This window comes from Sphingomonas arvum (assembly GCF_026013565.1).
GTDB classification, from domain to species: Bacteria; Pseudomonadota; Alphaproteobacteria; order Sphingomonadales; family Sphingomonadaceae; genus Sphingomicrobium; species Sphingomicrobium arvum.
Genome location: NZ_JAPDOB010000001.1, coordinates 956584 through 1010084 on the forward strand (window position 1 = coordinate 956584; position 53501 = coordinate 1010084).

Sequence of the window (53501 nt, forward strand, 5' to 3'; positions counted from 1 at the left end):
GGGAAAAACTGGAACTCGATCACCGAACCGGCGAGGGTCTTGAACAGGTTCTGGTACTGGCCGAGCAGCACGGGATCGTTGCCGGCCGCGTCATCGTACGGCGTGACCCGATTGCCGAGGCGCACCTGCGTCGACTGCAGTGCCTTGCCAATGTTGTCGCGGGCCTGGGCGGTCCAGTCGGCGTTGGGCTCGAACATGCCGCCGGTCGATTGGGCGCCGACCTTGATGGAGGGACGCATCAGGACGATCCGGGCGTTGGGCGCCAGGGCGAAGCCCGGCTTGAGCCCGGTCTTCTCCTGCGCCAGCACCGGCGCGGACACGAGCATGGCGGCCGCAACAATGGCGGCGCGCAGAAACGCGATCATCTTCATCTGAACTCCCCCGTACGCCGCGAGTCTATGGCGTCCCGATCGGAAACAAAGGGTTAAGTCGCAAACTGTTGGCCGAACGCGCGGACCTGTGTTCGCCTTGCTACACCCTGGCCGCCGCGAGGGCCTGTTCGGCGATATCGCCGGCTTGCCGGACCCCGCCCGCCCCGGCGATCTCCGCCGCCGCGGCTCGGCAGCGGGCGCGCAGGGCGGCGTCGGCGAGGACGCGGTCGACCTGCCGGGCAAGGGCGCGGCGGTTCCATAGCGGCATCATGCGCTCACCCAGGCCGCGGGTCAGCAGGCGGGCCGTGGCGCCCTTCTGGTCGAACGCGATCGGACGGACGATCTGCGGCACTCCCGCCTCGAGGCAGTCGAGCGTGGTGTTGAGGCCCGCGTGGCTGATGCACAGGTCGGCGCGGCGCAGCAGGGCTCGCTGGGGCAGCAGGTCGAACACATGATCGGCGCCGATGCTGGCCGCCCGCCGCGGGTTCAGCAGGCCGCCGTGGGCCACCACCAGTTCCGCCCCCGCTGCGCGGCACGCCCGGGCAATGGCCTTGAACACGTGCAGCCGCCCGCCCTGGAGCGTGCCCATGGTCGCGAACACCAGCGGGCGCTTGCCGTCCGGCTCGAACGGGAGCGGCTGGTCGAGGTCGCCATCCGACGGTGGGCGGATCGGGCCGACAGCCTCGAACGGGATCGGCTCAGGCCTGGGAAAGTCGAAGCCGCGGGTCACCTGGGAGATCTGCGCGGTCGGCGACAGGCAGTCGGCCAGGGTGCGGAAGCCGCTCAGCCCGTGGCGTCGCGACCAGTCCTCGATCACCCGGAAGTGTGGCCGCAGCAGCAGGTTGCCGATCCGCTCGGCTCCTTGTGCCTTTTCGAGCCCCTTGGCACTCGGGTCGTAGGGCCAATCGAGGAAGGGCAGGGGCACGCCCGGCGCTGGATTGATCGGCAGGGCGCAGGCGAGGCTGACGAATGGCAGGCGGAGGTGTGCGGCGAGCAGGCCGGACGCTGGCTCCAGCTGGTCGCCGACGATGGCATCGACCCGCAGCGCGCCGAGCAGCTCCGGGCCGGCCGCGAGCAGCTGCGCGGTGAGCTTCGCCCCGTCGCGGATGGTGCGCATGGCGCCGAATAGGCCGCCCGGACGGGTGGCGTTCTTCAGCACCTTGCTCGCGTGCGGATCACCCGGTCGAAGTGGCGCTTCGGCCACCCCCGCCCAGGGGGCACGAACCAGCCCACCGGCGCCGGCGTTGAGGAAGAACGTCGCCCGGTGCCCGCGGCGGACCAGCTCCTCGCCCAGGGCCTCGAAGGTGCGAACGTGGCTGGCGTAAGGCGGGCAGAGGAACGCGAAGTGCGCCATTGCCGCACCTGTGCGATGGGCTGGGTCGCGTAGCAATGCGAAACTTGTCGTCTTGGCCGGCATTGTGGTGGGACAATGTCGCGTGCCGCCGTTCTCGCCTTTCCGCAAACCACGTTTGGCCGACCGCGCTGGAGCCCCGACGCGGACGTGCGCTTTTGGGTCGCGGCGCTGCTGTCGGTGGCGGTGCTGGCCTGCTGGCTGGGCCTGCTCGGCCGCCCGCTCGCCCCCCCGAGTGGGCTGCGGCTGTGGAGCGGTGACCTTGCCCGCGGTAACAGCCAGCAGCTGAGCGACGGCTATTCGCTGCTGCACCTGTCGTTCGGCGCGCTGATCGCGGCGCTGATGCGCCGGTATAACCCGCGGCTCGGCGGCGGCCGCCTGGCGCTCACGGTGGTGCTGTCAGCCGTGGTGTGGGAGGCCGTGGAGAACCTGCCCCCGGTCATCACCCTGTTCAGCGCTCCGGCGGGAGCGGCGAGCTACCATGGCGACAGCATCGTCAACTCGCTTGGTGATGTCGTCTTCGCCGGAGCCGGATTCGTCCTCGCCAGGCAGCTGAGCTGGCGCGGCATCGTGGCCCTGCTGGTCGGGATCGAGCTCGCCTGCGCCCTGCTGATCGGCGACGGATTGCTGTGGGGCAGCCTACGCTTGGCGGGGCTCGCGTAGGTCGCGCCGGTAACGCGGCAGGCGCCACCACGGCGTGTTTGGGCTGAGATGATGCTCGTGATGGTAGCCGAAGTGAAAGCAGGTCAGCAGCGAGGCCAGCCAGCCGAAATCGTTGGTCCGGCTGCGGTGATGATCGGCGAAGGCCTGCTCCTCGTGGCGATGCGGCAGGAAGGTGCCGAAAAAGAATAGCTGCACCGACGACAGGATCGCCGGCAGCGCCCAGTACAGCAGCACGTTGCCGATGTTGGCCCCGAGCAGCAGGACGTAGGTCCAGACAACCGCCGTGATCACCGCCGCCTCGCGCCAGCCGAAGTAGCGCCGCATGAAGCTCAGGTACCACGGCAGGAAGCGGGTCGGGTGGTCCGCCGAAAAGTCGGGGTCGCGCTCCGTCCCGACGTGCCGGTGGTGGTCGAAATGCTTGGGGCTCAGGCGATCCATCCAGAAGCCGGCGTAGAGCAGCAGGGTGAGCCGCCCCCAGAAGCGGTTCACCGCCGGGCGACCGGGCGCGAGGCTGCCGTGCATGGCGTCATGCGCGACGATGAACAGGCCAACGCTGAGCCAGGTTAGGACCGGCACCAGCAGCGGAGCCCAGAGCAGCCCCGCCGAGGTCCAAGGATGAAAGAAGACAGCATAAACGTGAAGCGCCAGGAACGCGGCGACGATCACGCTTGCCAGGGCGAGCCCCACGGCTGTCTGCCGCCGCTGTTCCGCCGTGCTGAGCATGCCCTTCATGTAGGCCTTCCCACGCCAGCGGCCAAGCGGGCCGTGGGAACTGTCCCGTCCGCCTTCCAGTTTCGTGGGGGAGACAGGGAGAACAGCTATGAATCGCAACCAGTGGCTCGGCTTCGGCGCGGCGGCGTTCGGCGCCGGCTTCATCGCAATCCTCGCCCTTCGCCGGTCGCAGCGCAGCCAGCCGCCACAGGAGCGGCCCAAGACCTTGGCGGTGAAGACCCGCGAGGAGGAGAACGACAAGCTGATCCACAGCCTGGTCGTCCTGACCGCCGGCACCGCCTACCTCACCATGGCGAGCGGGCGCGGGCGCCACCACGCCAGCGATGGACACGAGGTGTTCTGGGTTCGCTATGTCGACTGGGTCATCACGACGCCCTTGCTGCTGACCGGCCTCGCGCTGACGGCGCTCGGTTCGCCGTTCCGCCGCTGGGGCCTGCTGCTGAGCCTCTTGTTCACCGACGCCTACATGATCCTGACCGGCTACCTGGCCGACGAGGAGCCGCGCGGCAGCCCGATGAAGTGGACCTGGTACGGCATCAGCAGCGGGGCCATGGCCGGGGTTTACTACATGCTCTGGGGTCCGCTGATGGAGGAAGCCCGCAAGACCGGGCCGGAGGCGGAGGACGTGTACCGCCGCAACCTGACGTTCCTCAGCGCCGTGTGGGCGGCCTACCCCGTCAACTGGCTGGTCGGTCCGGAAGGGCTGGACCTGATCGACGAGGACAGCAGCACGGGCGTCTACACCGGCCTCGACATCACGGCGAAGATCCTGTTCGGCCTTTATTCGCTCAGCAACACCCAGGAGAAGTCGGCTGGCGAGCTGGCCGACGGCCGGGTTCCCGAGCACGAAATTCGGCCCTCGCCGACGGCGCATGTCGAGCGCTGGGAGCGCGGTAGCCCGACGGAGGGCCAGGCCGAAGGTGGCCGAACCCGCAGCCGGGCTCGCCGTGCATGAGCGAGCAGGACTGGCTGTGGCTCGGCACCGCGGGTTTTGGCCTTGGGTTCCTCGTTCTGCTGGCGTTCGGCTGGAACCGGCGAACGCGTGACGAGGAGAGCCACTGGCTGATCCACCTTTTCGTGGTGCTGACCGCCTTCACTTCCTACCTCGTCATGGCGAGTGGGGGCGGGCGGCTGCTGCTGGCCGACGGGCGGGTGCTGTTCGTCGCGAGGTACATCGACTGGTCGATCACCACCCCGCTGCTGCTGCTCGGCCTGTCGCTGACCGCGCTGCACACGCCGTTCCGGCGTTGGGCGCTGGTGCTGGGGCTGATGGCGACCGACGCCTACATGATCGTGACCGGCCTGTTCGCGGACGCCGCGCCGGCCGGCAGCGCACTCAAGTGGACCTGGTATCTCGTCAGCAGCGGCGCCTTCGTGTTCATCTACCTGTGCCTGTGGGGCGCGATGCGGCGCGAGGCGGAGACCAGCGGCAAGCTGGCTGCGGCGGTGTACCGGCGCAACCTAACGTTCCTCAGCCTCGTCTGGCTGGCCTACCCCCTGGTGTTCCTGTTCGGGACCGAGGGGTTGCGCAGCCTGGGCGAGGGCACCGAAACCGCGCTCTACACCCTCTTGGACCTGACCGCGAAGGTCGCGTTCGGCCTGTTCTCCTTGGCGAACACCCGGCGGCGGGTCAGCGAAGAACTGCGCGCCGGGCTGGTGCCGGAACATGACCTGAGGCCAAGCCGCCAGGCGTTCCACGAGCAATGGGCGCCGGGCACCGGCCGGAGCGACGAGGACCGGCGGTGAGCCTGGCCGCCCAGCTGCCGTGGCTGGCGGTTGCGGTGTTCCTGATCGGAACGCCGCACGGTGCGCTGGACCACCGCCTGGGGCGGCAGCTGCTGGCGCCGGGCTACGGCCGCTGGTGGGGCGCGGTGTTCGTGCTGCTCTATCTCGCGGTTTCGGCGGCCGCCCTGGGCGTGTGGCTGGCGACGCCGGTGCTGGCGCTGGCGCTGTTCCTCGGCATCGCGGCGGTGCACTTTGGCGAGCATGACAGCCCGAGCGGGCACCCGCTGGCGATCGCGGTCCGCGGCCTGGCCGGCCCGGTGGTCGCCGCCGCCGCGCACCCGGGTGAGCTGAAGCTGGTCTTCGAGTGGATCGCGGGCGAGGGCGGAACGGCGCTGGTGCCGTGGCTGGGCGGACCCGGGCTGCTGGCCTGGTTGTGCGGGGCTGCGGCGGTGCTGGTGCTGGAGCCGCGCCCGGCTGAGCGGCTGGAACTGGTGGCGGTGACCGCGCTGTTCGCCTTCGCCCCGCCGCTCCTCGCCTTTGCTGCCTACTTCGCCCTGCTGCACACGCCACGCGCGCTCAAGGGATCTAAGCGGCCGGGCGAGAGCTGGAGCGCCCTGCTGCGCTCGGCAGCGCCGTTGAGCGGCGCGGCGGTGCTGCTGGGAATAGTCGGCTTTCTGCTCTGGCGCGACCAGATGGCGGCGGAGGCGGCGCTGGTCCGCACCACCTTCTGGTGGCTCGGCGCGCTGACCGTGCCGCACATGGGCCTGGCCCTGCTGGCTAAGCGAACCAGCCCCACAGCAGCCGCGCGGTCAGCCCCAGGCTTGCGACGATCAGCAGCGGCCGGATGAGCCGCGCACCGAATCGCATGGCCGTGTGACTGCCGAGCCAGCCGCCGCTCATCGCACCCACCGCCATGCACAAGCCCAATAGCCACAGCACCTTGCCGCCGAGCGCGAACAGCAGCACGGCGGCGAAGTTGCTGGTCCAGTTGAACAGCTTGGTAAGCGCCGTGGCCTTGGTCAGGCCATAACCGCGCAGCGCGACCAGCGAGCTGGTGAAGAAGCTGCCGGTGCCGGGCCCGAAAAAACCGTCGTAGAAGCCGATCCCGCCGCCGATCGGCGCATAGCCGCGACTGGTCACCCGGTGGTGCGCATCCTCGTCCGTCATTCGCGGCGAGAGCAGGATGTAAGCGGCGTTGCCGAGCAGCAGCAGGGGGATGATCAGGCTCAGCCACCTGGCATCGACCTGCTGCACGACCAGCGCGCCAGTCGCTGCGCCGAGGAAGATCAGGCCGACCGCCCGCAGGTTGGGCCGCCATTCCAGCAGGCCCTTGGCGTTATAGTTCAGCAGGGCGACGAAGGTGCCGCACATCGACTGCAGCTTGTTGGTGCCGAGCGCCAGCAGCGGAGGCACGCCGCTCGTCAGCAGGGCCGGCATCATGATCAGCCCGCCGCCGCCGGCGATGGCGTCGATGAACCCGGTGACAAAGGCGACGGCGGTGAGGACGGCGTAAAGCCACGGTTCGATCATGTTCGGGCGGCCGTAGCGTGCGGCGGCGTGGAACCCAAGCGGCAAGGCCAGGCTGGTCAGCCGCGGCGGTCGGTGGCAGAAACCTCCACGATCGTCCGAGTGCGGGACGAGCCCGGAGGAGGGATGCGGGTGGCACCAGATGGAACATCGGGCGTTGGGGCAGTATGTTAGGCACCGTTGCTGCTAAGACTTGCCGGGTGACGGCGCTGGCTGGCCTGGCCTGCACCAGCTCCCTTTCGGCCGAGGGCCAGGGCACCCGGCCCGACCCGATGCGCTTCTTCGAAGGGCGCACGGAAATGGTCAGCACCGTCAAGGTGGTGATGAGCAAGCCGTACAGGTCGCGGACCTTGGGGCAGGGCCGGTTGCTGGACGACGGCTCGCTGGCGCTGGTCCAGCAGGTGCAGGACGAGGGCAAGCCGGCTGCCAGCCGCCGGTGGAAGATCCGCAAGATCGACGACGACAGTTTCGCCGGCACTATGTCCGAAGCGGTGGGACCGGTGATGGTCCAGGAGGTCGGCGGGCGGTATCGGTTCAACTTCAAGATGAAGGGCAACCTGGCCGTGGAGCAGTGGGTCACGCCCATGGCCGATGGTCGCACGGCCAAGAGCAGCGCTTCCGTGAAGAAGTTCGGTATGCGTGTGGCCACTTCCGAAGGCTTCATCCGCCGGCTCTAGGCCGCGCGTAACTCAACGCTGCCGGCTGTCTATCGCGGTTTGCAGGCGCAGCAGCGCCTGCACGGTCGGTGCGCGTCGCTGATGGTGAACGAACGGCTTCACACCTAAGTCCGCCGTTCTCATAACCCACAGCTTTTCGACACCCCGATGTTCACGAATCGTTCTGCCCGGCATAAAGCTGCCGCATGTCCGCGAACACCCGCCTCGACCAGCTCAGCGATCTCGTGAAGCACAAGGCCAATGTGCGAGTGACATGCCGGACCTGTGACAAGGTCGGGATCTTCGATGCCGCGCGGTTCGCTCGCTACTGTCACCTTCGCTGCTGGAACCCGCAGCTCGAGGCGCTCGCGCCTCGGCTCAAGTGCAGCCGGTGCGGAGCCCAGGGAGCGCACCTGAAGGCGACGCGGGAGCAGGCCGGCGCCGACCCCTTCCCACGTGGCGAACATGCCTGGAAGTTGCTGTTCCGTCGGCTGCGCGATTAGCGAGGCGGTGGCCGTGAGCTGAGCGCCCGTCGTCAGCGCTGTAGCGCCGCTACCTCAGACGTCGATCGCGTCGTCCTCGACGGCCGCGGCGCGGCTCTGGATGAAGGCGAAGCGATGCTCCGGGTTCTTGCCCATCAGCCGCTCGACCAGGTCCTTGACCGGCTGCCGGTCTTCGTACTGGCTCGGTAGCGTCACCCGCAGCATGGACCGGGTGGCCGGGTCCATGGTGGTTTCCTTCAACTGGCTGGGGTTCATCTCGCCCAGGCCCTTGAACCGGCTGACCTCGACCTTCTTGCCCTTGAACTCCTTGCGCTCCAACTCGGCGCGGTGCGCGTCGTCGCGGGCGTAGAGCGTCTTGTTGCCGGCCGTCAGGCGATAGAGCGGCGGCTGCGCCAGATACAGGTGGCCGCGCCGGACCAGCTCCGGCATTTCCTGGAAGAAGAAGGTCATCAGCAGGGTGGCGATGTGGGCGCCGTCGACGTCCGCGTCCGTCATGATGATGATCCGCTCGTAACGGAGCGCCGCCTCGTCCCACTTGTCGCGGATGCCGCAGCCCAGCGCCAGCTGCAGGTCAGCGATCTCGCTGTTGGCGCGGATCTTGTCGGCGGTGGCGCTGGCGACGTTTAGGATCTTGCCGCGGATCGGCAGGATCGCCTGCGTCTTGCGATTGCGCGCCTGCTTGGCCGAGCCGCCGGCGCTGTCGCCTTCGACGATGAACAGCTCGGTGCCTTCGGGATCGTCGCTGGCGCAGTCGGTCAGCTTGCCCGGCAGGCGCAGCTTCCGGGCGCTGGTCGCCGTCTTGCGCTTGACCTCGCGCTCGGCCCGCCGCTTCAGCCGCTCGTCCATCCGCTCGATGATCGAGCCCAGCAGCGCCCGGCCGCGGTCCATGTTGTCGGCCAGGTAATGGTCGAAATGGTCGCGCACCGCGGCTTCCACGAAGCGCGCCGCCTCCAGGCTGGTCAGTCGGTCCTTGGTCTGGCTCTGGAAGTGCGGGTTGCGAATGAACACGCTCAGCATCAGCTCGACGCCGTTCATCACGTCGTCCGGGGTGATGTCCTTGGCGCGCTTGTTGCCGACCAGTTCGCCGAACGCGCGGATGCCCTTGCTCAGCGCCGCGCGCAGGCCGGCCTCATGGGTGCCGCCGTCGGGCGTCGGGATGGTGTTGCAATAATAGCTTTCGGAGCCATCCGAGTAGAGCGGCCACGCCACGGCCCACTCGGCGCTACCCTGGCCGTCGGGGAAGTCCTGCCGGCCCGCGAACGGCTGGTTGGTGACGGCCGGCCGGTCGCCGATCTGCTCGGCCAGGTGATCGGCCAAGCCGCCGGGAAACTGGAAGGTCGCCTGCTCCGGCACGTCCGGGCTGGCCAGCGACGGATCGCACCGCCAGCGGATCTCCACCCCGGCGAACAGATAGGCCTTGGACCGCGCCAGCCGGTACAGCCGGGCCGGCTCGAACCGCAGCTCGCCGAAGATCTCCGGGTCCGGGTGAAAGCTGACGGTGGTGCCCCGCCGGTTCGGCGCGGCGCCGACCTCCTCTAGCGGGCCTTGCGCCAGCCCGCGCGCGAACACCTGGCGATAAAGTTTCTTGTCCCGCGCCACCTCGACCACCGTCTCGGTCGACAGGGCGTTGACCACGCTGACGCCGACGCCGTGCAGACCGCCGGACGTCGCATACGCCTTGCCCTCGAACTTGCCGCCCGAGTGCAGCATGGTGAGGATCACTTCCAGCGCCGACTTGCCCGGATACTTCGGGTGCGGGTCGACCGGCATGCCGCGGCCGTTGTCAGTCACGGTCAGCCGATTGCCGGCGTCCAGCACGATCTCGATCCGGCTGGCGTGGCCCGCCACCGCCTCGTCCATCGAGTTGTCGATGACTTCGGCCGCGAGGTGGTGCAGCGCGCGCTCGTCCGTGCCGCCGATGTACATGCCCGGCCGCCGCCGGACGGGCTCCAGCCCCTCCAGCACCTCGATCGACGAGGCGTCGTAGCTGTCGGGCGTACCGGTAGGTGAGGGGGAAGAGCCGAACAGGTCCGTCATTTGTTCTCGTTTCTAGCACGCTCGCCGGCCGGCGCCACAGCCTCTTGAACCCAGTGACAAATATACCACATCATCACCGCCGGGCGCTCATTCGAGGCTCGGTGACGGGCTGAGGGGAGCCCATGTGTGGCACCCGTCGGTCCGCCTTGTTGCTCAACCAAGGAGGACAAGACCATGCGTACCGCTTTTGATTTCACTCCGTTCCGCCGCTCGGCCGTCGGGTTCGACCGCCTGTTCGACATGCTGGAGACCAGCGCTGCGACCGGCAACGGCGAGAACTACCCGCCGTTCGACCTGATCAAGGTCGACGACAACAAGTACCGGATCGAGATCGCCGTCGCTGGCTTCAAGCAGGGCGAGATCGAGATCACGGCGCACCAGAACTCGCTGATCGTCCGTGGCCAGAAGGCCGAGGAGAATGGCGCGAACTACATCCACCGTGGCATTGCGACCCGCTCGTTCGAGCGCCGCTTCGCGCTGGCCGACCACATCCAGGTGACTGGCGCCGACCTGCACGACGGCATGCTCAGCCTGGAACTGGTGCGGGAGATCCCGGAGGCCATGAAGCCGCGCAAGATCGAGATCGGCAGCGCCGCTTCGCCGGCTTCGGCTGAACCGCGCACGATCGAAGCGACCAACGACGCCCGCGAACCGCAGGCGGCCTGATGTTAGAGGGCTCCGGGGGCGCGTGCCTCCGGAGCCCTTTCCTCAGGGCGCGTGCGGCACCGTGGGTTCGGCGGTGCCCGCCGTTTGTGCGTAGAGCCGCGCCAGCATGACGGTGAAGGGCACCGCCACCGCCAGTTGCGCCAGCTGCCCGACGAGGCCGACCAGCACCGCCGATGCGCTCCACGGTTCGGGCTGGCCGGCGACCAGGATGATGATCGAACCGAGCACGCCAGTCACCGCGCCGCTGACGATCACCAGCAACGCCAGGAACATCAGAAGGAAGCCGTACAGCCGCAGCGTGTTGCCGCGCGTCAGCTGCCAGCTGCGCCGCAGCATTGCCACCGGCCCAAGCCGCTCCGCGACCGATACCGGCGAACTCAGCAGCAGCCGGACCAGCAGGAACAGCGCGATGATCATGATGAATACGATTGCCAGCACCGCTCCGGCTGCGGCCGTTCCACCCGCCGTCGCCACGGTCAGGAAAGGGGCCACCAAAAAGGCGAGCGGCAGGCTGACCAGCATCAGCGCCGCGAATAGCCGCGGCACCGCGCGGGCCGCGCGGCCGATCGCGTCCGCGACGCGCTCGCCCGGCCGCAGCCCCAGCCACTGGATCGAAAGCTGCCCGACGAACGCCAGCAGCAGGGAGGCGAACAGGACCAGCAGGGCGCCGCCCGACGCGTTCTCCGCGTCCGCCGGCGAGGCCGGCACGAACTGCCCGGCGACCAGGCCCGGAAAGGCCATGAACGCAAGGCCGAGCGGCCACAGGAGCCGCCCATCGCGGGCCAGTATCGCCCGGGTCTCCGTCCACGCCTTTCCCAACGACAACCGCGTCACGCCCTGCTCCCTTGCCTGTCGGCGGGCTTATGCGAGCGACGCCATCGGGGCAACGCTTGCGACCGCCGCCGCGCGGGGCCATTCGCGCTTCAGCATGAACGGCAGCAACGACATCGAGTGGCGGGTCAGCGATGGCCTGGTGCCCTATCCGGAGGCGCTAGCCTTCATGGAGGAGCGCGCCCGCGCCATCCGCGACGAAGGCGCGCGCGAATGCATCTGGCTGCTCCAGCACCCGCCGCTATTCACCGCAGGCACCAGCGCCGATCCCGCCGAGCTGTTCAACCCGCTGGGCTTCCCGGTGTTCGAGGCCGGGCGCGGGGGCCGGTATACCTACCATGGTCCAGGTCAGCGGGTCGGCTACCTGCTGCTCGACCTGCAGCGCCGGGGCAAGGACATCCGCCGCTTCGTCCACGCGCTGGAAGGCTGGATGATCGCCGCGCTGGGCGAACTCGGCGTGGCCGCGCGGCGCGAGCCCGGGCGTATCGGCATCTGGGTGGGGGAAGGGGCGAACGAGGCCAAGATCGGCGCCATCGGCGTCCGCGTCCGGCGCTGGGTGACGCTGCACGGCTTTTCGATCAACGTCGATCCGGACCTGTCCCACTTTGGCGGCATCGTGCCGTGCGGCATCGCCGATTTCGGGGTCACCAGCCTCGCGCGGCTCGGAATTGCGGCCGGAACATCGGCCGTGGACGCCGCGTTGAGGCGCCACCTTCCTGATTTCATTGCGGAAATCGGGTCGGCACATGATGCCTCTTGAGAGGCCGGCACAGCCACACTATTGTGCCGCCGATTTGTGACGCGGGCAAACCGCGCCAGATCGACTTTTCCGAAGGGAGTCTTAGAATGCGTGCTCTTATCTTGGTCGCCGGTGCGGCCCTTGCGGTTTCTGCTTGCAGCAGCAACGAAGCCGCCAACAACACCACCGAGGACGTCAACCTCACCACCGACATGAATGCCGGCATGACCGACATGAATGCCGGCATGACCGACATGAACGCCATGGACGCCAACATGACCATGGACGCGAACATGACCAACAGCATGGACGCCAACATGTCGGGCAACATGGCTGGCAACAGCATGAACTCGATGGACGCCAACACCTCGGCGACCGCGAACACCACCAACGCGATGTAAGCCCAAACGCCTCCCACCCGGGGGGCGTTGGCTTTTGGAGAGGCTGCCGGTATCTCGCCGGCAGCCTCTTTTCATGTCCGGAGCACTAAGCGCCAATGAACCGCTTCGCCCTTCTCGCCGCTGCCGCGCTGTTGCTGTCCGCCTGCGGCAAGGAACAGGCCGCCAGCGGCAACGGCACGGCTGCGGAGGAGGATTTCACGCGCGATGCGATCGTCGCCAACGACATCACCGCGATCGACGCGGCCACTGCCGACTCGGCCAACATGGCAGCGGACGTGGCGCCCGACATCGAGCTGACCAACGAAGGCGATGCGGCGGAGGGCAACGTGCCGGCGGTCGACAACGCTGCGAACAACGCCGCCTAGCTCAGGCCAGTCCAACCACCTTGTGCGCCTGGAGGCTCAAGCGCCACTTGGGCCGGGCCATCGCCAGCGCGATTCCCGCCTGCACCGCCGCTGCCCGGCCAGCCCCGTCCATCGGCTGGACCAGGAAGTGGGTGAAATCCCAGGCTTCCAGTTCGGCCGGATCGATCCCGTCCTGCGGCCAGACCAGCTTCAATTCGTCGCCCGACCGCTGCACCACCTCGGTCCCGGCCTTGGGACTGACGCACAGCCAGTCGAGCCCCGGCACGGCCGGCAGCGTCCCGTTGCTCTCCGCCGCGACCCGGAACCCGCGCCCGTGCAGCGCATCCACCAGCGCCGCGTCGAGTTGCAGCATCGGCTCGCCGCCGGTGACCACCACCAGCCGCCGCTCCGTGCCAGCCCCCCACAACCGCTCGACCTGCGCCGCCAGCGCTGCCGCATCCACGAACCTGCCGCCGCCGGCACCATCCGTCCCGACGAAATCGGTGTCGCAGAACCGGCACTGCGCCGTCGCCCGGTCCTGTTCCCGCCCGCTCCACAGGTTGCACCCGGCAAAGCGCAGGAACACTGCCCGGCTTCCCGCCTGGCAGCCCTCGCCCTGCAAGGTGAGGAAGCATTCCTTGACCGCGTAGCTCATAGCTCAGGCGTAGCGGGTCGGATCGGGCAGGCCGGCGTCGGCGAATCCCTTGGCGCGCAGGCGGCACGCGTCGCACTCGCCGCAGGCGCCGCCGTCCGGTGCCGGATCGTAACAGCTGTGGCTCAGCCCTGCGTCCAGGCCGAGCCGCGCCGCCTCCCGCGCAATGTCGGCCTTGGTCATGTGCTGCAGCGGGGCGTGCACGGTGAAGCCCTGGCCCTCGACGCCCGCCTTGGTGGCCAGGTTCGCCAGCCGCTCGAATCCGGCGATGAACTCCGGCCGGCAATCGGGGTAACCGGAATAATCCAGCGCGTTCACGCCCACGAACAGGTCGCGCGCGCCCGCGGCCTCCGCCCAGCCGAGCGCCAGGCTGAGAAAGATGGTGTTGCGCGCCGGCACATAGGTGACGGGGATCCCCTCGCCGACACCGCTCTTGGGAACCGCAGTCGCACTGGTCAGCGCCGACCCCCCGAATGCCGTAAGGTCGAGCGGCAGGACGATATGCTCGTCGGCCAGGTCGGCCGCGATCCTTCGCGCGGCCTCCAGTTCCACCCGGTGGCGCTGGTTGTAGTCGACCGTCAGCGCCAGCACCCGATAGCCCGCCTCCCGCGCCAACGCGGCGCAGACCATCGAGTCGAGGCCTCCGGACAGCAGGACAACGGCGGAACGAGCGGACATGGCGGCGCCTTTAGGGCCGGGAGGCCCCAAAAAGAAGGGCCGCCCGAAGGCGGCCCAGGTTCGGGGCAAGCCCGATAGGGAGGAAAGCGTGCCCCAAATGATCGGACACCAGAGCCATATAGCTAAGCAACGTTAAACCAAGCCTTAATGGCTTAGCAATCTGCCGTCCGTCGCGCATAAAGTTTGTACGAGAACGGCTCGCCGGCATGGATGCCCTGCGTTTCCATCCGCAGCGACCGCGGGGTCACCACCGTCATGCGGGTCCGGCCGAAATCCCCGGCCGGACAGGTGTAGTGGATCACCGCTTCGGTCGCCGTCTGCGACAGCACCACGCGCGTGCAGGCGCCGCCGCGATGCTCCCACTGCGCCATCGCCGCGAGGTCCGACACGCACTGCCGCACGGGCTTCTCACCCGTGGCGCTGCGGCTGACTTCCCACAGGCCTGGCGCTACTCCGGGCAGCACCGCGGGCGCGGCCAGAGCGGCCGAGGACCCGAGGGCGGCAAGCGAGATCAGCAGGTGACGCATCGGCCGTTGTTTACCACGGAAAGCTTACGCCAGGTGAATCGGGAAGCTGGTCGAGCAGAACTCGCAATCCACCCGGATGATGCCGTCGTCCCCGGCCATCGCCGCGCGCTCGTCCTCCGGAAAGCGGGCGATCACCGACGCGACATAGTCCGGGTTGCAGCGGCAGCCGCGGGTCAAGGCCACAGTGTCGAGCACGCGCACTTCCGGCTCCTCGTGGAACAGCCGCCAGACCAGGTCCTCCAGCGGTAGGTCGGGGTCCGTCAGCTCGTCCGCGCGGGTGCTTCCGGCTAGCGCGGCGACATGGTCCCAGTCCGGATGGTCCATGCGGGTGTGCAGTCGCTCGCGGCCGACTTCGCCTTCGGGCAGGTGCTGGAACAGCACGCCGCCCCCGACCCAGTGCCCGTCGCTGCCCTTGCGCGCGGCGAGGCGGACGATGCTCGGAATCTGCTCGGACTGCCCGAAATAGCTTTGCGCGGCCTCGGCCAAGCTGGCGCCCTCCAGCGGCACGATGCCCTGATAGCGCTCGTCCGTCGCCGGCTGGTCGAAGGTGATCGCCAGGTAGCCATGGCCGAACAGGCTGTTGAGGCTCGGCGTGCGCGCATCGGCCAGCCGCGCGGGGTCGTGCCGGACATAGCCCCGCAACTCGCCGCCCTTGTAGTCGCACACCAGCAGGTCGACGATGCCCTCCTGGGTCTGCGCCTGCATGGTCAGCTGGCCGTTCGGGTCCTTGAGCAGGGAGCCCAGCAGCGCGGTCAGCACCAGCGCCTCGGCCAGCAGCTGCTCGATCTGCGGGGGGTAGTCGTGCGCCGACAGCACGGAGTCGAGCGCCGGGCCGAGCCGCGCGGCACGGCCCCGGGCATGGCGCGAGGGAATGGTGACGCCCAGCGTCACGTCGAGGGTCTTGATGTCGGGAGTCATACGACGTGCGAGATAGGAAGCGGGGCAGGGCGCCACAAGTTGGGTGGAGCGGGCTGTGGAGCCGAGCGTTTGCCAACGGACTCCACCCGACAAGGACCTCCCCGATGCTCCAGCCGCTGCTGCTCGCCGCCACCGCCGGCGCCCGCTCCATGACTCCGCTCGCCGCGGTTAGCGTCGCCGCCGCCCGGGGCGACCTGCCGTCGCAACCGGGGCTCCTCGGCCTCCTGTCAAACAAGTGGGTGGCGGCCGGCACCCTGGCGCTCGCGGCGGGCGAGATCACCGGCGACAAGATGAAGAGCGCGCCCGACCGCATCGTCCTGCTCGGCCTGGCATCGCGCCTGGTCACCGGGGCGGTGTCCGCCGCCGCGCTCGCCCGCGAGAACAAGGTGCTCGCCGGTGTGCTGGGGGCCGGAGTCGCGGTGGCCGCGTCCTACCCGACCTTCTACGCCCGCGTCCGGGCCATGCGGGACTATGGCCAGACGAAGACCGGCTTCGTCGAGGACGCGGCGGTGCTCGGGTCCGCCATTGCCATCGTCCGCTCGGCGGCCGACTAGCGGGGCTTGCGCTTCGGCCCGCCGGGCTTAGGTCCGCGCCCGCCAATCGGCCGCGCCGCCGCCTCGGCTTCGCGTGGCGGCGCCTGCTCGATGACCAGGCCGTCGTCTTCCGGCGCGATCACCGCGCGGCGCAGTGCCTTGACGAAGCCCGGAGTCGCGCGCGGGGTCACCTCGAAATAGCTCTCGTTCTGCGCCACCCGGATCGCGCCGATGTCGTTGCGCCCGACATGGCCGTAGCGGCAGATCAGCGGCAGCAGCCAGCGCGGGTCGGCATTGTGCCGCCGGCCGGCGTTGATCCGGAACCAGGTCGAACCCTCGAAGCCAGCACGCGGGCCGGCATCGCGCTCCTCGCGTACCCCGGCCGCCAGCACGTCCTCTGGCGCCGGCAGCTCGGTCCGGAGCGTCCGCACCAGCGCCTCGGCGATCGCCAGCGGCTCCATCCGCTCCATGATGGTCTGCGCCAGCGCGCGGTCCTCGTCATCGGCGTCGACCGGCGCGGCGAGCGTCTCCAGCAGCCGCTCGCGATCCTTCTCGCGCACCTGCTCCGGGGTCGGCGGCTCGATCCACTCGGCCTCGATCCGCGCGTTCCGCAGCATGGATTCGACGGCGCGGCGGCGGCGGAACGGTACGATCAGCACCGCCACGCCCTTGCGCCCGGCGCGCCCGGTCCGGCCGGAACGGTGCTGCAATGCCTCCGCATCGCGCGGCAGTTCGACATGGATCACCAGGGTGACGCTCGGCAGGTCGATGCCGCGCGCCGCCACGTCGGTCGCCACCAGCACCCGCGCCCGCCGGTCACGCAGCGCCTGCAGGGCATTGTTGCGCTCGTTCTGGCTGTGCTCGCCCGACAGCGCCACCGCCCCGAACCCGCGCTCGGTCAAGCTGGCGTGCAGCCGCCGCACCGCCTCGCGCGTGGCGCAGAACAGGATGGCGGTCTCCGCCTCGTGCAGCCGCAGCAGATTGACGACGGAATGCTCAATGTCGGTCGGGGACACCGCCACCGCCTGGTAGGCAATGTCGGCGTGCGCCTCGCGCTCCCCGATCGTCTCGATCCTGAGCGCGTCCGTCTGGTAGCGCTTGGCCATGGCGACGATCGGCCGCGGCATGGTGGCGGAGAACAGCAGGGTGCGGCGGGTATCCGGAGTCGCGTCGAGGATCTCCTCCAATTCCTCGCGAAAGCCCATGTCGAGCATCTCGTCAGCTTCGTCGAGCACCGCCACGCGCAGTGCCGACAGGTCCAGAGCGCCGCGCTCCAGGTGGTCGCGCAGGCGCCCGGGCGTTCCCACCACGATGTGCGCGCCGCCCTGGAGCGCGCGACGCTCCTTCATCGGGTCCATGCCGCCGACGCAGGTCACCACCCGCGCTCCGGCGCCATCGTACAGCCACTGCAATTCCTTGCTGACCTGCAGCGCCAGTTCGCGGGTCGGCGCGATCACCAGCGCCAGCGGCTCGCGCGACCAAGGCGCCTTCTCGCCCTCAATCAGCTGTTCGGCCATCGCCAGCCCAAAGGCGACCGTCTTGCCCGATCCGGTCTTGGCGGAGACGACCAGGTCGCGCCCGCGGGCCTGGTCCTCGACCACCGCCGCCTGGACCGAGGTGAGCGTGTCATAGCCGCGCGCCGTCAGCGCCTCGCCCAGCGCCGGGTTAATTCCATCATGTTGCATGGCTGGAGCGCCTAGCCGCTAATGGCGCCGAGCGATAGGGCGCTAGATCGCGGCCACACTCATGCCGATGGTCTAGACCCTTTGATAGATTTGTTGCCCGCCCGCTCCGCCATACCATGGCCGTGCAGTGTCAGCTGCCGGAGATGTGCCATGAACGAGTCCATCGACCCTGTTGAACCCGAGGCCGGGCAAGCGGACGGCCGCCGTGAATTCCTCAAGAAGTGCGGCAAATTCGCGGTGATCACGCCGCCCGCCGTCAGCTTCCTGCTTTCGACGTCCCTCAGTTCCAAGGCCATCGCTGCCTCCAGCGGCGGCTCGCGGCCCGGCTGGGGCCATGGCGACACCAATCACGATCATGTCGGCCCGCCGGGGCTCTCCAAAAAGAATGGCGGGTCCGGAGCATCGTCGAGCGGCAACGGTAACGGCCACAAGAAATGACGCAGCCGCGGCTCGGTCGCCGGCAAAGCCGGGCGTCCGGTCCTGACTGCGAACGATCCTGACTGCGGACATGGGGCAGGGCGACGTCATGGCTTCACAGGTGATGCTGCCAGACAGCGCCCGCGCCATCCTTCAACCGCTGGGCAGTCGCAACCTGCTGTTCGTGGAGTCCGACCAGGCGCTCTACGAAGTGGACGATCCGGCTGCGTGGCGTGCGGCCGCAACGTTCGAGCCGCACCGCGGGGCCGGCCAGGACGCGACGGCGCTGCTCACCAGCCTGACCATGGCGGTGGCGGAGGTGCCGATTCACCTCCACCTCCCGTCACCGCTGCTTGCGTCGGTGGTCCGGCTCCTGGGGCACCTGCGCTCGGCCGCCCCCGCCAGCGCAACGCAGTTAAGCGTCAGGCTGAGTGGTGACCGTGCCATCCTGGCGCAGGCCGGGCGGCCAGAATGGACCTGTCCGGCCGACCAGGCCGTGCCGGCATTGAAGGCCATGCTGGTCGAATCGGTGCTGTCCTGCGCGCGGCACGACCTGGCGCTTCATGCGGCGGCGTTGGTTGAACGCGGCAGGCTCGCGCTGCTGCTCGGTAGCCCGGGCGCGGGCAAGAGCAGCATGGCGCTGGCACTGGCGCAGGCCGGCCTTGCGCTCGCGGCCGACGACGTCGCCCTGCTCGATGCCACCGGTCGCGTGACCGGCCTGCCATTTCCCCACACGGCCAAGGCCAGCAGCTGGCTGCTGCTGGCCCAGCGCTTTCCGGAGCTGGCGCTCGGCACCCCCTTCATGCGCCCTGATGGCCAGCGGGTCCGTTACATCCTGCCGCCCCGGTTCGCGCCGTCCGTTCCAACGCCGGTGGGTGCCGTTGTTGTCCTCGACCGGCGGGCGTCGGGCGCGGCCTCCGTTCAAGAGGTCGATCCGCTGGACGCGCTGTCCGAGCTTCTGGCCGATGCCGCGGGTCGCGATGATCGCCTCACCAATCGCGCATTTGTCGGCTTGACCGCCGCCGTCCGGCGGGCGCGCTGCCTGCGGTTGACCTATGCCGACCTGATCGAAGGCCGCGACCTCCTGCTGACCCAACTTCCGTGACCGTTCCCGCCGGCACGCTCGGGCTGCTTGCGTCCGCCTTCCAGGGTCGGCTGCCGGCCGAGGCGGGATGGCCGGCGGTGCTTGAGCTCGCCAACCGTAGCTGGCTGACGCCCGCACTCCTGCTCGCCATCGAGGACCGCGGCCTGGCCGCCGAGGTGCCGGCGCCCGTGCTGGACTATCTTCGGCTGCTCCATGACTGCAACCTCGACCGGAACCGCCGGCTGCGGCGCCAGCTGGTGGAGGCCGTGGGCGCGCTTGACCGCCAGCAGGTCACGCCCATCCTGCTCAAGGGATGCATCAGCCTGGTCGAGAGTGGCGAAGGGCGGCTCGGCGCGCGCATGATGAGCGACATCGACCTGGCGATCGGGGCTACCGAGCCCGAGGCCGCCGTGGCTGCGCTGTCGGCTCTCGGCTATCAGCTGACAGGTCCGCGCCAGCTGGCCCGGTCGCACGACGCGGGAGAGATCGAGCTCCACTTCGCCCCGCACGGCCGAAGCGCCGCCTACCTGCGTGGCGATCTTCGGGCGCAGTCGGACCCGGTGCAACTGGGCGGCGCGAAGGCCCTGGTGCCTCGCCCGACCGCGCGCGCACTCCACCTGCTGGTCCACGACCTCATCAAGGAAGCCGACTTCCTTCGCTGCCGCCTGGACCTGCGTCACCTGCAGGACCTCGCCTGGCTGAGTCGCTCGGAGATGGTGGACTGGAATCACATCGCTGCGATCATGAATGACCCGCTCGCCGCGGCGGCGCTGGACGTGCAACTGCTCGCGCTCCGTGACCTGTTCGGAACAACGGTTGCTCTGCGGCGAAAACCTTGGCGCTGGGCCCGTGCCTGGCATCGCGCCCGGCTGCTGGCCGCAAGCGGCGGCGTGGCGGGCAAGCTGGTCGGCGTCGGCGGCAAGCTCGCCTTCGGCTGGTTCCGAGTTGCCAGCGGAGGAATCAAGCTTGATGCGCGCAGCCCGCGACGCCTGGTCCGCGGGCTCCTGGCCACGACCCGCGGCTCGCGCATCTAGCGCTCGCCTGCAGACGTGACAGGTTGGATGCCAAGTAATTACAATGGCCGGTAACTGCTTGAGGAGAAGGCGATGCCGGTTCTTGGCTTGGTGACTGCGATGGCGCTGGCGGCCGGTTACCCGCCCTCCGGGAGCTACGGCCCGCCGGCGCCCGCGCCCCGGGTGACCCCGACCTTTAATCCGGGCGTGGACCGCGACGTGCGGCAGGTGCGGTCCGACATCGAGCATGGCCGGGACGATGGCCATTTGTCGCCTCGCGAGGCGAAGGCGCTGCGGCGCGAGGCTGCGCGGATCGGCGCGCTGCAGGAGCGCTATGCCGCAGGCGGACTGAGCGACTCCGAGCAGGCCGAACTTCGCACCCGGGTGGAGGCGCTGCGTGCCGTCACCAACGGCAAGCGCCTCGGCACCATCAAGTAGCAGGCCTGGCGAGGGGCAAGCCGCTTACGCGGCCTGTTCCTGCACCTCATATTCCGCCGCCGCGGCGCTCAGGCGGTCCACGAACTCGCGCACATGCGCTTCCTCGATCACCAGCGGCGGCAGGACGCGCACGACGTTGTCGCCGGCCGCTACCGTCAGGATGCCGCGGGTGCGCAGGTAGCCGACGAACGCGCGGCTGTCGGTCTTCATCTTGACGCCCAGCATCAGGCCCAAACCACGGACGCTCTCGAACAGGTGGTCGTGGTTGGGGATCATCTGCTCCAGCGCCGAGCGCAGCCGCTCGCCCATCTCGCGCACATGGGCCAGGAACTCAGGCGTCGCCACCACGTCCAGCACCGCTTCACCCGCCGCCATCGCCAGCGGGTTGCCGCCGTAGGTCGAGCCGTGGGTGCCGATCACCATGCCCTGCGCCGCATGCTCGGTCGCCAGGCACGCGCCCATCGGAAAACCGCCGCCAATGCCCTTGGCCGAGGCCAAGATGTCGGGCGTGATCCCGTACTGCTCATAGGCATAGAGCGTGCCGGTGCGCGCGACGCCGCATTGAACCTCATCCAGTACCAGCATCAGGTCCTGTTCGTCGCAGACCTTGCGCAGGCCGCGCATGAACTCAGGCGACGCCGGCCGGATGCCGCCTTCGCCCTGGATCGGCTCCACCAGGAACCCGGCCGTGTTCTCGTCCACCGCGGCCAGCGCGGCCTCCAGGTTGTCGAACTCGACCACCTTGAAACCCTCCAGCAGCGGCGCGAACCCGTCGCGCAGCTTGACCTGGTCGGTCGCGCTGATCGTCGCCATGGTCCGCCCGTGGAAGGCGTTGGTGAAGGTGATCAGCGTGTGCTTGTGCGGGTTGCCGCGCGCATGATGATAGCGCCGCGCCGTCTTGATCGCGCACTCCACCGCTTCCGCGCCCGAGTTGGTGAAGAACACCGTATCGGCAAAGGTCAGCTCCGTCAGCCGCCGCGCCAGGCTCTCGCCCTGGGGGGAGCCATACAGGTTCGACACGTGCATCAGCGTCTCGGCCTGGCGCTGGATGGCGCCGATCAGGTGCGGGTGGCTGTGGCCGAGCAGGTTCACCGCGATGCCGCTGGCGAAATCCAGGTAGCGCTCGCCCTGTTCGCCGATCAGGTACACGCCCTCGCCCTTGACCGGACGCACCTCGCAGCGCGGATAAACGGGCATGAGCGGCGTGATGGCCATGAGGAACGGCTCCTGATGTGTCACAAAGGAAAGGGCGCGGCCTCCGAACCGGAAGCCGCGCCCCATATAGCTCGACTGGCGAGCGGAACCACCCCTTAGCCGGGGTAGCGGCCCCGATCGTCCTCGTAGCGGTCGTCGCGGCCATCACGGTCGCGATCGTTCCAGCGGCCGTCGCGGCGATCGTCATTGTCCCAGCGGCCACCGCGGCGGTCGTCGCGATCCCGGCGCTCGTAGCGGATCGCCTGCTGCAGCTGGTTGAAACGCTGGTCGAGCTCGTAGCGCTCGCGGTTGTTCAGGCCATTGCGGGCATAATCCCGTGTGCGGCGCTGCAGGTCGGAAGCGGCGCGGCGCAGGCGGTCGGCATCGCGGTTGCTGATCCGGTCGCGGCTATCCAGCTGGTCGATCCGCTGGCGCAGCTGGTCGGCGCGCACGATGTAGCTACGGACCAGGCCACCTTGGTTGTAGCCATAGCCCTGCGCCGGATAGTATTGCGCTGCGGCCGGCACCGCGGCGGTCAGCGCGCTGGTGGCGACGGCGGCGGCGATGAGGAACTTCTTCATGTCATGCACTCCTTTCGAGTTGCGATGACATGCCTGCTATCGGAACGGGCGTGTGACGACCCTGAACGCGTCCGTTAGCCGCCGTTCAACAATCTTAACGCGGCCCGGCTCAGTTCTTGATCTTCCACCCGCTCCGAAGCAGCGCGTAGCACACCGCCCACAGCACCAGGTTGAGCACCGCCAGCCCAGTCGCGCCGACCAGCAGCGGCGAATCGGCCGCCTTGAGGAAGCCGTAGCGAAACCCGCTGATCACGTAGAAGAACGGGTTGGCGTGGCTGATCGCCCGGAACAGCGGCGACAATTGCTCGACCGAGTAGAAAGTCCCGCTCAGCAGGGACAGCGGCGCCACCACGAAGTTGGTCACCGCCGCCGCGTGGTCGAATTTCTCCGCCCAAATGCTCGTCAGCAGCCCCAGGAAGCTCAACAGCAGCGCGCCCATCAGCGCGAACCACATAGCAGCGAGCGGATGGCGCAGCGGCACGTGCACGCCCGGGAACAGCGCCATCGCCAGCCACACCGCCGCTCCGACCAGGAACGCACGGGTGACCGCTGCCCCGACCAGCCCGGCGATCAACTCGCCGGTCGACAGCGGCGGCATCAGATAGTCGACGATGGTGCCCTGGATCTTCCCCACCAGCAGCGAAAAGCTGGAGTTGGCGAAGGCGTTCTGCATCATCGCCATCACGATCAGGCCCGGCGCGATGAAGTCGGCGAACGGCACGCCCAGCACCACCTTGCCCTGGCGGCCCAGCGCCACGGTAAAGATGATCAGGAACAACAGGGTGGTCACCGCCGGCGCCCAGATGGTCTGGGTCTGCACCTTGAAAAAGCGGCGCACTTCCTTGACATAGAGGGTCTTCAGCCCTCCCCAGTTGATGCCCTGCAGGCGCGCCTCGCTCGGTGCGGTGCTGGTCCAATGGCGGGAAGGCTGGCTGTTCACGGCCAAAGCGCCTATCGGCTGCGCGGCCACAAGGAAAGCATAGAAGATACGATGAGCTGGACCGACGAGCGGATCGAGCGCCTCAAGGCGATGTGGAACGAAGGCAAGACCGCCAGCACCATCGCGGAGGAACTGGGCGGGGTCAGTCGCAATGCGGTGATCGGCAAGGCCCACCGCCTCGGCCTCGACTCGCGTCCCTCGCCGGTGAAGCCGGGCGAGGAAAAGAGCGCCGCGGCCGAACCCGCCGCCGCCGCCCCGGCTCCGGCGCCCGTCCAGACGGCGAAGCCGATCGCGCCCGAGCCGACCCGGGTCAGGGAACGCCCGGCGATCGCCGCCGCGTTGGAGGCCGCCGCGCCCATGCCGCCGGCGACCCCGGCCGAAGCTGCGCCCGCGCCCGCCGCCGCGAGCGCTCCGGCCGCTCCGACCATGCAGTATCGCTCCATCGGGCCGGGCGGGTTCGTCCGCCAGGGTCCGGGCGAACAGCAGGCTCCGATCCCGCCCGCGCCGCCCCGCCGGCTGGTCCCCGCCAAGCCGAGCGCCGAGGTCGCCGACAAGACCAGCCTGCTCGATCTCAACGACCGCGTCTGCAAATGGCCGATCGGCCACCCGGGCGAACCCGACTTCCACTTCTGCGGGCAGCAGGCGAACCCCGGCTTCCCTTATTGCGTGCAGCATTGCGGCGTCGCCTACCAGGCGCAGCTGCCGCGCCGCGACCGCCGGCCGCCGCCGCCGCTGCCGTTTGGAGGCCCGCGGGTCCGCTAGCACCAGGGCAGGGGGCGTCACCGTGGAGCAGCGGCGGTCGCAGAGTTGGTGGCGCGCGCCGCTGTGGACGTTGGCGTTGGCGACTGGCGCCAAGAGCTTCGTCGACAATCCCGTGCTCGGCTCACGCCGGCTGAACGAACTGGGCCTGCACGCCCGCCGGCTCAAGCTTGCCCATGGGCTCGCCGCCCGCCGCCGCCGCGCGCTGGCCGCCGCCGTGCCGGCCCACTGGCGGGAGCGGTTCGACCACGATGGCTTTGTCAGGATCGACGAGGTCGTCCCGCCGGCAGACTTCGCCGCCCTCCAGCAGCGCCTCGCCACCACCCGGCTCCCGATGCGCGCCCACCTGCAGGGTGACACGGTGACTGCCCGCGTGCCGCTTGACGACGGCTCGCTGCGGCAACTGCCCGAGATCGCCGCGCTGCTCCGCCGCCGCGACCTCAGGGCCTTGTTCGCTTATGTCGCCACTACCCGGACGCCGCCGCTCCACTACCTCCAGACGATCCTGGGCGGAGCGGTCGCGGCCAGCCAAGCCGATCCGCAGATCGAGCTCCATGCGGACTGCTTCCACCCGTCGCTCAAGGCCTGGCTGTTTCTCGCCGACGTGCCTGATGACGGCCGCCCGCTGACCTATGTCGCCGGGTCGCACCGACTGACGCCCGAGCGGCTGGCGTGGGAAGGGCACCGCAGCCAGACCGTGCTCGACGACGGCGACCGCCTGTCGCAGCGCGGCTCCCTGCGCGTCCGGCCCGATGAGCTGCCGGCGCTTGGCCTGCCCGCGCCGACCCGCTTGGCCGTGCCCGCCAACACGCTGGTGGTCGCCGACATGTTCGGCTTCCACGCCCGCGCCGACAGTGACCGCCCGACCACTCGCGTCGAACTATGGTCATACAGCCGCCGTCCGCCCTTCCTGTCCGACCTGGCCGAGCGCGCCCTGGGGCTTGGCCCGCTGGGCAGCCGCCGCGCCGGCCTCGCGATGCGCGCCGCGGACTGGCTCGACGCCCGCCATCTGCGCCGCCAGCACTGGCACCCGATCGGCGACCAGCTTCCCGCCGCGCCCGACCTTGGCGGCCGCGACCCGTTGTCGCTGCTTTAGGATGAACCCCGAAGACTCGGTCGTCCGGCGCGCCCTGCGTCAGCGGACAGGTTCGTAACCGTCAGGCGTCCTGGCGGGCGATGCGCTGCGTGCTTGCGGCCGGAACGGTGGCAATCCGGCGCGTGCCTTGCCAGACTTCGCACGCGAATAGGTGACCCTGGTCCTCGACGGCCTGGACGGCGCCGGCTTCATCAGCGGCATCTACCCAGTAAGCGGATACGATCCGGTTGTCCGCGTCAGTGCAGTAAACCCGGTAATCGCCCATCGGAACGTCCCCGCGACCCTGTTCCTCCAGACTCCTGGATAATTCCGGTTGCGAAAGCATTTCAATACGGCAATTCGATCTAGCTTCGTTGCCCCGCCACCAATCAGGTGCATCGTCCGGGCCGGTGGCGCGTTCGTGCCGCCGTGATCCAACAGAAAGGTTCCATTTGGCAACGCTCGACATCGGCCTGCCGGTCTACAACGGCGAGAAATACCTCGGCGAGGCAATCGAGTCCCTGCGCGCGCAGACGTTCGGCGACTTTACCCTGTTCATTTCCGACAACGGCTCGACCGACCGCACGCCTGATATCTGTCGGGAGCATGCGGCGGCGGACGGTCGCATCCGCTTCACCCGATCGGACGTGAACCGCGGCGCCGCGTGGAACTTCAACACCGTTTTCGAGGCGGGGAACGCCGACTTCTTCAAGTGGGCGGCCCATGACGACCTGCACGACCCGACCTATGTCGAACGCTGCATGGACGTGCTGCGGCGCGAACCTGCCGTGGTGCTGTGCTACACCGGCGCTCGCTACATCGATGCCGAAGGCCGCTCGATCACCGGCGACATGAGCAACCGCTGCCATCTGCGCCAGGACCGCCCGCATCAGCGTCTGCGCGGCTACTTCGGCACCTTCCCCAGCCACGTCCTGTTCGGCGTCGGCCGCCGGGCGGCGCTCGCCCGGACCCGGCTGTGGGGCAGCTTCGCCTCCGCCGACCGGGTGCTGGTATCGGAGATCGCGCTGCAGGGTCAGGTCCACGAGATCGCCGAACCCTTGTTCATCCGGCGGCTGCACCCGGACATTAGCTGGACCATGGCCACGACCGACAAGGAATATGCCTTGTGGTACGACCCGGCCAATCGCGACAAGGTGCCGTTGTTGCGCCGGGCGGTGGAATATGTCCGCGGCGTTGGCCACGCCGGCCTGCCCTTGCCGGACCGGCTCGGCAGCTATGCGGAGGTCGCGCGCTATGCCGTCTGGGACCGGGGTTTCCGCAAGCTGCCGCGCTACGCGGCCAAGCTCGCCGCCCGCGCCGGCCGCTAGCCGGGGCCGCTAGGCGGCCGGCGCCAGCCGGCTGGTCAGCGAACGGGCGAGGGTGCCGATTTCGGCCAGCACCTCGCGCCCGGCCCGGTTGAGCAGCAGGCAGGGCAGCACCACCGCATAGGCCGCGATCCCGGCGACCGCGACAAAGGCGAACAGCCCGATCGAATGGTCCAGCTGCCGCACCAGCAGGGTCACCACGGCAAGGCACAGTGGCACCCCGGCCAGGAACGGCACCAGCGCCCGACCCATGTCGCCGAACCGCACCGGCCCGACCCTCGTGGCATACCACAGCATCACTGGCGTCCGGATGAGCTCGCTCACCGCATAGGCCATGGCGACGCCCACCGCGCCCCACGGCAGGCCGATGACGAACGCCACCGACGAATAGATGCTGGTCGCGACGCTCGACACCATGGCGTCGCGCGGCCGGTCCTGGCTGACGAACAGCATGGTCAGCGGCCCTGTCGCCAGCTGCCCCAGGCACGCCACCGCCAGCCAGGCGAAGATGCGCGCGCCGCCGACCCATTGCGGCCCCATCACCAGCGCCACCGCCTCCCGCGCCGCGCCCGCCAGCAGGGCGATGCCCGGCACCGTCAGCAGCAGCGAGAACTGGAACGCCAGCAGGAACATTCGCCGATACCGCTCCGGGTCGCCCCGGTTCTGGCTCAGCATCGGCACCACCAGCCGCAGCAGCGGGTTGTGCACGAACAGGATCGGCATCAGCACCACCTTGGACGCCCGGTCGTAGAAGCCCAGCGGAGTCGTGCCCCACACCCGGCCGATCAGCACCTTGTCCAGGTTGCGCCCGAAATAGGTCGCGACCGACCCCACGGTGAAGTGCGCCCCGAACCGGATCACGTCCGCCACCTGCGCCAGCGGCGCGCGCTTGCCGGGCCGCCACCCGCTGAACAGCCAACTCAGCACGAACCCGCCGAACGCCGGCCCGAAGCTCAGGAGGTAGATCGCCCAATAGGTATGCCAGATCGCCGCCGCCCCGATCGCCAGAACCGTCCCCAGCAGCAGTGACAGCCCGTCGATCAGCGCCAGCTGCCCGAAATGCAGCTGGCGGTTCAGCAACGTCATGTGCTGCGCCGCCAGCGCCCCGAACAGGATCAGCAGCCCGGACGCCGCCGTCGGCAGCGCCACTCGCGGCTCCTCGTAGAACGCCGCCACCAACGGCGCCGCCACCACCAGCAGCAGGCACAGCCCCCCGCCGATCGCCGCGTTCAGCCAGAACACGGTGCTCAGCTCCTCGTCGGAGATGCGTTCGCGCTGCAGCGTCGCCAGGCTCAGGCCCGCTTCCTGGAAGATGGTGGCAAAGGCGATGATCGGGAACACCATGCCCATCACGCCGAAGTCGTCCGGCGTCAGCAGGCGTGCCAGCACCACGATGGAGATGACGTGCAGCACCGCCCGGCTGCCCGCCGCCGCCGCCGTCACGATCGCCCCGCTGACCGCCTTCTTGCGGTAGCCGGCGGGCGCAGGCGCTGGGTCGCTCATCTCGGCAGAACCGTCCACTGAAGTCTTGATCCTTGGCAGTCGACCCCGGGCCGGTCCCCGCGTCCCCCATAGCGCAACAAGCCACCGATGCGAGCCCAAAGCCCGCTGCGCTGCCCCGAGCCTTGCACAATAGGGTTTCGCCCGCTTGGCTTCCCGCCATGGCCACTTCCCCGCCGCGCCGCCGCCGCCCGTTCCACCCCGACGAGCTCAGCCACTTCCTCCGCGAGCTGGCCCGCACCGGCAACGTCACCCTTGCCGCCGCCGCGATCGGCCGGCCCAAGGGCTGCCTGTACGTCCGCCGCCGCTCCGACGCCGCCTTCGCCCTGCGCTTCGAACAGGCGCTGGCGCTGTTCCGGGATGGCGGAGCGCCGGGCGGCTACGTCGTCCAGCGTGGCGGGCCGGGCGGCCGGGTCCAGCTGCGCCGCGCCGCGCCGCGGGCGTTGCGCCCGGCCGACCTCGAACGCTACCTCCTCACCCTGGCGGCGACCGGCAGCTTCCGCCTCGCCACGACGGCCGTCGCCGCACCCGTCGGGCCATGCTCAACCGCCGCCTCCGCGACCCCGTCTTCGCCCGCGCCGAAGCCCGCGCACTCAAGACCGGGATCGCCGCGCTGGAGGCCGAGCTCGTCCACAGCGCGCTGGCCGCCCTTGGCGAGCAGGGCGAGTCCGACTGGCTGGACGACCTTGGCCCCATGCCCGGCGGACCCGGCGCGGCCAAGCGCCAGGCCCCCGCCGACCTCCCCGGCACGGCGTTCCCGATGAGCGCGGACGACGCGATGCTGATGCTGTCGCGCTACTGGCGCAAGCAGGAGCGGCAGGCTGCCGGGCGGGTCCGGGCGGAGCGGGCAGGGCAGGGCCGGACGAGGACCAGGGCCGCTGGTTCACGCCGGAACGTGGAAGTAGTGAAGGAGCCGCGGGACCATGCCGCCGACGTGACGCGCCTGGCGGAGCATCTGGCGCAGTTCGGAGCGCGGGTGCTTGCAGGGGAGGAATAGCGCTCTCAGCGCCTCAACTCGCCGCAGCGCGCCTAGCGTGCTCTTGCCTAATCGTTCCCGCTATGTTCTCGGTTGCGGATGGACCGCGACCGTCTCTCCCTGATTCTCCAGAGTGCCCCGGCCTGGGTTCGCCTTGGCCTGACCGTGCCCGACCCCCGCCTGCGCGAGCGGGCCGCCGATGCGCTGGCCGCAACGATCGTCGAGCGGCTGGACGAGCCGATCCGGATCGAGGACCGCAACCAGCTTGTCCTGCCGTTGTGAAGTGCAGGCGAACATGGATACAAGAGGCTACCGATGTTCCTTGCCGCACGGCAATCTTAAGCGGATTTAGAAGATCGGCCTAGTTGCTCGTCGGGAGGCAAGATGAACGTTTTCGAAGTATTCACTCCGACTGATACCCCGACTGTGACGTACGTAGACCGCCGCGACCGCGCGCTTGAAGCAGCACTGCGGAATGCGCTCCGCACACCAAAGATGATTACCTCGCTTTCGGGTCCCTCCAAGAGCGGCAAGACTGTCCTCATCAAGAAGGTTCTTGATCCCGACAGCCTGATTTCAATCTCTGGCGCGGCAATCAAGAGCGCCGACGACTTATGGAACCGAGTGCTCAATTGGATGGATGCTCCTAGCGAGCAAACCAAATCCAGCGACCACGAGGTGACACTGAAGGCCGAAGCCAAAGGCGGCGGAAAGGTAAAAATCCCGCTTATCGCTGAAGGTGCTGCCGAAGCCTCTGCCGGGGGAGAATATGCATACGGCAGAGGCACGGAAGCTCGACATACACGAGGAGGGATTGATCAGGTCATCAAGGAGATTGCGGGAGGGGATTTCGTCCTATTTATCGACGATTATCACTATATGGACCGCGATGTTCAGGCTGAAGTAGCGCGTCAGCTCAAAGAGGCAGCCGAAGCTGGGGTCAAGATTTGTACCGCTAGCGTGCCACACCGAAAAGATGATGTGCTCCGTGGCAATTCTGAACTTCGTGGCCGGGTTCAAGCTATTGATTTCGAGTACTGGCTCCCTGGTGAGATTGAGCAGATTGTAACTCAAGGTTTTAGTGCCTTAAATGTTGACCTTCCAAAAGAAAACCGTGCGCGGTTAGTACAAGAGTCCTTCGGTTCACCTCAACTAATGCAGCAGATCTGCCTGCAGACATGCCTTCGCGCGAATATCGAGAACACATTACCCGAGAAACAAGAGATTGTATTCACCAAAGATGCGATCGAGAGTGTGCTGGAACAAGCATCCACTACAACCGATTTCTCAAGTCTTCTCGAAGGTTTGCACAATGGGCCGAAACCACGCGGTGCGCCGCGAAACCAATTTCACTTCAACGATGGAACGCGCGGTGATGTTTATCGGTGTATCCTCCTGGCTTTCAAGTGCGACCCACCGCGCTTAGCCTACAGCTACGATGACATTTACCAGCTGACTAGAAGAGTTTGCATCGAAGAAGCACCGCCGGGCTCAAGCATTGCCTCTGCTCTTGAGCAATTGCCACAGCTCGCAGAAAATCTCGAACCTCGCTCCCAGATAATCGAGTGGAGTGACGACGTGTTCGATATCGTTGACCCTTACTTCCTCTATTTCCTGCGCTGCTCTTCGAAACTTAAGAACCTCGCGAAGACTTGAACGGATCGGAAGTGATTGAGGGGTTGGCGCTGCGCGGCGTCCTCGCTGTACTCGGCGGCTGGCCTGGCTAGCGCCAGGCCGCCAAGGGCGGCAGGCTCATCAGGATGGCGTCGATGTTGCCGCCGGTCTTCAGGCCGAACAGCGTGCCCCGGTCGTACAGCAGGTTGAACTCGACGTAGCGCCCGCGGAAGGTCAGCAGGCGATCCATGTCGCCGGCGTCGAACGGCTGGTCCATGCGGCGGCGAACGATGGGCGGGAAGGCCGCCAGGAAGGCTTCGCCGACCGCCCGGGTGAAGGCGAAGTTGGCGTCGAAGTCGCCCTCCAGCCGGTCGTAGAAGATGCCGCCGACCCCGCGCGCGACCTGGCGGTGGGGCAGCCAGAAATACTCCTCCGCCCACTTGGCGTACCGCTCGTAATAGTCCGCCCCGTGCGCGTCACAGGCGCGCTTCAGCTCGGCATGGAAGTCGGCCGTGTCCTCGGGATAGGGGATCGCGGGGTTTAGGTCCGCGCCCCCGCCGAACCAGCGCTTGCCCGTCGTTAGGAACCGCGTGTTCATGTGCACGGCCGGCACGTGCGGGTTGGCCATGTGCGCGACCAGGCTGATGCCGGTGGCGAAGAAGCTCGGGTCGTCTTCGGTGCCGGGGATGCTGCTGGCGAACTCGGGCGCGAACTGGCCATGGACGGTGGATACGTTGACGCCCACCTTCTCGAATACCCGGCCACCCATCTGCCCGCGCACGCCGCCGCCACCTGGCTGGCCGCTATGATCCGTCCGCTCCCACGGCGTGTAGGCGAAGCTCGCGTCCGATCCCGCTTCCCGCTCGATCGCCTCGAACTCGGTGCAGATGCGATTCCGCAGGGCTTCGAACCAGGTGCGGGCGGCGGCTTGCTGGGGATCGAGTTGCATGGCCGAACCGATAGGGCAGGCGCCGCGCCTTGCGAAGGCCGCCTTTTCCGCGAACGTTTCGCAGGTCAAATCTTGTGCTTGGCGGACGGGCTGGGCCTCGCTATCAGGCCCGCCAATCCGTCCGGGGGGCAAACCGGGGCGGGATGGTTTGTGGCGTGTGCCTTTCGATCCTCTCGGAAGCGGCGCCGTCTACATCGTGGCAAGGATTTCGATGGCTACTGTGAGTGAACCCGCTCAGCCGATGATGCCCGGCGAACCGGTCGCCGATGCGAGCGGGCAGGGCGTTCGCCGCCGCGACTTCATCAACATCGCCGCGACCAGCTTCGCCGGCGTCGGCGCGGGCGTGGCGATCGTGCCGCTGCTGATGCAGTTCGCGCCGTCCGCCGACGTGCAGGCGCTGTCCACCACGGAGGTGGATATCTCCAAGATCCAGCCGGGCCAGGGCATCAAGGCCGTGTGGCGCAAGCAGCCGGTGTTCATCCGCAACCTGCTGCCGGCCGAGATCGCCGCCGCCAACAAGGTCGACGTGGGCTCGCTCCGCGATCCGCAGTCGCTGGCCGACCGGACCAAGCCGGGCAAGGCCAACTGGCTGATCACGCTTGGCGTCTGCACCCACCTGGGTTGCGTGCCGCTGGGCATCGGCGAGGGCGAGAACCGGGGCGAGTATGGCGGCTATTTCTGCCCGTGCCACGGGTCGGCCTACGATACGGCCGGCCGCATCCGCAAAGGTCCGGCGCCCAAGAATCTGGTCGTCCCCGAATACAGCTTCACGTCCCCCACGGTCGTGCAGATCGGTTGAGGTAGCACACACATGAGCTTTGCCTGGGCCAAGCCCTACGAACCCACCAGCCCCTTCATGAAGTGGGTGGACGAGCGGCTGCCGGTGCCGCGGCTCGTCTACGGCGCGATCGGCGGCGGTTACCCCGTCCCGCGCAACCTCAACTACTTCTGGAACTTCGGCGTGCTCGCCGGCCTGGCGCTGATGATCCAGATCATTACCGGCATCGTGCTGGCCATGCACTACTACAGCTACGCGGGCGGCGCGTTCGACAGTGTCGAGCGGATCATGCGCGACGTGCCGGCCGGCTGGGTGCTGCGCTACGTCCACCAGAACGGCGCCAGCTTCTTCTTCGCGATCATCTACATCCACATCTTCCGCGGCCTGTTCTACGGCTCGTACAAGGCGCCGCGCGAAATGGTGTGGATGCTCGGCGTCACCATCTACCTGCTGATGATGGCGACCGCCTTCATGGGCTACGTCCTGCCTTGGGGGCAGATGAGCTACTGGGGCGCGCAGGTCATCACCGGCTTCTTCTCGGCCATTCCGGTCGTGGGTGAGCCGCTGCGCATCTTCCTGCTGGGCGGCTACGCCCCGGACCAGGCCGCGCTGACCCGCTTCTTCTCGCTCCACTACCTGCTGCCATTCATCATCGCCGCCGTAACCATCCTGAAAATCTGGGCCCTGCACATCCCGGGTTCGTCGAACCCGACCGGCGTGGACGTGAAGGACGAGAAGGACACGCTGCCCTTTCACCCGTTCTACACGGCGAAGGACGGCTTCGGCATTGGCGTGGCGCTGCTCATCTTCTCGATCTTCATCTTTTTCCTGCCGTACAGCTTAGGCCATCCGGACAACTACATCGAGGCGAACCCGCTGGTGACCCCGGCGCACATCGTTCCCGAATGGTACTTTTGGCCGTTCTACGCGATCCTGCGCAGCTTCACGGTGGACTTCATCCTGCCGGCCAAGCTGTGGGGCGTGCTGGCGATGTTCAGCGCGGTGCTGGTGTTGTTCTTCCTAACCTGGCTTGATCGCTCGCCGGTGCGCTCGTCGAGCTACCGTCCGGTGTACAAGATCTTCTTCTGGGTGCTGGTCGCGGACATCATCGTTCTCGGCTACGTCGGCCAGGCGCACATCACGCCGCTCAACGTCGCCTTGGGGCAAGTCGCCTCGGCTTACTACTTCCTGCACTTCCTCATCATCCTGCCGCTGGTGTCCAAGTTCGAGCGGCCGCTGCCGCTGCCGAACTCGATCAGCGAAAGCGTGCTGCACGGCGAGAAGCAGGAGAGCGCACCGTTCGGGCTCGCCACGACCGGCAGCACCACCGCCGCTCCGGCCGCGGCCGAGTAAGGGGTTTACAGGACAATGGTCCGCATCATCGGTTTCTTCATCGGCCTCGGCTTCGTCGGCGTCCTCCTACTCTCCCTTATTGTGAACGGAGTGGATTCGATCAAGAATCCGCCGCCTGCGACCGCCGAGGAGGAGTTCCATCTCGGTGCCAAGGATGTGCGGTTCGCCTCAGACGGTGCGTTCGGCCGATTTGATCGCGAGCAGGTGCAGCGCGGCTTCCAGATCTATAAGGAAGTCTGCTCGGCTTGCCACAGCCTGAAATATGTCAGCTTCTACCAGCTGAAGGACCTCGGCTACAACGAGGCGGAGGTGAAGGCGATCGCCAACCAGTGGGCGATCGAGGTGCCGACGGTGAACCCCGAGACGGGTGAACCGAGCACCCGCAAGGCGCTGATCTCCGACCGTTTCCCGAGCCCCTACGCCAACGAAACGGCCGCTCGCGCCGCCAACAACAACGCGCTGCCACCCGATCTAAGCCTGATCACTGAATCGCGTGAAGGCGGGGCGCATTACGTCTACTCGTTGCTGACCGGGTACCGGAACCAGCAGGGCTACCGGAACGCCAAGGGCCAGGAGTTGCTGAAGGAGTTCCCGGACGTGAAGACGCCCGCCGGGCTGCACTTCAATCCATACTTTGCGAACCTCAACATCGCCATGCCGCCGCCACTGACGTCCGACGGACAGGTGACCTTCGCTGACGGCACCAAGAGCACGGTTGACCAGATGGCCAAGGATGTGTCCGCGTTCCTGGTGTGGACGGCGGAGCCGACGCTGGAGAACCGGCACCGGGCCGGCTGGGTAACCATGCTGTTCCTGCTGACTGCGACCGTGTTGGCCTATCTTGCGTACCGCAACCTATGGGCGAACGCGAAGCGCGAGGTGTCCGTGCGCGGTCCGCTCGAGCCGGCGTTCCGCGAGCGGATGAACGAGCAAAAGGCGGAGCGCGGCATCGCCGGCTGAGCCGATCCATGATGGGACGAGAAGGAGGGCTCTCGCCGAAAGGCGCGGGCCCTTCTTTGTTGGGGAACAACGGTGACGATTGACCAGCTCCGTGAGCTCGTCCGGACAATCCCGAATTATCCTAAGCCCGGCATCCAGTTCCGGGACGTGACCACCCTGCTGCTCCATCAGCAAGGCCTGAGCGAGACGGTGGAGCGGCTTGCCGTGAGCGTAGCGGACAAGCCTGACCTCATCGCCGCCATTGAGGCGCGGGGTTTCGTGGTTGGAGCAGCGCTGGCAGTGCGGCTTGGCTGCGGGCTGTTGCTGATCCGCAAGGATGGCAAGCTGCCGGGCGAGACCATCGCCGAGGATTATGCGCTGGAGTACGGCAAGGATCGGTTGGCGATGCACATCGACGCTTGCACTATCGGGCAACGGGTATTGATCGTCGACGACTTGCTGGCGACTGGCGGCACGGCGCTCGCTGCGGCACGACTGGTACGGCGCGTGGGAGGAGTGATCACGGGAGCTCGATTTGTGATCGACCTGCCGGAGCTGGGCGGGGGCAAAGCGCTGCGAGCGGACGGGATCGAGGTTGCTGCGCTTATGGAGTTCGCGGGCGCATAGCAGCGCACAATGCCAAGGCGTCGCCGGTAGCCGCTGAGCTGGCGGTATTGTCGAAGATGCACCACCGCTCCGGCGCCGTGATGGCGCCGATTGCCTGGGCGTAGCCGCCGATCCGGTCAGCGTAGCTCGAACGATAGGTGACTGGAGAGCCGTGCAGGCGCCAATAGGCGAGACCGGTCCAGCCACCCGGTTCCGCAGCGGCCGGCACCCTGGCGGGGTCGGCCGCAACTCGAGCCACGCATATATCGGCGAGAAAGCTGTCGGCGTCCTGCTCGAACCAGCTGGCATGGCGGGGCTCGCAGGTAAGGCGGGCAGGGGTGCGGCCCGCAAGGTCGATGAAGAAGCTGCGTGCAATTGCCTCATCGAAGGCCAGGCGCGGTGGAAGCTGGACTAGCAGGAGGGCGAGCTTGTCGCCGAGTAGCGCAACTTGATCCAGGAAAGGGGACAGGAGGTCCGCGCAGCCCGCAAGTTGGCGCTCGTGGGTGATGATCTTCGGCAGCTTAACGGAAAAGCGGAAGTCGTCCGGCACGCTGTTCCCCCACTTCTCCCATGTGGATTGCCGGTGGGGCCGGTGAAAGCTGCTGTTGATCTCGGCACAGCGGAATACCGTTCCGTAACGCTCCAGCCCCGAGCCGTCTGCTGGAAACGCGTCGGCGCGATCCTTGGCGATGCTCCAGCCGGCAGTGCCGATGCGGAGGTCGGCCACCGGTCAGATCCTCGGGCGACGGCGGATCAGGACGATGCTGGTGAAGGTAAGGACATCGACGCCGCCCTGGTTTGTCACGCGGGTGCGAGTGCGGAAGCTGCCGAGATCGGGCTTGGAACGGGAAGGGGTCTTGTCGAGGATCGTTGACCGTACGGTTAGGGTATCCCCCGGATACACCGGCTTCAGCCAGCGCAGCTCGTCAAGCCCCGGGGAGCCGAGGCCCGCCTGCTCCTCATGGACGACCGCGCGGGCGATCACGCCCATTGCAAGGGCGCAGGTGTGCCAGCCACTTGCAGCGAGGCGACCGAAGTGCGTCCGTGCGGCGGCTTCGTCGGAGAGGTGGAAGGGCTGGGGATCATACTTGCGCGCGAAGTCGATCACCTCGTCGCGGGTGACAGTGACGCTGCCGTAGGTGCGTTCCTCGCCGAGCGGCAAGTCTTCGAAGTAGATCATGGAGCGACCATGCGAGCGGCTGTCACGGGAGTAAATCCCATGACGTTGGTCGCAGTGAAGCAGGCGACCCGGTGTTCCGCATCTCTCGCCAAACGCCGTTCCGCCCGGTGCTTCAGACGTTGAACTTGAAGTGCATGACGTCACCGTCCTGCACGACATATTCCTTACCCTCCTGGCGGAGCTTGCCGGCATCACGAGCGCCGCTTTCGCCATTCAGCGCAACATAATCATCGAAGGCGATGGTCTCGGCGCGGATGAACCCGCGTTCGAAGTCGGAGTGGATGGCGCCTGCCGCCTGTGGCGCCTTGGCGCCTTTCTCCACCGTCCAGGCGCGGGCTTCCTTTGGACCGACCGTGAAGAAGGTGATGAGGTGCAGCAGGTCGTAGCCCGCGCGGATGACGCGAGCGAGACCGGTCTCGTGCAGGCCCATCTCCTCTAGGAAGGCGAGCCGTTCGTCCATGTCCATGCCGATGAGGTCGGCTTCAATGGCCGCGGACACCACCACCGCGTTGGCGCCTTCGGCCTTGGCCTTATTGAAGACGGCGTTCGATAGCTCATTGCCGTTCGCCGCGTCGTCCTCGTTGACGTTGCAGACGTAGAGGATTGGCTTGGCGGTGATCAGCTGCGCCTGGGAGAAGACGCGGGCTTCCTCGTCGTCCTTGGGCTGGGTCAGGCGGGCGGGCTTGCCCTCACGCAGCAGTTCCAGCGCCTGGCCGAGGACTGAAGCCGCAATCTTGCTTTCCTTGTCGCCCTGCTGGCCGCGCTTGACGAGGTTAGGGACCCGCTTCTCGAGACTCTCTAGATCCGCGAGCAGCAGCTCGGTCTCGACCGTCTCGGCGTCGGCCAGCGGGTCGACCTTGTTGGCGACGTGCTGAATGTCGTCGTTCTCGAAGCAGCGCAGCACGTGGACAATGGCGTCCACCTCGCGGATATTCCCGAGGAACTGGTTGCCGAGGCCTTCGCCCTGGCTGGCGCCCTTCACCAGTCCGGCGATGTCGACGAAGCCCAGCTGTGTGGCGATGATCTTGGCCGAGCCGGCGATAGCCGCGAGCTGATCAAGGCGCGGATCGGGCACTGCCACCTGGCCGACGTTCGGCTCGATGGTGCAGAAAGGGTAGTTGGCCGCCTGCGCGGCCTGCGTTTCGGTCAGCGCATTGAAGAGGGTCGATTTGCCGACGTTCGGCAAGCCGACGATGCCGCAGCGGAAGCCCATGGATCGTCCTTGGTTTGGGGAGTTCGCGGCGCTCTAGCAGGGATCAGGCGAAATTGAAGCTGACGGACAGCCGTTCTGCCCTGCCACTGCCAGGCAGGACTTCGTGGCGGAGCCAGCTTTCCCAAAACAGGAGCGTTCCGGCGGTCGGCTGGATCGTCACGAAGGAACGGAGCGGTTCGGGAGCGTCGGGCAAGCGGGTTGGAGCGGCCATCATCATCGGCAGGCGTGGATCCTCGAAGCGGATGGGCCCACTGCCCGTCGGGACTTCGACATAGAGGGTGCCCGACAAGATGCTATGCGGGTGAATATGCGCGCTATGGTGCCCGCCGCAGCGTAGCAGGTTGACCCACAAGCTATCGAGCCGCGGCTTCACGTCCCAGGCGAGCTCGCGCGCGAAGGTGGCGGCGTTGCGGGCCAGGGTGCGGGCGAGCGCCGCAAAGACGGGATCGCGGCGAGGAAGGTCGTCCAGGGAGGCATAGCTTGTATAGCCCTTATAACCATGCTCCCGGCACCAGCGGCGGCCAGCGGCGTCGTCCTCGGCCAACGTGCGGATCGAATGGGCGAGTTGGTCGAGCGGGACCGCCGCGTTCAGATCGGACTCGTACAAGGGCGTGACGAACAGGCTGCGGGACATGCGTCTGCGCTTACCGAGCGCTCAGCGGCGGCGCCACACCTGGATGTCGCCGGTGCGGGTGACCGGGCGGTAATCGCGCATGACGGCGTGGATCGTCGGCTCGCCCAGCAGCCAAGCGCGCTCGGTGGTCTCGACCAGCACGATGTCCGGACGTTCGCGGCGAACGTCGGCGGCGAACAAGGCGAGGTCCTGATCATACCAGCGGCGGACGCCAGGTCGATCCACCCCCACGAAGCGGGCGCCCGCGGCAGTAAAGAGCGCAGCGCGGCTGCCGACCCAGCGGCCGTCCACGTGACGCACGGCCGGATGGCCGGTGACTAGCTGGCAGCCAAGCGTGATCAGCGTCGGACGGGGAGGGCCGACCCTGCGGATTGCTTCGGCAAGGCCGGGTTGTGGCAGGATGGTGGCGGTCTGGGAGACCATCGCGGCGGCAAGAACGCCGACGCCTGCACCGATCAAGCGGCGCCGGCTGCGCTCGCCCCGACGGTCGGCCAGCAGGACGATGACGGCGGCAAAGGCGAGGCCGTAGCCGGGCAACGAATGGTTGGCGTAGACCTTCCATTGGAGCAGGCCGGCAAAGGCAAAGCCGACGCCGCCAAGCAGCCAGGCCGGCGCAAGGCCGTTGCCGCCATCGGTCCGAAGCAGGATCGCGCTGACGACCAGCACTGCCGGGACGGTCAGCAGCGGGCTGATCAGGAAGTCGGTCCATGGCGCGTGCATCGGCAGGTAGGTCGCCGACAACATCGGCAGCAGATCGACGAACCCGGGAGCCCACAGGAGAGTGGCGCCCGCATATAGCAAAGGCGGCACGCCGGCGGCAGCAAGCGATGGAAAGATTGCTGCCGGCGAGCGCAGGCGGCGGCTGGCCCAGAGTGTGGGCAGGAGCAGGGCAAGCAAGAAGTGCGGCTTGATGCAGACGATGAGGCCGGCGCCAAGGCCCGCGAGGATCGCGGTGCGTGGCGCCAAGCGCCCGCGATCCCCGAGCAACGCGATCGCGGCAAGCGTCGGCAAGGCGATCAGCAGGGCAATGTGCTCCCGCTGGGCGAACAGGCCGCCTGGCAGAATCAGCCCGGTGAAGCCGATCGCGGCGGCAACCGTGACCGGCTGCGGCGGCTGCGGCAGGCGCGCGGTAATTGCCAGGGTCGCCCGGAGCGACAGCAGCGCGCCGGCGCACATGGCGGCGGCAATAACTGCCTCCGGCCGCACCTTCAGGAGCTGCGCCAGTCCAACCCAGGGCAGGTAGAGCCAGACGGACGCGGGCGGGTTCACCTCGACGATGTCGACGTACAGGCGCTTGCCGGACAGCACGGCCTCGCAGACGGTGATCAGCCAGCTGACGTCCGCGTCGAGAGGAATGAACAGGGATTGCAGCATTGCCGCGAAGAGGGCGCAGCCGAGCGCCAGCAGCCAAGCCGGGCCGCCGCGCGCTTCTTGCCAGGTGGCGTTACCGACCGGAAACATACGCCCGGCATGCCGAACAAGGTTAAAGAAGCAGTGAAGATTGTCGGTGGCCCGGCCGTTGGTGCGCGATGACGGACTGGACGACACGTTCGGTGGCATGGGCCAGCGGCGGCCTGCTGGCGCTCAATCCGGCCGACTTCCTGGAGCCAGCGGGAGAACCGGGCATCGCGGCTCCCAATTCCATGAGCTGGCGGGTCTTCGGCAATCCGGTCAGCATGGCGGTGGGTGGCGTTGCCGCGGTGCTGCTGGAATTGGGCGAACCGCGGGTGCGGGCAGGCGTTTGGGACCATAGCAGCTTCCGCACCGATCCGGCCGGGCGCATCCGGCGGACGGCGTACGGAGCAATGCTGACGGTGTTCGCAGCTGAGAGCCGCTTTGCGGCTTATGCCAGCCGCGTGAACGCCATCCATGCTGCCGTGGCGGGAGCAGCAGACGACGGCCGCCGCTATCGGGCGAGCGAACCGGACCTGCTTCGCTGGGTTCAGACAACGGCCGCATTCGGCTTCGTCGAGGCTTACGAGCAGCTGGTGGAGCCGCTCGGCCCGGGTCAACGCGATCAGTTTTGCGCCGAGGCGGCGGTCGGCGCCCGTTACTATGGCGTGACGGAGCCACCGGAAACCGCGGCGAGCATGCGGGCGCTGATCGCGACTTCCGTGCCGCAGCTGACGCCGTCGCCAGTGCTGGGCGAGTTCCTGGCCATAATGCGCAACGCGCCAATCTTGCCAAGCGCCGTGCGGCGCCTGCAACCGGCGCTGGTGCGGGCCGCGCTCGGACTGGTCGGGCCGGAGGCGCTGGCGGCGATGACGCTGGACGGGGAGGCGCAGTGGACAGCGGGCGAGCGGCGATGGTGGCGGAGGCTGGCGCGGGTGGCGGAAGTCGTGCCGCGACCGGGCGACCCGCGACGGATGGCCCGGCGGCGGCTCAGTCGTCCTGCAGTCGCCGGGCGACCTCGCTCATGAAGCGGACGTCGTCGCCGTCGGCCAGCCATTCGGCCTCGGCCGAAAGTGCACCGAGGAGGTCGGACAACGGCTCCATCTCGCTCTTGGCGTAGTTGCCCAGCACGTGCGGGGTGACCTTGTCCTTGTGGCCGGGGTGGCCGATCCCGATGCGAACGCGGCGAAAGTCGGGACCGAGGGCGGCATTGATTGACCGAAGGCCGTTGTGGCCGGCGAGGCCGCCACCGACCCGCACCTTGACCTTGAACGGCGCAAGGTCGAGCTCGTCATGGAAGACCGTGAGTGCTTCTTCGTCGAGCTTGAAGAAGCGCAGCGCCTGCTGAACCGCGTCGCCGCTGTCGTTCATGAAGGTCTGCGGTTTGACCAGCAGCAAGCGGTTGCGGCCGATGCGGCCTTCGCTGACCAGGCTGCGAAATTTCTTCTGCCAAGGGCCGAAGCGATGAACTTCCGCCAGCGCGTCCATTGCCATGAACCCGACATTGTGCCGGTGCAGCGCATATTGCGCGCCGGGATTACCGAGGCCGGTCCAAATCTGCATGGGAAGCTCCCCTCCCGCGAACGGGAGGGGAGGGCAAGGTCGTTATTCGTCGCCGACGGTCGGGACGTCGCCCGCCGCGGTGTCCGTGTCGCCCTCGTCGCTCTTGAGCGCGCTGGGAGCAACCACGGTGGCAATGGTGAAGTCGCGATCGGTGATCGCGCTTTCCACGCCCTGCGGCAGCTGGACGGCCGAAATGTGCAGGCTGTCGCCGATGTCGAGGCCGGCCAGGCTGATGTGGATCTCGTCCGGAATCTCGGCCGCGTCGCAGGTCAGCTCGAGCTCGTGACGGACGACGTTGAGCACGCCACCGCGCGAAAGGCCGGGGCTGTCGTCCTCGCCGTCGAAGCGAACGGGCACGGCCACCGTAACCTTGCTGTGCTCACCGATGCGAAGGAAGTCCACATGGCTCGGTCGGCTGGTGACCGGGTGGAATTGCACGTCCTTGGGCAAGGTCCGGACCTGCTGGCCGCCGGCGTCGATCATGACCACGGAGTTCATGAAGTGACCCGTCGACAGCATCTTGGCGAGAAGCTTCTCCTCCACATGGATGCTCAGCGGTTCCTGGTTGTTGCCGTAGACCACGGCGGGCACCCGACCTTCGTTGCGCAGTGCCCGGGAGGCTCCCTTGCCAGCCCGGTCACGCGTCTCGGCGGGCAGCGTCAGCTGTTCGCTCATGCGTGCAATTCCTTAGAATAAGAGTGTGTCTTGCGCCCCACGCCTCCAGGGATGACCATGAGGAGCGGCCGCGCGCATAGCGGACGGTGCGGGCGAAAGCAAATAAGCGGCAGTGCCCTGTCAGTTAATCCGGGCAGTGCGGATGCCGGCGGCGGCGAGCTGCGCCTGAACGCTGTCGCTGCCGACGAGGTGGCCGGTGCCGACCGCGACGAAGACGGTGCCGGGCTGCTTCAGCCGTTCCCTGATCCAGTGGGCCCAGTTGGCGTTCCGCTCCCGGAACAGGATGCGGTAGGTGCGTGGGCTCTGCGCGTTCATGGCGCCGACCACTGCCTCGAAGGTGCGCGGGTCGCCGCTGGTCCAGGCAGTCAGCATCTGGCGCATCAGGGCGGTGACGGCAGGGTCGGCCCGCTGTGTATCGGCGCTGGTGCCGGGCGGCGGTCCGGGCAGGCGATCGTACATCGCCAGCTGCTCCTCGAACTGTTCAAGCCCGACGACCGGCTTGCCGGCAGCATTGGCGGCGCGCTGGAGCACGGAGTCGGCGCCGTCCGCCGTGGACAGGCCTGCACTGCGGGCGGCGGTCATGCCGACGCGGGCGCCGGTTAGTCCGGTGCTGACCGGCTGCGCCGGTTGGTGCGTCTGGCGGAAGCGCAGGAGGGCCGCGCGGATCGCCTCCGGGCTGTCGGGAATGACGGTTTCGAGGACCAGTTCGTCTGAGCGGTCGAAGGCGGTTTTCACGGCCTGGCCGAACCACGGTGTTTGACGGCTCAGCGCGTGGAACGTGCCGAACAGGTAGATGAGGGTGTCGCCGTCGCCGACCACCCACAGGGCGGGGCGAGCGGGTGCTGCGGCCGCCGAGAGTGGCAGTGTGGGAGCGCTGGTCGCGCCCACCGGAGCCACTGCCAGGCTGGCCGCAAGGCTAGCCGCAAGACCGAACTTACCAGTTCTCCGGACGCGGTCGCGCCGGAGGCTCCACAAGCCCATCGCCATGTATGCGACCCCCCAGCCGCGTTGTCAGGAGGGGAGTGTCCGTGCGCTGGGGAGGCCTGTCAAGCGGCTGAAAAGCGGCAGTGAATTATTGAACTCGAGTGACCTTCAGGCCGCGCTTTTCGAGCAGGTCGAGGACCGAGCCGGAACCGGCAAGGTGGCCGGCGCCGACCGCTACCATGACGGTCCCGGGCTGGGCCATGCGGCGCTCGATCCACCCGGCCCAGTTGCGGTTACGCTGGGTCAGCAGCGCGTCCTTGAGCGGCGGCGAGCTCGCCATCTCCTCGTTGAAGCTGCGCGCGATGGCGCCCACGTCCCCGCGCGACCAGCTGGCCAGCATGGCGTCGAACTGCTTGCGCGCACCGGCCGGGTCATCGAGCGCAGACAGCAGCAGGTCGCGCTGCGCTTGCTCGGGCAGGCGGTCGAAGAAGCCGAGCTGCTCGGCGTTGGTTTCCAGTTGTCCGATCGGCTTGCCGGAACCCTTGAAGCTGTTCCGCAGCGTGGTTTCCACACCCTCCTCACCTTCGAGGCCGAACGACTTGAATTGGGTGCCCAGCAGGGTCACGGCCGCGGCCCAAGTCTCCATCCGGTCGAACACGGCGGCGGGGTAGCCGGAGGTGCGGATCGCGGCGTCCAGCGCAGCGCGCTTCTCGGCGGGCACCCGGCTGGCGAGGGGGGGCAGGTTGGCGCCCAGACCAAGCTGCGCCATCGCCTGCGCGAGCGGAGCGGGGTTCGCCGGATCGATGATGGTCTCCACCACTAGGCCGTTCGCCCGATTAACGGCGTCGTCGAACTTGGCGGTGCGCCACTGATATTGCTGGGGCAGCAGGTGAATGGTGCCGAACAGGTAAATGGTCGTGTCCTTGTCGGCCACCTGCCACAGGGCCGGGCGGGGCGCGGGGCCGGACGAAGCGGCGGTGGTCGCTGCCGAGCTGCACCCAGCGGCGGTGGTGGCGATGCCGAGCGCAACGGCGGCGCGGCGAAGGATATTGAGCAGACGCATGCATGTCTCCGTGGCCCGGGGGCTGTTAACGAAGCATGTAGGGGCGGCTTGGCAATCGGGGAAGCGGGTGCCAAAGCCCGCGCCGATATGAGCGCGCTGAGCTTCCAGGACCTGATCCTCACCTTGCACCGCTACTGGTCGGACCGCGGCTGCCTGATCCTGCAGCCGTACGACATGGAGATGGGGGCGGGGACCTTCCATCCGGCCACCGTGCTGCGGGCGCTGGGGCCGGAGCCGTGGAAGGCGGCATTCGTGCAGCCGTGCCGGCGGCCGACGGACGGGCGCTATGGCGACAACCCGAACAGACTGGGGCATTATTACCAGTATCAGGTGATCCTGAAGCCGAGCCCGGCCGACCTCCAGCAATTGTACCTCGACAGCCTTCAGGCGATCGGGGTGGACCTGCTCAAGCACGACATCCGCTTCGTCGAAGACGATTGGGAAAGCCCGACGCTGGGTGCCTGGGGCCTCGGCTGGGAAGTGTGGTGCGACGGGATGGAGGTGACCCAGTTCACCTACTTCCAGCAGGTCGGCGGGTTCGACTGCCTGCCGGTTGCGGGCGAGCTGACCTACGGGCTGGAGCGGCTGGCCATGTACATCCAGGGCGTCGACAACGTGTACGACCTCCGGTTCAACGATGCGGGCGTCAGCTATGGCGACGTATTCCTGGAGAACGAGCGGCAGATGAGCCGCTGGAACTTCGAAGTGGCGAACACGGACGCACTGTTCGACGCCTTTCGCAAGGCCGCCGCGGAGTGCGAGAACTGCTTGGCGAACGGGCTGGCGATCCCGGCCTATGAGCAGGCGATCAAGGCGAGCCACATCTTCAATACGCTGCAAGCGCGCGGGGTGATCTCGGTGGCGGAGCGGCAGGCCTATATCGGGCGGGTGCGCGACCTGGCCAAGGGCGCGTGCGCCAAATGGCTGGAGTGCCGGGAGGTGGCAGCATGAGCGGGACGGCTGACTTCCTGCTGGAGCTGCTCAGCGAGGAAATTCCCGCGCGGATGCAGGCGCGGGCGCGGAACGACCTGGCGCGGCTGTTCGCCGAGGAACTGGACAAGGCGGGGCTTGCGGCGGAGGCGATTGAGACGTTCGCCACTCCGCGCCGGCTGGGGCTGATCGCGCGGGGGCTGCCGCTCGCGACGCAGGGCTCAAGCGAGGAGACCAAGGGTCCCCGTTCCTCGGCGCCGCCGCAGGCGCTGGAGGGGTTCCTGCGCAAGACCGGGCTGACTCGGGAGCAGCTCGTCGAGCGCGACGGCGTGCTGTTCGCGGTGGTCGAGCGGCCCGGGCAGGCAACCAGCAGCGTGCTGGGGGCGGCGATCGAGCGGATCATCCGTGGGTTCCCCTGGCCCAAGTCGATGCGCTGGGGCACGGCGAGTTCCAGCACAGCCAGCCTGCGCTGGGTGCGGCCGCTGCACGGGATCGTGGCGCTGCTCGGCGACGAGATCGTGCCGGTGGACGTGGACGGGGTCGTCAGCGGGGCGTCGACGGTCGGACACCGCTTCCACCACCCGGGGCCGATCACGCTCGGCGGGGCGGGGGACTATGCCGAGAAGCTGAAAGCGTGCCACGTCATCGTCGATCCGGAAGAGCGGGCGGCGATCATCCGCGAGGGCGCGCAGGCGCTGGCGGCGGAAGCCGGCCTGGAGCTGGTCGCAGACGAGGGGCTGGTGGCGGAGAATGCGGGCCTGACCGAGTGGCCGGTGCCGCTGCTCGGGCGGTTCGACGCCGATTACCTCGACGTGCCGCCGGAGGTGATCCAGCTGACCGCGCGGGTGAACCAGAAGTATTTCGTGTTGCGCGGGGCCGAGGGCGCGCTGGCTAACGCGTTCATCTGCACGGCGAACATTGAGGCGTCGGATGGCGGCGCGGCGATCGTCGCCGGCAACCAGCGGGTGCTCGCCGCGCGGCTGAGCGACGCGCGCTTCTTCTGGGAACAGGACCTCAAGGTCCCGCTGGAGGGGCAGGCGAGGAAGCTGTCCGGAATCATCTTCCACGAGAAGCTCGGCACGGTCGCGGACAAGGTCGAGCGGGTGGCTAAGCTCGCACGCTGGTTGGTTGAGGAAGGCGTGCTCAAGGGAGCCGATCCGGACCAGGCGGAACGCGCCGCGCGGCTGGCCAAGGCCGATCTGGTCACCGGCATGGTTGGCGAGTTCCCGGAGTTGCAGGGCCTGATCGGTGGCTACTTGGCGGACGCGCAGGGCGAGCCGAAGGCGGTCGCTGACGCGGTGCGCGACCACTACAAGCCGGTCGGGCAGGCCGACGAGGTTCCGACCGCACCGGTTACGGTGGCGGTGAGTTTAGCTGACAAGTTGGACTCCATCGTGTCCTTCTTCGCGGTCGACGAGCGCCCAACTGGTTCGAAAGACCCGTTTGCTCTTCGCCGCGCAGCCATTGGCCTCATCCAACTCGTTGTGGTGAATGGGCTGAAGGCCGCGTTGCACAGCGTCCTTGCCTCCGCGGAGATCGGCGTCGTTGAGCAGCACCTTTCCGCTCTGAAAACTTTCGAAGAAGCAGGCGTGCTGAAGCACCCTGGATATAAATCTCCGATCTCGAAAACTCAGGATGTTGATGTCGGAGAAGCGATCCTCGGATTCTTGGCTGAGCGCCTGAAGGTTCAGCAGCGGGAAGCCGGCGTAAGGCACGATCTGATCGATGCGGTGTTCGCGCTGGGTGGGGAGGACGACCTCGTCCGATTACTGGCGCGGGTAACGGCGCTGCAGGTGTTTGTGGAGACGGAGGACGGGCGCAACCTGCTGGCCGGGTACAAGCGGGCGGCCAATATCCTGAAGAAGGAAGAGGGCAGCTGGACCGCGGATCAGGTCCGGGGCGACGATGTGCCTGCGGAGGAGCAGGCGCTGACGACGGCGGTGGATGCGGCGGAGCCGCGGGCTCGGGCGGCGGTCGAGGCGGAGGACTTCGCCGGAGCGATGACTGCGCTGGCGTCCCTGCGAGGGCCGATCGACGCCTTCTTCGACAAGGTGACGGTCAATGCCGAGGACGCCGGGGTGCGGGCGCGGCGCTTGGCGCTGCTCACCAGGTTCCGCGATTCGGTGCACGCCGTGGCGGATTTCTCGAAGATCGAGGGCTAGTCCAAGCGCGTATCGCTCGAAGGCCGCTGACCGCACCAGCGCCCTTCGACTTCGCTTCGCTCCGCTCAGAACGAGCGATCTTACGGGACCAAGTCGGCTTAGAAGCGCCGGTCGTCCGCCGGGTGCCGATCCCCGCGGTTGGGGACGCCGTCGCCGTCCACGTCACCAGGGCGACGTCCGCCGCCCACCAGCGGCCGGTCGCGATAACCATCGCCGTCGCGGTCGCCGATCGGGCGGTCACGGAAACCGTCGCGATCGCGGTCGTCGTACGGGCCGCTGCCGACCGGACGGTCCGCCACTGGCGCACCAGCGGCCGCGCCGCGGCTGCGCGTTGCGGAGTGGTGCAGTGCGTCGGCCTCGCGCAGGTCCTTGTCACGCTGCGCGATCACGGTGTCACGCTCCTTGAGGTCGCGTTCCAGCGTGCGACGCTTCTCCTGCTCCTCGGTGTAGCGGTTCTTCCACTTGCGGCGGCCGCCGCTGGTCGCCCACATGCCGACCAGCAGGCCGAGCACGAACACTAGTCCGAGGATCACCCATTGATCGGGTGTGAAGTTCGTCATGGGGCCAAGCTCCCTTGTGCCAAGTCCGTAACGACTAAGCGCTGGGAAGCTGGCGAGGTTCCCGGCGAACAACGAAGCGGGGTCCTGCGCCAGGCGCGGGACCCCGCTGTTGTGCCTGCCCGCGCTATCCTCGGTTCAGGAAGTTGTCGCGGATCGAGCAGGCCGCCGGACCCAGGATACACACGAAGAGGGTCGGCAGAATGAACAGGATCAGCGGAACGGTCATGATCGCCGGCAACCGCGCGGCTTTCTCCTCCGCCCGCATCATGCGTTCGTTGCGGAACTCGGCCGACAGGACGCGCAGTGCGCTGGCCAGCGGAGTGCCGTACTTCTCCGTCTGGATCATGGTGGTGACCACACCACGCACGGCTTCGAGGTCGACGCGGGTGGCGAGGTTCTCGAACGCCTGGCGGCGCTCGTTGAGAAAGCCCAGTTCGATGGAGGTGAGGCCGAATTCATCGCCGAGCTCCGGATAGGCCTTGCCCAATTCCTTGGCGACGCGGGCGAAGGCGGCGTCCACGGTTAGGCCAGCCTCGGCGCAGATGACGAGCAGATCGAGCGCGTCGGGCAGACCCTTGCGGATCGCGTCGCTGCGCTTCTTGACCTTGTTGCCGAGCCACAGGTCGGGCGCCTTGTAGCTGAGCACCAGGGTGCCGGCGACAAGGGCATACTTCTTGATCGGACCCCATTCGGGGAATGCCTCGAACACGTACACCGACAGGACCGCGATGGTGCCCAGGACCAGCGGCGCCATGAAGCGCGCCAAAATGACGAAGAAGGCGAGGTCCTTGGTCCGGATGCCGGCCTGCAGCAAGCGCTGCTGCGTCTTCTGAATCTGGTCGTCCTGCAGCATCTTAAGGCTGCCCAGCACGCTGCGGACCCTGTCGGCGGCGGCGTTCTTGTTGGTCAGCTTCTTGCGTCTATTGGTGGACGCGACGATGCCGGCCTTCAGCTGCTCGCGCCGCTCGTTGAGCGCCTTGACGCGGCGCGCCATCGGATCGCGCACCGTGGTTGCGGCATAGATGGCGAGCAGCACGGCCATGGTGGCGATGCCGGACAGGATGGTCGCCACAAAGACGACGTCGATGCCGAGGAGGGTGGGCCCAGTCGCGGGTTGCATGACGATAGTGCCCCTTTAGATCTCGAAGTTGATCATCTTGGCCATGATGAACACGCCGATGCCCATCCAGATGAGGCCGCCGATGCCGGCCACCATGAGGCGCGGGTCGGTGAAAAAGCCGCCCATGTACTTCGGGTTCATCATACTCACGAGCGCGAAGACGATGAAGGGAAGCGAGCCGACGATCATGGCGGATGCCTTGGACTCGGAGCTCATCGCTTTGATCTTGAGCTTCATCTGCGCGCGCTTGCGCAGCACGTCGGCAAGGTTGCTGAGCGTTTCCGCCAGGTTACCGCCGGTCTCGCGCTGAATGGCGAGAGTGATGACGAAGAACTGGAATTCCGGCGTACCGAGGCGATCGGCGGTTTCTTGCAAGGCCGCATCCATGGTGCGGCCGATCTTCATCTTGTCCGACACTGCCCTGAATTCGACCCCGACGGGTCCACCAATTTCGCCAGAAACGATCCCCAGCGTTTCGGTGATGGGAAGGCCCGACCGAAGGCCGCGGACCATCAACTCGATCGCATCCGGGAAATTGACGTTGAAGGCGGCGAGGCGCTTCTTGATCAGATAATTGATCGTCATGTGCGGCAGCCCGGTTGCGACAAACAGGCCGAGCATCAAAGCCAGGAGGATAGGCGCGCCCTTCAGGGTGAGCAGCAGGAACACGATCATCAGGATGCCGGCCGAGACCATCCCGTACTGACCCAGCGTCCAGGCTTTTCCCGTGCGCTCAAGCCGGAGCCGAAGCAGGGCAGGGCGGGGCATCAGCGAGGAAAAGGCATTCTCCATCCGGCCCTGGCGCTGCGCCATGAGCTTGCGGATCTGCGCCTGAGCGGAGGCCTTCAGCGGGCTGTCGGCGTGGCGCTCCTTGAGAAGCTCAAGGCGGCGCTTGACCGCCTTGGACGGCGATGGCCCATTGAAGGCAAGCGCCAGCAGGAGCAAAGTCGCCCCGGCGGCACCAGCAAGCATCAACAACATCAGCATCGGCTCGTCCTCGTTCGTCGTTCAGCGTCCCGGATGATGAAGGGGCGTCAGGCCGCCTTCTTCGCCAGCATAGACTTGAGGCCGCCGACCAGCGACTTGCCCGCGTCCGCCTTGGCGGACTTGGCGGCCGTCTCGGCACCTTCCTCAGTGGCATGGCTGAGCACCATGTTGCACAAGGTGAGATAGGGCTGAGCCGCCTTGCCCGTGGCGACCGCCGCCACCGGCTTGCCGAGCTTGGCCGCCTGGGCTGCCAATTTGCCGTCTTCGTTGATGACGATGTCGATCGCTCGCTCCACCGACTGCTCGAAGTCCTTACGGCTGATCTCCAAGGCGCCGCCCGAGGGCAGGCGATTGGACACCAGGATCACCTTGGTCTGCGGAGCATTGGCCTTGAGCCAGGCGAGCAGGCGAATGGTATCGCGGGTCGCCGCCAAAGTCAGTTCGCTGACCACCACCGCGACATGGGCGTCGTGCACCATGTGCGGATATTGGATCAGCATCTGTCGCGGCAGGTCGACAACGGTCGATTCGAACGCGTTCTTCATTTCCTCCTGGAGCTGGAAGAAAGCCGTGCCGTCGGTGATCAGCGGCTGGTTGATCGGCGCTTCCGCCGACAGCACGCTGAGGCGCTCGTTGGCGCGGACCATGGCGCGTTCGATGAACAGACCGTCGATGCGGCTCGGGTTCTCGATCGCGTCAGTCAGGCCGCGGCCCGGCTCCAGGTCGAGGGCGAGGGCGCCGGTTCCGAAGTGGATGTCGAGGTCGAGCAACGCCGTCGAGCGATGCGCCTTCTCACCCAGCAGCCACGCGAGCGAGGTGGCGATTGTCGAAGCGCCGACGCCGCCGCGAACGCCAATGACCGTGGTCATGACGTGGGGACGGTCTACCTGTGCTTCGCCCCGCGGGCCCGACAGCATGGCCTGGGCGTGCGTAAACGTGTCACGCAGCTGGTCCACGCTGAAGGGCTTGAGCAGATAATCGTGGATGCCGCTGGCGACCAGGTCGCGGTACAGGCGCACGTCGTTGACCTGGCCGGCAGCGATCACCACCGTGCCGGGCTCGCAGACCTCGGCCAAGGCGTTGATGTCGTTCAGCGGATCGGCCGACTCAGACAGGTCCACGAACAGGATGTTGGGCGAGGCCGAGACCGACAACGACTGAACCGCGTTGCGCAGCCCGCCCTTGTTGACCTTCTCCGGGCTCCAGCCATGCTCCACCGCGATTGGACGGAGCATGTCGGCTGTGGCGTCGTCGCAGACGAACGCCTGGAACGGATCGCGCAGACCCGCGCGGGCATGGAATGGCGCGTTCATCGATTAACCTCCGCTCTTGGTGCTGACGGACTGCAAGCCGCCCTTGCCGGTCGGGGCCTGCGTCCGGTACGCGTCGATTGCCCGCGTTGCGGTGGCCGGGTCGGTGACGCCGTCGGGATCGCGGCCGTGGACCAGGTCCTCGGGGTTGGCGACCATGGCGGCCATGTTGCTGTTCACGCCGCAGCCGAAGTTCGACAGCATGCGGTTTTGATAGTTGGGAAGCGCCGGCTCGCTCCAGTTGGGGCAGCCGGGCACCTGGGCCCGGGAGCGCGTGACGACCACCCGCACGGCGCCGTCAGAGAGGGCGCCAGCGGTGACGGGAGCTCCATTTGAAACCAGCATGCCGTAGCGGCCTGCGACCTCCGCGACTTCCGGGCGGATCGAGCCGGCCATCGGGCCGTCGATGTAGATGGCATCGCCGTAGCCGAGCTGCAGCCCGCGGAACCAGCCGTCGAGCCGGCCAGCCTCCGACGGCCCGAGCGAGCCGGTCGAGGCCGCCAGGTCAATCACATAGTCCGAGCGGGAGACCACCGGAACGTTGACCGGGAGGACACCGCGCTGCGGCTGGTCCTTGGGCGTGTAGCCGCAAGCACCGGTTGATGCGGCGGCAAGGGCGAGCAGGGCGAATTTCTTGATCATGGATCGATCCTCTCGTGCGGCGCTGCTCAGAGCTTGAAACCGGGGGTGGGAGCGGTCGCGGCGGGCGCTGCGGCGGCGCTGACGCCCGGGCCAGGCACCGGGCCGGTCGGCCGAGGCCCCGACACACCCTTGAAGGTCTGGCCTTCCAGGTTGAGTTCGGGATCGCTCGGCGCGCGATAACCATCCGCCGGGCTGGCGAGCTGACCGGAAACCGGGCGCACCAGGTAGGGCGTAACGATGATCACCAGCTCGGTCTCCTGGCGACGGAAGCTGGTCGAGCGGAACAGGGCGCCAAGCACCGGCAGGTCGCCCAGGAAAGGCGCCTTGCTGACGTCGTTGGTGTTGGTGTTGCGCAGCAGGCCAGCGATCATGAAGGACTGGCCAGAGCCCAGTTCCACCGTGGTCTCGGCCCGACGCGTGGTGAGCGCCGGAACGACGTAGCCGTTCAACCGCACGGACCCTTCGTTGCTGAGTTCGCTGACTTCAGGGCGGACGCGCATGGAGATGCGGCCGTCGGCCAGCACGACGGGCGTGAAGGCTAGGCCGACGCCGTACTGCTTGTACTCGATGCTGAGGGTGCCGAGCGACTGTGACACGGGGATCGGGAACTCGCCGCCCGCCAGGAAGCTGGCGGTTTCGCCGGACAGTGCAGTCAGCGTCGGCTCGGCCAGCAGGGTGACCAGGCCATCCTTGGCGGCGAGGTCGAGCGTGCTCAGTACGTCCAGACCGAACAGCTTGCCGGCCGCGCCCAAGGTGGTTCCAAGGCTGCCGATGTTGAAGCTTTTCGGCACGGCGGGGGTGTTCTGCGTCGCCGGAGTCCCGAAGGTTCCCGGGCTGCCCTGACCGATCCCGAACTGAAAGCCGCTGGTGGCATCACGGGACAGCAGGTTGACGCCGATGCTCTTCAGCAGCGATCGGTTGACCTCGGCAACGCGCACCTTGAGCGCCACCTGCAGCGGCGTGGCGGTACGCAGTCGATTGACGACGCAGATCTTGCACAGGGCACCCGGCTGCGACATGTCGACGCCTGGGTTGAGCTCCGACGTGGCGAGGCGCGCCGCCAGGCTTGCATCCTCGGGGGAGGCCACCGTTCCCGACAGAATGGCGGTCTGGCCAATCGTGGTCACCCGGACGTCGGATTCGGGCATGACCGCTTTCAGCACGTCGTTGACGGTCGGCAGGTTCTGGCTCACCCGGACCTGGGCCCCGTACACCACCGATCCATTGGCGCTGGTCGCGATCACCGTGGCTTCGCCGAAGTCCTTGCCGAACAGGTTCAGCTGCCGCGGCGAGTTGACGAGCACGTCGGCGACCTTCGGGTTGGAGGTCCAGACATTCGCCACATTGCTCGGCAGCGTGATCATCTGCCCTTCACCAACGGACAGCTGCACCTGGCTGGTCGGGCGATAGGTGCCCGAATAGCCGCCCGACTGGGCGTTGGCGGGAGCGGCGCCGGTGAAAGCGACGCCAAGGGAAATCGCGGCGGCGGCCGTGCCGAGCGAGGCTCGGCGCATGAGATTACGAGCGATCATCTTAGCGGGCTCCCACGGGAACAATGGAGACGTCGTTGCCACGAGCGATCCGGACGACGGGGCCGGCCGGAGCGGCGGTTTCGCCGCCGGCCGGCGCGCCGCCGCCGGCGCGATTGATGGCCCCGCTCATGCGGTCGAGAGCGCCGATGGCACGGTCGAACTTCTGATCTTCGGTGCTGGTCTTGGCCGGAACGGTGCGGCGCTGGAAGCGAGACACGTCGCCGCCGGTCGTATAGGTGCTGCCAGCGTCGATCGGCTGGCTGGCGAAGCTGAGCATCAGCTTGCGCTCGTCGGCCGGGGTGGCGTTGGCGGGCAGCTTGACCTGGCCCTCGGCGATTGCTCGCTGGAAATCAGCGGTATTGTCGGCAATCGAGCGGAGCGACAGGGAGATGGTGCCCAAGCTCTGTGCCACGGCGATCTTCTCGGCCAGGCGCGGGGTGGCCTCCACGGTGACCGTGTCGGGCTTCATGATCTGCGGCTTGCCGTCGTCGCCGTTGGCGCTGACCTTCTGGTCGATGGCCAGGATCCGCAGGT

At 67.7% G+C, this 53501-nt stretch carries 61 protein-coding genes (2 of these 61 only partly in view); 28 read left to right on the top strand and 33 right to left on the bottom strand.

Annotated features, from left to right (window positions below; translation table 11 throughout):
- Both OMW55_RS04650 and OMW55_RS04655 read right to left on the bottom strand, forming a co-directional pair.
- On the bottom strand, positions 1–371 hold the 5' portion of the coding sequence (locus tag OMW55_RS04650) for a hypothetical protein (RefSeq protein WP_264881193.1). It extends 367 nt beyond the left edge of the window; only the first 371 of its 738 coding nucleotides appear in the window; its start codon is at positions 369–371; the stop codon falls past the left edge of the window.
- A gap of 100 nt (positions 372–471) precedes the next feature.
- A complete protein-coding gene (locus tag OMW55_RS04655; protein WP_264881195.1) occupies positions 472–1725 on the bottom strand; it encodes a glycosyltransferase in 1254 nt (417 codons plus the stop codon).
- Positions 1726–1800: 75 nt separating this feature from the next.
- Between OMW55_RS04655 and OMW55_RS04660 the strand changes: the two genes are divergently transcribed.
- Complete coding sequence (locus OMW55_RS04660; RefSeq protein WP_264881197.1) at positions 1801–2385, top strand: DUF2585 family protein; 585 nt, start codon at positions 1801–1803, stop codon at positions 2383–2385.
- Here OMW55_RS04660 and OMW55_RS04665 read toward each other — a convergent pair.
- Positions 2362–3117 carry a fatty acid desaturase gene (locus OMW55_RS04665; RefSeq protein ID WP_264881198.1) on the bottom strand — a complete coding sequence of 252 codons (756 nt, stop codon included), beginning with the start codon at positions 3115–3117 and terminating at the stop codon, positions 2362–2364. The two genes, OMW55_RS04660 and OMW55_RS04665, sit on opposite strands and share 24 nt — an antisense overlap.
- A gap of 88 nt (positions 3118–3205) precedes the next feature.
- On the opposite strand from OMW55_RS04665, the gene OMW55_RS04670 reads away from it, so the two are divergent.
- Genes OMW55_RS04670 through OMW55_RS04680 form a run of 3 tightly spaced genes read left to right on the top strand, consistent with a single transcriptional unit; the run spans position 3206 to position 5690 of the window.
- Complete coding sequence (locus OMW55_RS04670) at positions 3206–4072, top strand: bacteriorhodopsin (protein ID WP_264881200.1); 867 nt, start codon at positions 3206–3208, stop codon at positions 4070–4072.
- Complete coding sequence (locus tag OMW55_RS04675; protein WP_264881201.1) at positions 4069–4863, top strand: bacteriorhodopsin; 795 nt, start codon at positions 4069–4071, stop codon at positions 4861–4863. Before OMW55_RS04670 ends, OMW55_RS04675 begins: the two co-directional genes overlap by 4 nt.
- Positions 4860–5690: a Brp/Blh family beta-carotene 15,15'-dioxygenase gene (locus tag OMW55_RS04680; protein WP_264881202.1), complete on the top strand. Its 831-nt coding sequence runs from the start codon at positions 4860–4862 to the stop codon at positions 5688–5690. The genes OMW55_RS04675 and OMW55_RS04680 overlap by 4 nt, the downstream gene beginning before the upstream one ends.
- Here OMW55_RS04680 and OMW55_RS04685 read toward each other — a convergent pair.
- Entirely contained in the window at positions 5620–6417 is a 798-nt protein-coding gene (locus tag OMW55_RS04685; protein WP_264881204.1) for a TSUP family transporter, read from the bottom strand. The two genes, OMW55_RS04680 and OMW55_RS04685, sit on opposite strands and share 71 nt — an antisense overlap.
- Before the next feature lie 152 nt (positions 6418–6569).
- Here OMW55_RS04685 and OMW55_RS04690 point away from each other — a divergent pair, with 152 nt between their 5' ends.
- Together OMW55_RS04690 and OMW55_RS04695 are read left to right on the top strand one after the other, a co-directional pair.
- The gene (locus tag OMW55_RS04690) at positions 6570–7046 is read left to right on the top strand and encodes a DUF3833 family protein (RefSeq protein WP_264881205.1); all 477 of its coding nucleotides are present in this window, start codon (positions 6570–6572) and stop codon (positions 7044–7046) included.
- 185 nt (positions 7047–7231) lie between these two features.
- On the top strand, positions 7232–7528 hold the full coding sequence (locus OMW55_RS04695; protein ID WP_264881207.1) for a hypothetical protein: 297 nt from the start codon (positions 7232–7234) through the stop codon (positions 7526–7528).
- Positions 7529–7582: 54 nt separating this feature from the next.
- Here OMW55_RS04695 and parE read toward each other — a convergent pair whose 3' ends face one another.
- The gene (gene parE, locus OMW55_RS04700; protein ID WP_264881209.1) at positions 7583–9565 is read right to left on the bottom strand and encodes a DNA topoisomerase IV subunit B; all 1983 of its coding nucleotides are present in this window, start codon (positions 9563–9565) and stop codon (positions 7583–7585) included.
- Positions 9566–9739: 174 nt separating this feature from the next.
- On the opposite strand from parE, the gene OMW55_RS04705 reads away from it, so the two are divergent.
- The gene (locus tag OMW55_RS04705) at positions 9740–10231 is read left to right on the top strand and encodes an Hsp20 family protein (RefSeq protein ID WP_264881210.1); all 492 of its coding nucleotides are present in this window, start codon (positions 9740–9742) and stop codon (positions 10229–10231) included.
- A 42-nt stretch (positions 10232–10273) separates the two neighbouring features.
- Here OMW55_RS04705 and OMW55_RS04710 read toward each other — a convergent pair whose 3' ends face one another.
- On the bottom strand, positions 10274–11065 hold the full coding sequence (locus OMW55_RS04710) for a glycerophosphoryl diester phosphodiesterase membrane domain-containing protein (protein ID WP_264881212.1): 792 nt from the start codon (positions 11063–11065) through the stop codon (positions 10274–10276).
- Positions 11066–11159: 94 nt separating this feature from the next.
- On the opposite strand from OMW55_RS04710, the gene lipB reads away from it, so the two are divergent.
- From lipB to OMW55_RS04725, 3 genes are all read left to right on the top strand, one after another.
- Positions 11160–11822 carry a lipoyl(octanoyl) transferase LipB gene (gene lipB, locus OMW55_RS04715; protein WP_264881213.1) on the top strand — a complete coding sequence of 221 codons (663 nt, stop codon included), beginning with the start codon at positions 11160–11162 and terminating at the stop codon, positions 11820–11822.
- A gap of 86 nt (positions 11823–11908) precedes the next feature.
- Positions 11909–12202 (top strand): hypothetical protein, encoded by a 294-nt coding sequence (locus tag OMW55_RS04720; RefSeq protein ID WP_264881214.1) that lies wholly within the window; start codon positions 11909–11911, stop codon positions 12200–12202.
- Positions 12203–12297: 95 nt separating this feature from the next.
- Positions 12298–12567 carry a hypothetical protein gene (locus OMW55_RS04725; protein WP_264881215.1) on the top strand — a complete coding sequence of 90 codons (270 nt, stop codon included), beginning with the start codon at positions 12298–12300 and terminating at the stop codon, positions 12565–12567.
- 1 nt (position 12568) lies between these two features.
- Here OMW55_RS04725 and queE read toward each other — a convergent pair whose 3' ends face one another.
- From queE to hslO, 4 genes are all read right to left on the bottom strand, one after another.
- Positions 12569–13201 carry a 7-carboxy-7-deazaguanine synthase gene (gene queE / locus OMW55_RS04730; protein WP_264881217.1) on the bottom strand — a complete coding sequence of 211 codons (633 nt, stop codon included), beginning with the start codon at positions 13199–13201 and terminating at the stop codon, positions 12569–12571.
- 3 nt (positions 13202–13204) lie between these two features.
- Positions 13205–13876 (bottom strand): 7-cyano-7-deazaguanine synthase QueC, encoded by a 672-nt coding sequence (gene queC, locus OMW55_RS04735; protein ID WP_264881219.1) that lies wholly within the window; start codon positions 13874–13876, stop codon positions 13205–13207.
- A gap of 152 nt (positions 13877–14028) precedes the next feature.
- Positions 14029–14403: a DUF3617 domain-containing protein gene (locus OMW55_RS04740; RefSeq protein WP_264881220.1), complete on the bottom strand. Its 375-nt coding sequence runs from the start codon at positions 14401–14403 to the stop codon at positions 14029–14031.
- A gap of 24 nt (positions 14404–14427) precedes the next feature.
- Positions 14428–15321: an Hsp33 family molecular chaperone HslO gene (gene hslO / locus OMW55_RS04745; protein WP_264881221.1), complete on the bottom strand. Its 894-nt coding sequence runs from the start codon at positions 15319–15321 to the stop codon at positions 14428–14430.
- Positions 15322–15425: 104 nt separating this feature from the next.
- On the opposite strand from hslO, the gene OMW55_RS04750 reads away from it, so the two are divergent.
- Positions 15426–15875 carry a DUF4126 family protein gene (locus tag OMW55_RS04750; protein ID WP_264881223.1) on the top strand — a complete coding sequence of 150 codons (450 nt, stop codon included), beginning with the start codon at positions 15426–15428 and terminating at the stop codon, positions 15873–15875.
- Here OMW55_RS04750 and OMW55_RS04755 read toward each other — a convergent pair.
- The gene (locus OMW55_RS04755; protein ID WP_264881225.1) at positions 15872–17539 is read right to left on the bottom strand and encodes a DEAD/DEAH box helicase; all 1668 of its coding nucleotides are present in this window, start codon (positions 17537–17539) and stop codon (positions 15872–15874) included. The genes OMW55_RS04750 and OMW55_RS04755 overlap by 4 nt on opposite strands.
- Before the next feature lie 150 nt (positions 17540–17689).
- Between OMW55_RS04755 and OMW55_RS04760 the strand changes: the two genes are divergently transcribed.
- The 4 genes from OMW55_RS04760 to OMW55_RS04775 all read left to right on the top strand — a co-directional run bounded on the left by OMW55_RS04760 (position 17690) and on the right by OMW55_RS04775 (position 20491).
- Positions 17690–17977 (top strand): hypothetical protein, encoded by a 288-nt coding sequence (locus tag OMW55_RS04760; RefSeq protein ID WP_264881226.1) that lies wholly within the window; start codon positions 17690–17692, stop codon positions 17975–17977.
- An 88-nt stretch (positions 17978–18065) separates the two neighbouring features.
- Positions 18066–19061, top strand: a complete 996-nt coding sequence (locus OMW55_RS04765) for a hypothetical protein (protein WP_264881227.1) — start codon at positions 18066–18068, stop codon at positions 19059–19061.
- Positions 19058–20074 (top strand): nucleotidyltransferase family protein, encoded by a 1017-nt coding sequence (locus OMW55_RS04770; RefSeq protein WP_264881228.1) that lies wholly within the window; start codon positions 19058–19060, stop codon positions 20072–20074. The genes OMW55_RS04765 and OMW55_RS04770 overlap by 4 nt, the downstream gene beginning before the upstream one ends.
- Before the next feature lie 72 nt (positions 20075–20146).
- Positions 20147–20491 (top strand): hypothetical protein, encoded by a 345-nt coding sequence (locus OMW55_RS04775; protein ID WP_264881229.1) that lies wholly within the window; start codon positions 20147–20149, stop codon positions 20489–20491.
- 24 nt (positions 20492–20515) lie between these two features.
- Here OMW55_RS04775 and OMW55_RS04780 read toward each other — a convergent pair whose 3' ends face one another.
- The 3 genes from OMW55_RS04780 to OMW55_RS04790 form a co-directional block, all read right to left on the bottom strand.
- Positions 20516–21706 carry an aspartate aminotransferase family protein gene (locus OMW55_RS04780; protein WP_264881231.1) on the bottom strand — a complete coding sequence of 397 codons (1191 nt, stop codon included), beginning with the start codon at positions 21704–21706 and terminating at the stop codon, positions 20516–20518.
- Positions 21707–21801: 95 nt separating this feature from the next.
- Complete coding sequence (locus OMW55_RS04785) at positions 21802–22266, bottom strand: hypothetical protein (protein ID WP_264881233.1); 465 nt, start codon at positions 22264–22266, stop codon at positions 21802–21804.
- 109 nt (positions 22267–22375) lie between these two features.
- A complete protein-coding gene (locus OMW55_RS04790) occupies positions 22376–23206 on the bottom strand; it encodes an ABC transporter permease (protein WP_407822099.1) in 831 nt (276 codons plus the stop codon).
- Between the two features lie 51 nt (positions 23207–23257).
- Between OMW55_RS04790 and OMW55_RS04795 the strand changes: the two genes are divergently transcribed.
- Entirely contained in the window at positions 23258–23968 is a 711-nt protein-coding gene (locus OMW55_RS04795) for a GcrA family cell cycle regulator (RefSeq protein WP_264881235.1), read from the top strand.
- Between the two features lie 22 nt (positions 23969–23990).
- Positions 23991–25061 carry a phytanoyl-CoA dioxygenase family protein gene (locus tag OMW55_RS04800; RefSeq protein ID WP_264881237.1) on the top strand — a complete coding sequence of 357 codons (1071 nt, stop codon included), beginning with the start codon at positions 23991–23993 and terminating at the stop codon, positions 25059–25061.
- 61 nt (positions 25062–25122) lie between these two features.
- On the opposite strand, the gene OMW55_RS04805 is transcribed toward OMW55_RS04800, so the two are convergent.
- Positions 25123–25326: a hypothetical protein gene (locus OMW55_RS04805; protein ID WP_264881238.1), complete on the bottom strand. Its 204-nt coding sequence runs from the start codon at positions 25324–25326 to the stop codon at positions 25123–25125.
- Between the two features lie 166 nt (positions 25327–25492).
- On the opposite strand from OMW55_RS04805, the gene OMW55_RS04810 reads away from it, so the two are divergent.
- A complete protein-coding gene (locus OMW55_RS04810; RefSeq protein WP_264881240.1) occupies positions 25493–26368 on the top strand; it encodes a glycosyltransferase family 2 protein in 876 nt (291 codons plus the stop codon).
- Positions 26369–26377: 9 nt separating this feature from the next.
- On the opposite strand, the gene OMW55_RS04815 is transcribed toward OMW55_RS04810, so the two are convergent.
- Positions 26378–27886 (bottom strand): lipopolysaccharide biosynthesis protein, encoded by a 1509-nt coding sequence (locus OMW55_RS04815; RefSeq protein ID WP_264881242.1) that lies wholly within the window; start codon positions 27884–27886, stop codon positions 26378–26380.
- Positions 27887–28403: 517 nt separating this feature from the next.
- On the opposite strand from OMW55_RS04815, the gene OMW55_RS04820 reads away from it, so the two are divergent.
- The 3 genes from OMW55_RS04820 (at position 28404) to OMW55_RS04830 (ending at position 30497) form a co-directional block, all read left to right on the top strand.
- Positions 28404–28862, top strand: coding sequence for a hypothetical protein (locus tag OMW55_RS04820; RefSeq protein WP_264881243.1), 459 nt, complete (start codon positions 28404–28406; stop codon positions 28860–28862).
- A 78-nt stretch (positions 28863–28940) separates the two neighbouring features.
- Positions 28941–29123, top strand: a complete 183-nt coding sequence (locus tag OMW55_RS04825; RefSeq protein ID WP_264881246.1) for a DUF6771 family protein — start codon at positions 28941–28943, stop codon at positions 29121–29123.
- Between the two features lie 102 nt (positions 29124–29225).
- Positions 29226–30497 (top strand): hypothetical protein, encoded by a 1272-nt coding sequence (locus OMW55_RS04830; protein ID WP_264881247.1) that lies wholly within the window; start codon positions 29226–29228, stop codon positions 30495–30497.
- A gap of 67 nt (positions 30498–30564) precedes the next feature.
- On the opposite strand, the gene hemF is transcribed toward OMW55_RS04830, so the two are convergent.
- Complete coding sequence (hemF, locus tag OMW55_RS04835; RefSeq protein WP_264881249.1) at positions 30565–31404, bottom strand: oxygen-dependent coproporphyrinogen oxidase; 840 nt, start codon at positions 31402–31404, stop codon at positions 30565–30567.
- Between the two features lie 241 nt (positions 31405–31645).
- On the opposite strand from hemF, the gene petA reads away from it, so the two are divergent.
- The 4 genes from petA to OMW55_RS04855 all read left to right on the top strand — a co-directional run bounded on the left by petA (position 31646) and on the right by OMW55_RS04855 (position 35101).
- Positions 31646–32203 carry a ubiquinol-cytochrome c reductase iron-sulfur subunit gene (gene petA / locus OMW55_RS04840; protein WP_264882009.1) on the top strand — a complete coding sequence of 186 codons (558 nt, stop codon included), beginning with the start codon at positions 31646–31648 and terminating at the stop codon, positions 32201–32203.
- 12 nt (positions 32204–32215) lie between these two features.
- Positions 32216–33535 carry a cytochrome b gene (locus tag OMW55_RS04845; RefSeq protein ID WP_264881251.1) on the top strand — a complete coding sequence of 440 codons (1320 nt, stop codon included), beginning with the start codon at positions 32216–32218 and terminating at the stop codon, positions 33533–33535.
- A 15-nt stretch (positions 33536–33550) separates the two neighbouring features.
- Positions 33551–34495 carry a cytochrome c1 gene (locus OMW55_RS04850; RefSeq protein WP_264881253.1) on the top strand — a complete coding sequence of 315 codons (945 nt, stop codon included), beginning with the start codon at positions 33551–33553 and terminating at the stop codon, positions 34493–34495.
- 72 nt (positions 34496–34567) lie between these two features.
- A complete protein-coding gene (locus tag OMW55_RS04855) occupies positions 34568–35101 on the top strand; it encodes an adenine phosphoribosyltransferase (RefSeq protein WP_264881255.1) in 534 nt (177 codons plus the stop codon).
- Here OMW55_RS04855 and OMW55_RS04860 read toward each other — a convergent pair.
- The 5 genes from OMW55_RS04860 to OMW55_RS04880 form a co-directional block, all read right to left on the bottom strand.
- The gene (locus tag OMW55_RS04860) at positions 35079–35807 is read right to left on the bottom strand and encodes a DUF72 domain-containing protein (protein WP_264881257.1); all 729 of its coding nucleotides are present in this window, start codon (positions 35805–35807) and stop codon (positions 35079–35081) included. The genes OMW55_RS04855 and OMW55_RS04860 overlap by 23 nt on opposite strands.
- Positions 35808–35810: 3 nt before the next feature.
- Entirely contained in the window at positions 35811–36260 is a 450-nt protein-coding gene (locus OMW55_RS04865; RefSeq protein WP_264881259.1) for a MaoC family dehydratase, read from the bottom strand.
- A 112-nt stretch (positions 36261–36372) separates the two neighbouring features.
- Positions 36373–37473: a redox-regulated ATPase YchF gene (ychF, locus tag OMW55_RS04870; protein WP_264881260.1), complete on the bottom strand. Its 1101-nt coding sequence runs from the start codon at positions 37471–37473 to the stop codon at positions 36373–36375.
- Positions 37474–37516: 43 nt separating this feature from the next.
- A complete protein-coding gene (locus OMW55_RS04875; protein WP_264881261.1) occupies positions 37517–38107 on the bottom strand; it encodes a TIGR02466 family protein in 591 nt (196 codons plus the stop codon).
- 21 nt (positions 38108–38128) lie between these two features.
- Positions 38129–39568 (bottom strand): hypothetical protein, encoded by a 1440-nt coding sequence (locus tag OMW55_RS04880; protein ID WP_264881262.1) that lies wholly within the window; start codon positions 39566–39568, stop codon positions 38129–38131.
- A gap of 68 nt (positions 39569–39636) precedes the next feature.
- Here OMW55_RS04880 and OMW55_RS04885 point away from each other — a divergent pair, with 68 nt between their 5' ends.
- On the top strand, positions 39637–40527 hold the full coding sequence (locus tag OMW55_RS04885; protein WP_264881263.1) for an oxygenase MpaB family protein: 891 nt from the start codon (positions 39637–39639) through the stop codon (positions 40525–40527).
- Here OMW55_RS04885 and pth read toward each other — a convergent pair.
- The 4 genes from pth to OMW55_RS04905 form a co-directional block, all read right to left on the bottom strand.
- Positions 40490–41062: an aminoacyl-tRNA hydrolase gene (pth, locus tag OMW55_RS04890; RefSeq protein WP_264881264.1), complete on the bottom strand. Its 573-nt coding sequence runs from the start codon at positions 41060–41062 to the stop codon at positions 40490–40492. The genes OMW55_RS04885 and pth overlap by 38 nt on opposite strands.
- Before the next feature lie 42 nt (positions 41063–41104).
- On the bottom strand, positions 41105–41737 hold the full coding sequence (locus tag OMW55_RS04895; RefSeq protein WP_264881266.1) for a 50S ribosomal protein L25/general stress protein Ctc: 633 nt from the start codon (positions 41735–41737) through the stop codon (positions 41105–41107).
- 120 nt (positions 41738–41857) lie between these two features.
- Entirely contained in the window at positions 41858–42724 is an 867-nt protein-coding gene (locus tag OMW55_RS04900) for a TraB/GumN family protein (RefSeq protein WP_264881267.1), read from the bottom strand.
- Between the two features lie 85 nt (positions 42725–42809).
- Positions 42810–43724 (bottom strand): TraB/GumN family protein, encoded by a 915-nt coding sequence (locus OMW55_RS04905; RefSeq protein WP_264881269.1) that lies wholly within the window; start codon positions 43722–43724, stop codon positions 42810–42812.
- Positions 43725–43811: 87 nt separating this feature from the next.
- Here OMW55_RS04905 and OMW55_RS04910 point away from each other — a divergent pair, with 87 nt between their 5' ends.
- On the top strand, positions 43812–44675 hold the full coding sequence (locus OMW55_RS04910) for a glycine--tRNA ligase subunit alpha (RefSeq protein WP_264881270.1): 864 nt from the start codon (positions 43812–43814) through the stop codon (positions 44673–44675).
- The gene (glyS, locus tag OMW55_RS04915) at positions 44672–46816 is read left to right on the top strand and encodes a glycine--tRNA ligase subunit beta (protein WP_264881272.1); all 2145 of its coding nucleotides are present in this window, start codon (positions 44672–44674) and stop codon (positions 46814–46816) included. The genes OMW55_RS04910 and glyS overlap by 4 nt, the downstream gene beginning before the upstream one ends.
- 98 nt (positions 46817–46914) lie before the next feature.
- Here the strand turns inward: glyS and OMW55_RS04920 are convergent, their stop codons facing one another.
- From OMW55_RS04920 to cpaB, 7 genes are all read right to left on the bottom strand, one after another.
- Positions 46915–47376, bottom strand: a complete 462-nt coding sequence (locus tag OMW55_RS04920; RefSeq protein WP_264881274.1) for a hypothetical protein — start codon at positions 47374–47376, stop codon at positions 46915–46917.
- Between the two features lie 124 nt (positions 47377–47500).
- Entirely contained in the window at positions 47501–48496 is a 996-nt protein-coding gene (locus tag OMW55_RS04925) for a type II secretion system F family protein (RefSeq protein ID WP_264881275.1), read from the bottom strand.
- Positions 48497–48511: 15 nt separating this feature from the next.
- The gene (locus OMW55_RS04930; protein ID WP_264881277.1) at positions 48512–49483 is read right to left on the bottom strand and encodes a type II secretion system F family protein; all 972 of its coding nucleotides are present in this window, start codon (positions 49481–49483) and stop codon (positions 48512–48514) included.
- Positions 49484–49530: 47 nt separating this feature from the next.
- Positions 49531–50796, bottom strand: a complete 1266-nt coding sequence (locus OMW55_RS04935) for a pilus assembly protein CpaE (protein WP_264881278.1) — start codon at positions 50794–50796, stop codon at positions 49531–49533.
- A 3-nt stretch (positions 50797–50799) separates the two neighbouring features.
- Complete coding sequence (locus OMW55_RS04940; RefSeq protein ID WP_264881279.1) at positions 50800–51435, bottom strand: CpaD family pilus assembly protein; 636 nt, start codon at positions 51433–51435, stop codon at positions 50800–50802.
- A gap of 26 nt (positions 51436–51461) precedes the next feature.
- Positions 51462–52967 carry a type II and III secretion system protein family protein gene (locus tag OMW55_RS04945; RefSeq protein ID WP_264881281.1) on the bottom strand — a complete coding sequence of 502 codons (1506 nt, stop codon included), beginning with the start codon at positions 52965–52967 and terminating at the stop codon, positions 51462–51464.
- Position 52968: 1 nt separating this feature from the next.
- A protein-coding gene (gene cpaB / locus OMW55_RS04950; protein WP_264881283.1) for a Flp pilus assembly protein CpaB crosses the window boundary here: on the bottom strand, positions 52969–53501 show its 3' portion. It continues 532 nt past the right edge of the window; only the last 533 of its 1065 coding nucleotides appear in the window; its start codon lies off the right edge, out of view; its stop codon occupies positions 52969–52971.

Bases quoted from the DNA above. Each gene is read 5' to 3' on its own strand.
- OMW55_RS04655 (WP_264881195.1), bottom strand. From the start codon at position 1,725: ATGGCGCACTTCGCGTTCCTCTGCCCGCCTTACGCCAGCCACGTTCGC.
- OMW55_RS04660 (WP_264881197.1), top strand. From the start codon at position 1,801: ATGTCGCGTGCCGCCGTTCTCGCCTTTCCGCAAACCACGTTTGGCCGA.
- OMW55_RS04665 (WP_264881198.1), bottom strand. From the start codon at position 3,117: ATGAAGGGCATGCTCAGCACGGCGGAACAGCGGCGGCAGACAGCCGTG.
- OMW55_RS04670 (WP_264881200.1), top strand. From the start codon at position 3,206: ATGAATCGCAACCAGTGGCTCGGCTTCGGCGCGGCGGCGTTCGGCGCC.
- OMW55_RS04675 (WP_264881201.1), top strand. From the start codon at position 4,069: ATGAGCGAGCAGGACTGGCTGTGGCTCGGCACCGCGGGTTTTGGCCTT.
- OMW55_RS04695 (WP_264881207.1), top strand. From the start codon at position 7,232: ATGTCCGCGAACACCCGCCTCGACCAGCTCAGCGATCTCGTGAAGCAC.
- parE (WP_264881209.1), bottom strand. From the start codon at position 9,565: ATGACGGACCTGTTCGGCTCTTCCCCCTCACCTACCGGTACGCCCGAC.
- OMW55_RS04705 (WP_264881210.1), top strand. From the start codon at position 9,740: ATGCGTACCGCTTTTGATTTCACTCCGTTCCGCCGCTCGGCCGTCGGG.
- lipB (WP_264881213.1), top strand. From the start codon at position 11,160: ATGAACGGCAGCAACGACATCGAGTGGCGGGTCAGCGATGGCCTGGTG.
- OMW55_RS04720 (WP_264881214.1), top strand. From the start codon at position 11,909: ATGCGTGCTCTTATCTTGGTCGCCGGTGCGGCCCTTGCGGTTTCTGCT.
- OMW55_RS04725 (WP_264881215.1), top strand. From the start codon at position 12,298: ATGAACCGCTTCGCCCTTCTCGCCGCTGCCGCGCTGTTGCTGTCCGCC.
- queE (WP_264881217.1), bottom strand. From the start codon at position 13,201: ATGAGCTACGCGGTCAAGGAATGCTTCCTCACCTTGCAGGGCGAGGGC.
- queC (WP_264881219.1), bottom strand. From the start codon at position 13,876: ATGTCCGCTCGTTCCGCCGTTGTCCTGCTGTCCGGAGGCCTCGACTCG.
- OMW55_RS04740 (WP_264881220.1), bottom strand. From the start codon at position 14,403: ATGCGTCACCTGCTGATCTCGCTTGCCGCCCTCGGGTCCTCGGCCGCT.
- hslO (WP_264881221.1), bottom strand. From the start codon at position 15,321: ATGACTCCCGACATCAAGACCCTCGACGTGACGCTGGGCGTCACCATT.
- OMW55_RS04750 (WP_264881223.1), top strand. From the start codon at position 15,426: ATGCTCCAGCCGCTGCTGCTCGCCGCCACCGCCGGCGCCCGCTCCATG.
- OMW55_RS04755 (WP_264881225.1), bottom strand. From the start codon at position 17,539: ATGCAACATGATGGAATTAACCCGGCGCTGGGCGAGGCGCTGACGGCG.
- OMW55_RS04760 (WP_264881226.1), top strand. From the start codon at position 17,690: ATGAACGAGTCCATCGACCCTGTTGAACCCGAGGCCGGGCAAGCGGAC.
- OMW55_RS04765 (WP_264881227.1), top strand. From the start codon at position 18,066: ATGGCTTCACAGGTGATGCTGCCAGACAGCGCCCGCGCCATCCTTCAA.
- OMW55_RS04775 (WP_264881229.1), top strand. From the start codon at position 20,147: ATGCCGGTTCTTGGCTTGGTGACTGCGATGGCGCTGGCGGCCGGTTAC.
- OMW55_RS04780 (WP_264881231.1), bottom strand. From the start codon at position 21,706: ATGGCCATCACGCCGCTCATGCCCGTTTATCCGCGCTGCGAGGTGCGT.
- OMW55_RS04785 (WP_264881233.1), bottom strand. From the start codon at position 22,266: ATGAAGAAGTTCCTCATCGCCGCCGCCGTCGCCACCAGCGCGCTGACC.
- OMW55_RS04795 (WP_264881235.1), top strand. From the start codon at position 23,258: ATGAGCTGGACCGACGAGCGGATCGAGCGCCTCAAGGCGATGTGGAAC.
- OMW55_RS04805 (WP_264881238.1), bottom strand. From the start codon at position 25,326: ATGGGCGATTACCGGGTTTACTGCACTGACGCGGACAACCGGATCGTA.
- OMW55_RS04820 (WP_264881243.1), top strand. From the start codon at position 28,404: ATGCTCAACCGCCGCCTCCGCGACCCCGTCTTCGCCCGCGCCGAAGCC.
- OMW55_RS04825 (WP_264881246.1), top strand. From the start codon at position 28,941: ATGGACCGCGACCGTCTCTCCCTGATTCTCCAGAGTGCCCCGGCCTGG.
- OMW55_RS04830 (WP_264881247.1), top strand. From the start codon at position 29,226: ATGAACGTTTTCGAAGTATTCACTCCGACTGATACCCCGACTGTGACG.
- hemF (WP_264881249.1), bottom strand. From the start codon at position 31,404: ATGCAACTCGATCCCCAGCAAGCCGCCGCCCGCACCTGGTTCGAAGCC.
- petA (WP_264882009.1), top strand. From the start codon at position 31,646: ATGATGCCCGGCGAACCGGTCGCCGATGCGAGCGGGCAGGGCGTTCGC.
- OMW55_RS04845 (WP_264881251.1), top strand. From the start codon at position 32,216: ATGAGCTTTGCCTGGGCCAAGCCCTACGAACCCACCAGCCCCTTCATG.
- OMW55_RS04850 (WP_264881253.1), top strand. From the start codon at position 33,551: ATGGTCCGCATCATCGGTTTCTTCATCGGCCTCGGCTTCGTCGGCGTC.
- OMW55_RS04865 (WP_264881259.1), bottom strand. From the start codon at position 36,260: ATGATCTACTTCGAAGACTTGCCGCTCGGCGAGGAACGCACCTACGGC.
- ychF (WP_264881260.1), bottom strand. From the start codon at position 37,473: ATGGGCTTCCGCTGCGGCATCGTCGGCTTGCCGAACGTCGGCAAATCG.
- OMW55_RS04875 (WP_264881261.1), bottom strand. From the start codon at position 38,107: ATGTCCCGCAGCCTGTTCGTCACGCCCTTGTACGAGTCCGATCTGAAC.
- OMW55_RS04880 (WP_264881262.1), bottom strand. From the start codon at position 39,568: ATGTTTCCGGTCGGTAACGCCACCTGGCAAGAAGCGCGCGGCGGCCCG.
- OMW55_RS04885 (WP_264881263.1), top strand. From the start codon at position 39,637: ATGACGGACTGGACGACACGTTCGGTGGCATGGGCCAGCGGCGGCCTG.
- pth (WP_264881264.1), bottom strand. From the start codon at position 41,062: ATGCAGATTTGGACCGGCCTCGGTAATCCCGGCGCGCAATATGCGCTG.
- OMW55_RS04895 (WP_264881266.1), bottom strand. From the start codon at position 41,737: ATGAGCGAACAGCTGACGCTGCCCGCCGAGACGCGTGACCGGGCTGGC.
- OMW55_RS04900 (WP_264881267.1), bottom strand. From the start codon at position 42,724: ATGGCGATGGGCTTGTGGAGCCTCCGGCGCGACCGCGTCCGGAGAACT.
- OMW55_RS04905 (WP_264881269.1), bottom strand. From the start codon at position 43,724: ATGCGTCTGCTCAATATCCTTCGCCGCGCCGCCGTTGCGCTCGGCATC.
- OMW55_RS04910 (WP_264881270.1), top strand. From the start codon at position 43,812: ATGAGCGCGCTGAGCTTCCAGGACCTGATCCTCACCTTGCACCGCTAC.
- glyS (WP_264881272.1), top strand. From the start codon at position 44,672: ATGAGCGGGACGGCTGACTTCCTGCTGGAGCTGCTCAGCGAGGAAATT.
- OMW55_RS04920 (WP_264881274.1), bottom strand. From the start codon at position 47,376: ATGACGAACTTCACACCCGATCAATGGGTGATCCTCGGACTAGTGTTC.
- OMW55_RS04925 (WP_264881275.1), bottom strand. From the start codon at position 48,496: ATGCAACCCGCGACTGGGCCCACCCTCCTCGGCATCGACGTCGTCTTT.
- OMW55_RS04930 (WP_264881277.1), bottom strand. From the start codon at position 49,483: ATGCTGATGTTGTTGATGCTTGCTGGTGCCGCCGGGGCGACTTTGCTC.
- OMW55_RS04935 (WP_264881278.1), bottom strand. From the start codon at position 50,796: ATGAACGCGCCATTCCATGCCCGCGCGGGTCTGCGCGATCCGTTCCAG.
- OMW55_RS04940 (WP_264881279.1), bottom strand. From the start codon at position 51,435: ATGATCAAGAAATTCGCCCTGCTCGCCCTTGCCGCCGCATCAACCGGT.
- OMW55_RS04945 (WP_264881281.1), bottom strand. From the start codon at position 52,967: ATGATCGCTCGTAATCTCATGCGCCGAGCCTCGCTCGGCACGGCCGCC.